Source organism: Thaumasiovibrio clandestinus (assembly GCF_047250365.1).
GTDB lineage: Bacteria > Pseudomonadota > Gammaproteobacteria > Enterobacterales > Vibrionaceae > Thaumasiovibrio.
Window position 1 is genome coordinate 1 of sequence record NZ_JBLBVL010000024.1, and the last position, 49,194, is coordinate 49,194.

Annotated in this window: 50 protein-coding genes and 1 tRNA gene; 22 read left to right on the forward strand and 29 right to left on the reverse strand. The window is 46.3% G+C overall.

Going from position 1 to position 49,194, the window contains the following annotated elements; translation table 11 throughout:
- Window positions 1-208: 208 nt before the first annotated feature.
- Window positions 209-285 (forward strand) — tRNA-Trp (locus ACKLNH_RS19265).
- Between the two features lie 616 nt (window positions 286-901).
- On the opposite strand, the gene ACKLNH_RS19270 is transcribed toward ACKLNH_RS19265, so the two are convergent.
- A complete protein-coding gene (locus tag ACKLNH_RS19270; protein ID WP_413113892.1) occupies window positions 902-2,224 on the reverse strand; it encodes an amidohydrolase in 1,323 nt (440 codons plus the stop codon).
- A gap of 131 nt (window positions 2,225-2,355) precedes the next feature.
- On the opposite strand from ACKLNH_RS19270, the gene ACKLNH_RS19275 reads away from it, so the two are divergent.
- A complete protein-coding gene (locus ACKLNH_RS19275) occupies window positions 2,356-3,249 on the forward strand; it encodes a LysR family transcriptional regulator (RefSeq protein WP_413113893.1) in 894 nt (297 codons plus the stop codon).
- 87 nt (window positions 3,250-3,336) lie between these two features.
- On the opposite strand, the gene ACKLNH_RS19280 is transcribed toward ACKLNH_RS19275, so the two are convergent.
- Complete coding sequence (locus tag ACKLNH_RS19280; RefSeq protein WP_413113894.1) at window positions 3,337-4,323, reverse strand: alpha/beta hydrolase; 987 nt, start codon at window positions 4,321-4,323, stop codon at window positions 3,337-3,339.
- 123 nt (window positions 4,324-4,446) lie between these two features.
- Here ACKLNH_RS19280 and ACKLNH_RS19285 point away from each other — a divergent pair, with 123 nt between their 5' ends.
- From ACKLNH_RS19285 to ACKLNH_RS19295, 3 genes are all read left to right on the forward strand, one after another.
- On the forward strand, window positions 4,447-5,334 hold the full coding sequence (locus ACKLNH_RS19285; RefSeq protein WP_413113895.1) for a LysR family transcriptional regulator: 888 nt from the start codon (window positions 4,447-4,449) through the stop codon (window positions 5,332-5,334).
- A gap of 110 nt (window positions 5,335-5,444) precedes the next feature.
- Window positions 5,445-5,774: a DUF1904 domain-containing protein gene (locus tag ACKLNH_RS19290; protein ID WP_413113896.1), complete on the forward strand. Its 330-nt coding sequence runs from the start codon at window positions 5,445-5,447 to the stop codon at window positions 5,772-5,774.
- Window positions 5,774-6,631 (forward strand): endonuclease/exonuclease/phosphatase family protein, encoded by an 858-nt coding sequence (locus tag ACKLNH_RS19295; RefSeq protein WP_413113897.1) that lies wholly within the window; start codon window positions 5,774-5,776, stop codon window positions 6,629-6,631. Before ACKLNH_RS19290 ends, ACKLNH_RS19295 begins: the two co-directional genes overlap by 1 nt.
- Window positions 6,632-6,730: 99 nt before the next feature.
- On the opposite strand, the gene ACKLNH_RS19300 is transcribed toward ACKLNH_RS19295, so the two are convergent.
- The gene (locus ACKLNH_RS19300; protein ID WP_413113898.1) at window positions 6,731-8,359 is read right to left on the reverse strand and encodes a LysM peptidoglycan-binding domain-containing protein; all 1,629 of its coding nucleotides are present in this window, start codon (window positions 8,357-8,359) and stop codon (window positions 6,731-6,733) included.
- Window positions 8,360-8,430: 71 nt separating this feature from the next.
- Entirely contained in the window at window positions 8,431-9,189 is a 759-nt protein-coding gene (gloB, locus tag ACKLNH_RS19305) for a hydroxyacylglutathione hydrolase (RefSeq protein ID WP_413113899.1), read from the reverse strand.
- A gap of 36 nt (window positions 9,190-9,225) precedes the next feature.
- Here gloB and ACKLNH_RS19310 point away from each other — a divergent pair, with 36 nt between their 5' ends.
- A complete protein-coding gene (locus ACKLNH_RS19310; RefSeq protein ID WP_413113900.1) occupies window positions 9,226-9,990 on the forward strand; it encodes a methyltransferase domain-containing protein in 765 nt (254 codons plus the stop codon).
- A 29-nt stretch (window positions 9,991-10,019) separates the two neighbouring features.
- Here the strand turns inward: ACKLNH_RS19310 and rnhA are convergent, their stop codons facing one another.
- Window positions 10,020-10,484: a ribonuclease HI gene (gene rnhA, locus ACKLNH_RS19315; RefSeq protein WP_413113901.1), complete on the reverse strand. Its 465-nt coding sequence runs from the start codon at window positions 10,482-10,484 to the stop codon at window positions 10,020-10,022.
- Window positions 10,485-10,534: 50 nt separating this feature from the next.
- On the opposite strand from rnhA, the gene dnaQ reads away from it, so the two are divergent.
- Together dnaQ and ACKLNH_RS19325 are read left to right on the forward strand one after the other, a co-directional pair.
- Window positions 10,535-11,278 carry a DNA polymerase III subunit epsilon gene (gene dnaQ, locus ACKLNH_RS19320; protein ID WP_413113902.1) on the forward strand — a complete coding sequence of 248 codons (744 nt, stop codon included), beginning with the start codon at window positions 10,535-10,537 and terminating at the stop codon, window positions 11,276-11,278.
- Window positions 11,279-11,286: 8 nt separating this feature from the next.
- On the forward strand, window positions 11,287-12,498 hold the full coding sequence (locus ACKLNH_RS19325) for a TIGR03503 family protein (RefSeq protein WP_413113903.1): 1,212 nt from the start codon (window positions 11,287-11,289) through the stop codon (window positions 12,496-12,498).
- A 55-nt stretch (window positions 12,499-12,553) separates the two neighbouring features.
- Here the strand turns inward: ACKLNH_RS19325 and fadE are convergent, their stop codons facing one another.
- Complete coding sequence (fadE, locus tag ACKLNH_RS19330) at window positions 12,554-15,001, reverse strand: acyl-CoA dehydrogenase FadE (protein WP_413113904.1); 2,448 nt, start codon at window positions 14,999-15,001, stop codon at window positions 12,554-12,556.
- A gap of 263 nt (window positions 15,002-15,264) precedes the next feature.
- Between fadE and lpcA the strand changes: the two genes are divergently transcribed.
- Both lpcA and ACKLNH_RS19340 read left to right on the forward strand, forming a co-directional pair.
- On the forward strand, window positions 15,265-15,843 hold the full coding sequence (gene lpcA, locus ACKLNH_RS19335; RefSeq protein WP_413113905.1) for a D-sedoheptulose 7-phosphate isomerase: 579 nt from the start codon (window positions 15,265-15,267) through the stop codon (window positions 15,841-15,843).
- 23 nt (window positions 15,844-15,866) lie between these two features.
- Complete coding sequence (locus ACKLNH_RS19340; RefSeq protein WP_413113906.1) at window positions 15,867-16,667, forward strand: class II glutamine amidotransferase; 801 nt, start codon at window positions 15,867-15,869, stop codon at window positions 16,665-16,667.
- A gap of 78 nt (window positions 16,668-16,745) precedes the next feature.
- Here ACKLNH_RS19340 and purN read toward each other — a convergent pair whose 3' ends face one another.
- Window positions 16,746-17,390, reverse strand: coding sequence for a phosphoribosylglycinamide formyltransferase (gene purN, locus ACKLNH_RS19345; protein WP_413113907.1), 645 nt, complete (start codon window positions 17,388-17,390; stop codon window positions 16,746-16,748).
- Between the two features lie 3 nt (window positions 17,391-17,393).
- Window positions 17,394-18,434 (reverse strand): phosphoribosylformylglycinamidine cyclo-ligase, encoded by a 1,041-nt coding sequence (gene purM / locus ACKLNH_RS19350; protein WP_413113908.1) that lies wholly within the window; start codon window positions 18,432-18,434, stop codon window positions 17,394-17,396.
- Between the two features lie 184 nt (window positions 18,435-18,618).
- Between purM and upp the strand changes: the two genes are divergently transcribed.
- Window positions 18,619-19,245, forward strand: coding sequence for a uracil phosphoribosyltransferase (gene upp, locus ACKLNH_RS19355; RefSeq protein WP_413113909.1), 627 nt, complete (start codon window positions 18,619-18,621; stop codon window positions 19,243-19,245).
- 80 nt (window positions 19,246-19,325) lie between these two features.
- On the opposite strand, the gene ACKLNH_RS19360 is transcribed toward upp, so the two are convergent.
- The gene (locus ACKLNH_RS19360) at window positions 19,326-20,573 is read right to left on the reverse strand and encodes a uracil-xanthine permease family protein (protein WP_413113910.1); all 1,248 of its coding nucleotides are present in this window, start codon (window positions 20,571-20,573) and stop codon (window positions 19,326-19,328) included.
- Window positions 20,574-20,838: 265 nt separating this feature from the next.
- Between ACKLNH_RS19360 and ACKLNH_RS19365 the strand changes: the two genes are divergently transcribed.
- Window positions 20,839-21,906 carry a DUF2066 domain-containing protein gene (locus ACKLNH_RS19365; protein ID WP_413113911.1) on the forward strand — a complete coding sequence of 356 codons (1,068 nt, stop codon included), beginning with the start codon at window positions 20,839-20,841 and terminating at the stop codon, window positions 21,904-21,906.
- Window positions 21,907-21,970: 64 nt separating this feature from the next.
- On the opposite strand, the gene ACKLNH_RS19370 is transcribed toward ACKLNH_RS19365, so the two are convergent.
- The 4 genes from ACKLNH_RS19370 to ACKLNH_RS19385 all read right to left on the reverse strand — a co-directional run bounded on the left by ACKLNH_RS19370 (window position 21,971) and on the right by ACKLNH_RS19385 (window position 25,365).
- Window positions 21,971-22,384 (reverse strand): DUF2069 domain-containing protein, encoded by a 414-nt coding sequence (locus ACKLNH_RS19370; RefSeq protein ID WP_413113912.1) that lies wholly within the window; start codon window positions 22,382-22,384, stop codon window positions 21,971-21,973.
- On the reverse strand, window positions 22,384-22,947 hold the full coding sequence (locus tag ACKLNH_RS19375; RefSeq protein ID WP_413113913.1) for a flavodoxin family protein: 564 nt from the start codon (window positions 22,945-22,947) through the stop codon (window positions 22,384-22,386). The genes ACKLNH_RS19370 and ACKLNH_RS19375 overlap by 1 nt, the downstream gene beginning before the upstream one ends.
- Window positions 22,947-23,297: an arsenate reductase (glutaredoxin) gene (arsC, locus tag ACKLNH_RS19380; RefSeq protein WP_413113914.1), complete on the reverse strand. Its 351-nt coding sequence runs from the start codon at window positions 23,295-23,297 to the stop codon at window positions 22,947-22,949. The genes ACKLNH_RS19375 and arsC overlap by 1 nt, the downstream gene beginning before the upstream one ends.
- A 247-nt stretch (window positions 23,298-23,544) precedes the next feature.
- Window positions 23,545-25,365 (reverse strand): metallophosphoesterase, encoded by a 1,821-nt coding sequence (locus tag ACKLNH_RS19385; protein WP_413113915.1) that lies wholly within the window; start codon window positions 25,363-25,365, stop codon window positions 23,545-23,547.
- A gap of 215 nt (window positions 25,366-25,580) precedes the next feature.
- Here ACKLNH_RS19385 and tatA point away from each other — a divergent pair, with 215 nt between their 5' ends.
- The gene (gene tatA / locus ACKLNH_RS19390; RefSeq protein ID WP_413113916.1) at window positions 25,581-25,733 is read left to right on the forward strand and encodes a twin-arginine translocase TatA/TatE family subunit; all 153 of its coding nucleotides are present in this window, start codon (window positions 25,581-25,583) and stop codon (window positions 25,731-25,733) included.
- 143 nt (window positions 25,734-25,876) lie between these two features.
- Here the strand turns inward: tatA and ACKLNH_RS19395 are convergent, their stop codons facing one another.
- Window positions 25,877-26,206 carry a DMT family transporter gene (locus ACKLNH_RS19395; RefSeq protein ID WP_413113917.1) on the reverse strand — a complete coding sequence of 110 codons (330 nt, stop codon included), beginning with the start codon at window positions 26,204-26,206 and terminating at the stop codon, window positions 25,877-25,879.
- Between the two features lie 28 nt (window positions 26,207-26,234).
- Window positions 26,235-27,149: a LysR substrate-binding domain-containing protein gene (locus ACKLNH_RS19400; protein WP_413113918.1), complete on the reverse strand. Its 915-nt coding sequence runs from the start codon at window positions 27,147-27,149 to the stop codon at window positions 26,235-26,237.
- A 255-nt stretch (window positions 27,150-27,404) separates the two neighbouring features.
- Here ACKLNH_RS19400 and ACKLNH_RS19405 point away from each other — a divergent pair, with 255 nt between their 5' ends.
- From ACKLNH_RS19405 to ACKLNH_RS19425, 5 genes are all read left to right on the forward strand, one after another.
- The gene (locus ACKLNH_RS19405) at window positions 27,405-28,415 is read left to right on the forward strand and encodes a putative 2-aminoethylphosphonate ABC transporter substrate-binding protein (protein ID WP_413113919.1); all 1,011 of its coding nucleotides are present in this window, start codon (window positions 27,405-27,407) and stop codon (window positions 28,413-28,415) included.
- 103 nt (window positions 28,416-28,518) lie between these two features.
- Window positions 28,519-29,580 carry a putative 2-aminoethylphosphonate ABC transporter ATP-binding protein gene (locus ACKLNH_RS19410; protein WP_413113920.1) on the forward strand — a complete coding sequence of 354 codons (1,062 nt, stop codon included), beginning with the start codon at window positions 28,519-28,521 and terminating at the stop codon, window positions 29,578-29,580.
- Window positions 29,577-31,319 (forward strand): putative 2-aminoethylphosphonate ABC transporter permease subunit, encoded by a 1,743-nt coding sequence (locus ACKLNH_RS19415; protein ID WP_413113921.1) that lies wholly within the window; start codon window positions 29,577-29,579, stop codon window positions 31,317-31,319. Before ACKLNH_RS19410 ends, ACKLNH_RS19415 begins: the two co-directional genes overlap by 4 nt.
- A gap of 108 nt (window positions 31,320-31,427) precedes the next feature.
- Window positions 31,428-32,123: an HAD family hydrolase gene (locus ACKLNH_RS19420; protein ID WP_413113922.1), complete on the forward strand. Its 696-nt coding sequence runs from the start codon at window positions 31,428-31,430 to the stop codon at window positions 32,121-32,123.
- Between the two features lie 3 nt (window positions 32,124-32,126).
- Entirely contained in the window at window positions 32,127-33,017 is an 891-nt protein-coding gene (locus ACKLNH_RS19425) for an EamA family transporter (RefSeq protein WP_413113923.1), read from the forward strand.
- 89 nt (window positions 33,018-33,106) lie between these two features.
- Here the strand turns inward: ACKLNH_RS19425 and bepA are convergent, their stop codons facing one another.
- A complete protein-coding gene (gene bepA, locus ACKLNH_RS19430) occupies window positions 33,107-34,552 on the reverse strand; it encodes a beta-barrel assembly-enhancing protease (RefSeq protein ID WP_413113924.1) in 1,446 nt (481 codons plus the stop codon).
- 100 nt (window positions 34,553-34,652) lie between these two features.
- On the opposite strand from bepA, the gene ACKLNH_RS19435 reads away from it, so the two are divergent.
- Together ACKLNH_RS19435 and ACKLNH_RS19440 are read left to right on the forward strand one after the other, a co-directional pair.
- Window positions 34,653-34,904, forward strand: a complete 252-nt coding sequence (locus ACKLNH_RS19435; protein WP_413113925.1) for a sulfurtransferase TusA family protein — start codon at window positions 34,653-34,655, stop codon at window positions 34,902-34,904.
- A complete protein-coding gene (locus ACKLNH_RS19440; RefSeq protein WP_413113926.1) occupies window positions 34,889-35,953 on the forward strand; it encodes an AI-2E family transporter in 1,065 nt (354 codons plus the stop codon). Before ACKLNH_RS19435 ends, ACKLNH_RS19440 begins: the two co-directional genes overlap by 16 nt.
- 78 nt (window positions 35,954-36,031) lie before the next feature.
- Here the strand turns inward: ACKLNH_RS19440 and bcp are convergent, their stop codons facing one another.
- Window positions 36,032-36,499, reverse strand: coding sequence for a thioredoxin-dependent thiol peroxidase (bcp, locus tag ACKLNH_RS19445; protein WP_413113927.1), 468 nt, complete (start codon window positions 36,497-36,499; stop codon window positions 36,032-36,034).
- Window positions 36,496-37,044 carry a glycine cleavage system transcriptional repressor gene (locus ACKLNH_RS19450; protein WP_413113928.1) on the reverse strand — a complete coding sequence of 183 codons (549 nt, stop codon included), beginning with the start codon at window positions 37,042-37,044 and terminating at the stop codon, window positions 36,496-36,498. The genes bcp and ACKLNH_RS19450 overlap by 4 nt, the downstream gene beginning before the upstream one ends.
- A gap of 238 nt (window positions 37,045-37,282) precedes the next feature.
- Between ACKLNH_RS19450 and dapA the strand changes: the two genes are divergently transcribed.
- On the forward strand, window positions 37,283-38,161 hold the full coding sequence (gene dapA / locus ACKLNH_RS19455) for a 4-hydroxy-tetrahydrodipicolinate synthase (RefSeq protein WP_413113929.1): 879 nt from the start codon (window positions 37,283-37,285) through the stop codon (window positions 38,159-38,161).
- A gap of 14 nt (window positions 38,162-38,175) precedes the next feature.
- Complete coding sequence (gene bamC / locus ACKLNH_RS19460) at window positions 38,176-39,204, forward strand: NlpB/DapX family lipoprotein (protein ID WP_413113930.1); 1,029 nt, start codon at window positions 38,176-38,178, stop codon at window positions 39,202-39,204.
- A gap of 89 nt (window positions 39,205-39,293) precedes the next feature.
- On the opposite strand, the gene lipA is transcribed toward bamC, so the two are convergent.
- The 11 genes from lipA to ACKLNH_RS19515 all read right to left on the reverse strand — a co-directional run.
- Window positions 39,294-40,259 carry a lipoyl synthase gene (lipA, locus tag ACKLNH_RS19465; protein WP_413113931.1) on the reverse strand — a complete coding sequence of 322 codons (966 nt, stop codon included), beginning with the start codon at window positions 40,257-40,259 and terminating at the stop codon, window positions 39,294-39,296.
- Window positions 40,259-40,906: a lipoyl(octanoyl) transferase LipB gene (gene lipB / locus ACKLNH_RS19470; protein WP_413113932.1), complete on the reverse strand. Its 648-nt coding sequence runs from the start codon at window positions 40,904-40,906 to the stop codon at window positions 40,259-40,261. Before lipB ends, lipA begins: the two co-directional genes overlap by 1 nt.
- Window positions 40,907-41,076: 170 nt before the next feature.
- Window positions 41,077-41,349 (reverse strand): DUF493 family protein YbeD, encoded by a 273-nt coding sequence (gene ybeD, locus ACKLNH_RS19475; RefSeq protein ID WP_413113933.1) that lies wholly within the window; start codon window positions 41,347-41,349, stop codon window positions 41,077-41,079.
- A 65-nt stretch (window positions 41,350-41,414) separates the two neighbouring features.
- Window positions 41,415-42,587, reverse strand: a complete 1,173-nt coding sequence (locus tag ACKLNH_RS19480) for a serine hydrolase (RefSeq protein ID WP_413113934.1) — start codon at window positions 42,585-42,587, stop codon at window positions 41,415-41,417.
- Window positions 42,588-42,649: 62 nt separating this feature from the next.
- On the reverse strand, window positions 42,650-43,528 hold the full coding sequence (locus tag ACKLNH_RS19485) for a septal ring lytic transglycosylase RlpA family protein (protein ID WP_413113935.1): 879 nt from the start codon (window positions 43,526-43,528) through the stop codon (window positions 42,650-42,652).
- The gene (gene rodA / locus ACKLNH_RS19490; protein ID WP_413113936.1) at window positions 43,528-44,652 is read right to left on the reverse strand and encodes a rod shape-determining protein RodA; all 1,125 of its coding nucleotides are present in this window, start codon (window positions 44,650-44,652) and stop codon (window positions 43,528-43,530) included. The genes ACKLNH_RS19485 and rodA overlap by 1 nt, the downstream gene beginning before the upstream one ends.
- Window positions 44,649-46,580 carry a penicillin-binding protein 2 gene (gene mrdA / locus ACKLNH_RS19495; RefSeq protein ID WP_413113937.1) on the reverse strand — a complete coding sequence of 644 codons (1,932 nt, stop codon included), beginning with the start codon at window positions 46,578-46,580 and terminating at the stop codon, window positions 44,649-44,651. Before mrdA ends, rodA begins: the two co-directional genes overlap by 4 nt.
- Before the next feature lie 6 nt (window positions 46,581-46,586).
- Entirely contained in the window at window positions 46,587-47,057 is a 471-nt protein-coding gene (gene rlmH, locus ACKLNH_RS19500) for a 23S rRNA (pseudouridine(1915)-N(3))-methyltransferase RlmH (RefSeq protein WP_413113938.1), read from the reverse strand.
- A gap of 7 nt (window positions 47,058-47,064) precedes the next feature.
- The gene (gene rsfS / locus ACKLNH_RS19505; RefSeq protein ID WP_413113939.1) at window positions 47,065-47,382 is read right to left on the reverse strand and encodes a ribosome silencing factor; all 318 of its coding nucleotides are present in this window, start codon (window positions 47,380-47,382) and stop codon (window positions 47,065-47,067) included.
- 156 nt (window positions 47,383-47,538) lie between these two features.
- Window positions 47,539-48,573: a DNA polymerase III subunit delta gene (holA, locus tag ACKLNH_RS19510; protein ID WP_413113940.1), complete on the reverse strand. Its 1,035-nt coding sequence runs from the start codon at window positions 48,571-48,573 to the stop codon at window positions 47,539-47,541.
- 4 nt (window positions 48,574-48,577) lie between these two features.
- Window positions 48,578-49,194 (reverse strand): LPS-assembly lipoprotein LptE (locus tag ACKLNH_RS19515; RefSeq protein WP_413113941.1); only part of this gene is annotated, 617 nt, incomplete at its 5' end.

The window sequence follows — 49,194 nt, forward strand, 5'->3', positions numbered from 1 at the left end:
TGGTCGCGCTGGGCTTTTGAGAGTAGGGAGTCCCGTCCGCTCCGCCACTTATCAAGAAGCCCTGTCAGTAATGACAGGGCTTTTTTGTATGTATGATATTTTGCATTAAAGAGTATGACTTAACTCTAAGTTCGGCCTTTAATGGTTACTGTTATCGCCATTTGAGCGTTGTATTTATACGTGATTACCCATACAATGCGTGTTCTATAGGGGTGTAGCTCCAATTGGCAGAGCAGCGGATTCCAAATCCGCGTGTTGGGAGTTCGAATCTCTCCACCCCTGCCACATTTTAAGGCCTAGTCGCAAGACTAGGCTTTTTTGTGTCACTACAAATAGCGGTGATTAACTTACGCATATGCCAAAATACTGAGAGTTTTTGCATAGGAAACTCGCTTGGTTAAACAATATTCACTTAAAGTTGAACGTCAATATCGTGGTTAAACTGTAGGCATCCGTACTACAGTCTCATTATCATTAGTACTTACACATTTATGTCCTTGGGGATAGGCCTTTCTGATGTACGAGCAGATCAGGCTCGTGTGCTTTCTCTGATTGTGAAAGGTATAGGGTTCTTGGGTGCCGGTATCATGATGACCCAGAATGGTCAGGTACATGGTGTTACTTCAGCCGTCATAGTGTGACTGTTAGTCACTGTAGGTGTATTGATTGCTGTTGATAAGTTAGAAGCTAGCTTTCGATTCTTACAAAATGGGGTGTATCAACATATCAAAGTACGCAGATCTAACTGTCGAGCAAGGGTGGGAACGTAGTACCCCTATTTTATCGGAGGTTTACAAATGGATTTCCAGCAGGAATACAGGGTGGGGTTTAATGAAATGCGGCTTTCTTTACAAAAGCCGCTAATTATCTTTTATATTGCTAGTTCACTATTTCTAGTAAATTAGTTGCCCATGATATCCATAACAATATCAGTCGCAGCTTTGGCGCCAAGATTTATTGACTCAATATCAACGCGATAGTCTGGGTTATGCGGAGCAAATGGTACAAATTCACCTCTGAGGCGAGCTTCTTCGAATAGGTCATGCTCTGCGGTGCCCATATATACGTAGCTAACTTTTACGCCAGGGATGCCCTCAACAAGCGTTGCTGCATCTTCAGAGCCTGCAGATGTGAACCCTGGAATAACTTTGGTAATGTAATCTTTTTCCTTCATTACATCAGCAATACGATTGGTCAATTCAGGGTCATTAACGACAGCTGTTGCGTAACCTTTGTGCTTGAATAACGGCATATTGTCTTCTTCGACACCATTCGCCAGTGCAATCGCATTAGAAATGCGTTTGATGGCTTTTACCATGTCTTCATGCACTTCTGGTGTCGAGAAATGTAGTTTTAGCTTTAGCGTCGCTTCTTCAGTAATAACGTTGTTATCAACACCCGCGTTAACAGCACCGATAGTAAGGATTGCAGTCTCTTGCGGGTCGGTATAGCGCGATACTACAGTTTGAAGTTGAGTGATTGCTTGGCCAGCCATTAAAACTGGGTCGTTAGTAAATTGTGGCGCAGAGCCATGACCACCGATACCACGGAAGGTGATATCAATATGTTCAGATCCTGTCATGATACGACCCGGTTGAATAAGCATCGTGCCTGTTGGGAATGGAACCGTATGCATTGCTAAGAAATGATCTGGCTTAGGAATGCCGTGAACGTCGTAAAGGCCGTCTTTAACCATTGCATGTGCACCTTCAATCGGCTCTTCTGCAGGCTGTGCGATCAGTACTAACGTTCCGCTCCACTCTGAGCGCGTCTCTGTCATGGTTTTCGCCATGCCGAGCAGCCACGTAGTGTGTGCATCGTGGCCACACATATGAGAAACATAGGTTTCGTTACCATCAAGGTTGGTGACTTTCACATTACTCGCGTAAGGTAAGCCAGTCTCTTCTTTTACAGCGTTGGCATCCATATCAGCACGGTACATTACGACAGGACCGGGGCCATTCTCTAATACCGCAGCGACCCCAGTGATACCAATTCCTGTCGTTACTTCAAAACCCAGCTCTTTTAATTCATTCGCAACGATTCCTGCTGTGCGATGCTCCATAAAGCCTAATTCAGGATTGGCGTGGATATCTTTATAGATTTCTTGTAGACGAGGAGTGTCTGCGTCGATGAGCTTATGAGTCGTGTTCGCTGCAACAGGAAGACTTAATCCCATCGCGACAGCAAGAGCGATAAGATTAGATTTGGTTGAATACTTCATTTATAGACCTTTAGTTCGCAAATTTTCGTATTTGTAGGTAAACGTTTTTTATCTACAAAACTATAAGCTCGATTTGCTAACCATAAAAGGACATAATGGTCGGGAGTTGCGTACATTTTGAGGGGAGTGGTATGTTTACATTAGAACAGGTTATCTGTTTTGATATGGTGTGTGATACTTGTAGTTATAGCGAAGCGGGGCGAAAACTTAATCGAAAGCGAAATACTGTACGTGAACATATAAAAGCACTCGAAGATGAATTGGGCTTCACATTATTTGATATTTGTGGGAAAAAGTTACTTCCAACAGCGAAAGCAACGTTATTGCGGCAGCGCGCTTCTCATATTGCGAAGCACGCACGAGATTTTGAAGCTGTTGCTAGAGCACTTTTCGATAATACACTGGATAGATTGGTACTGGTTCATGATGTATTTATTCCTTCAGGATTTCTTGCAGATATCCAAAATGAAATTAATCGTTGTTTTCCAGCGATGCGCTTGGTTTTTCAGCAAGCCTCCCGGCAGGATGCTTACAATGGCTTAATCCAAGGTCATTATCACGTTGCACTTTTATCCAGTGAAAACCGTACCAAAACAACATCAGAATTGGCGTTTATTAATATTGGTTCAATAAAACTTGAGCCTTATATTTCGTCAGTACATCCGTTAGCTCAAAAAAAATCCGTTTCTATTGATGAGTTGCGTATTATTCCGCAGTGGATGACAGAAGATGCCGTGAATAGTGAAGGAATTGGTCGTTTGGCCTTTTCTAATCAATGCCATACTGTTAGTTCGCTACCTTTGTTGCAAGCCTTGCTATCGAAGGATGGGTGGAGCACGCTGCCTCGCCACATCGCCGCGCCACTACTTGCCACGAAGATGATTAAACGTTTACAGATAGATGAGATGTTGCAACCCATAGGTGAGCGAGTGTGTGCATTTATGCCTATAGGGTACGCATCAATACCTGAAATGGTGAAGGTAGTTGAGTTAATTCGTCTTTATGCGCCTAATTACTTTCATTAGCGCTAGCTAGTCATAACGAAAAGGCCTTAATCTTTCGGTTAAGGCCTTTCAATATCAGTATCTTATACTAAAGATGGCAATGCAGTCTTATTGCATGTGCTCATCTAGGAAAGATGTGATGCGATCGAACAATGCCATGCGAGTACCATCACTTGCAACGGTTGGTGCATGGAACGGGTAGCTGTGTCCAAAGCCTGGTACCCAGTTAATCACAAACTCAGCATCAGAGCGCTCTAATAGCTTAATCATGCGTGGGAAGTGGGCCATCATTGTTCTGTCGTCATTTTGTGAGTACGTCAGTAGCGTTGGTGGAATGTCTGAGTCCATCACGCTTGCATCAAATGCGATTTCAGCACCTGACATTGGGAAAATTGCAGCAAGTGGTGCTTTAAATCCATACGCAGCATTCATACTGATACCGCCACCTGCAGAGTGACCACCCATTGCGATACGGCTTGGGTCAATGTTGTAAGTCTCTGCGTTTTCAACAAGATGATCTACCACTTTCACTGCATCTTCAAATGCTGATACACCCGCTTTCCATAGGGTTAATTTGCCTTCTTCGCCTTCTGCTGTTTCTAGGCCTAGGGCAGCACGTGCACGAGATACACCGGCTAACATAACGTCATCGACATAGGTGTCTAGATCGGCATAAAGGTTTGCTTCACCTGGTTTGTGATCAGGCTCTGGCCATTCTGGCGCTAAACGGTACTCAGGAACAAAGGTAACATAACCTGCCGCGGCGAAGTTACGACCATACTCTTGTGGGGATGATTGAATCGCACCTTCAATGCGGAATGGAGGTAGGAATTTACCACCACGGTGGTGACCGCCGCCATGTACGTAAATGATCGCAGGAAGAGAATCATCGTTTTCCATGCCGGCAGGATAGTAGACATCCATTTTTAGATCACGAAGTACGATGTCACCATGCTGACCATCTGGACGTACAGCCCCTTGACCATAGGTAACGTCTTGCTCTACGGAGAATCCAAAGATGCTATCGGCATCTGATGTTTGAGCAAATGCACTCGCAGACATTAATAGCGATGCCGCTATTGCTAGCTTTTTCATGTTAAACCTCATACTACTGGTTATTGGAACGCATAATACGTTGACGACATGAAGTGTAATCGATAGATTACCAACAAAAAAATACCATTTGGAAGCTAACTACCAACAAATAAGGAAGGGGTGATGATTACAATCGAGCAAATACATAGCTTTCGACAGGTGTATTTACTGGGCTCGTACAGTGCTGCTGCTGTAGCAATGAACAAAAAGCGCAGTACTATTCGAGATTCTGTGCTCGCCTTAGAGGATGCTACTAAGGTCACATTATTTGAAATTAATGGACGAAAAGCGATTCCAACGTTTAATGCACATCAACTTTTTATTCGCGCACAGAACTTAAGTAAGCAGGCAGAAGACTTTGAGGTTGCGGCGTTGTCGCTGAGTCGTGAAGAGGTGTTGGCTGTCACGGTTTTCTTTGATGGCATGCTTCCTTATGACATGCTGGTTCAGATCGATCAGCAGATGAGAAGCCTGGAACCTCGCCTGACGATAAATTGGCGGAATATGTCGAAGAATAAGGCATATGAAATGATCGAGGCTGGCGCAGGTCATTTGGCACTGTTAGCGATAGAAAATAAAACGCAAACACAGGCGAGAATTGAGTCCAATTATCTCGGCGCACTGCCTTTATCTTCCTATTGTATTCCGAGTTCAGCATTGGCTAAACAAGAAGCAACAATCGATGCGTTGCGATTATCAACACAATACATGCTCGATAGCAGCGGTGAAGGAGGGGTGGGTCATTTCGAAGTAGCCAATACAACAAAGGTTGCCGGGAATTTACCGCTATTGGTTCGAATGATGACCGACGATAGCTGGGTGATTCTTACGCCGGATAATGCGCAGCCGTACATCGATAGGGGCCAGCTGACGAGGATCGCACTATCAGATCGCAAACGTGATTATCTCTATGGCATAGGTTTGTTTCATGGCTTAGGACTTGAATACCACCCACAGATTAAAACACTATTAGATTGTATTTTTGATGTCGCGGATGATTATTTGCAATGAGTGTGATTAAGGCTGTTGAGGGAAGAGCCTGAATACAGGTAGAAACGTGTGCCTATTCCATATGACTAGTGGTATCTTAATCTTATAGAAACAACCTAGTAGGAATGAAAATGCCCCATTTACGAATTCGCGCCATTAAGGCTGACACAGTGCAAGTACTGTCAACGGAGCTCGTTAATCAACTGCAACCGTTAATGGACTGTCCACGAGAAGACTTTACCATTGAGTGTATATCGACACAGTTTTTCTTTGATGGGCAGTCATCACAGGCCTACCCCTTTGTTGAGGTCTATTGGTTTGATCGTGGCCAAGCGGTACAAGATAAAGTGGCGGCAGTGATCACCGATTTAATCAAACAGGTACAGCCATGTGATGACTTGGCTGTGGTTTTCACCGCGCTATCTCCAACGGCGTATTATGACAATGGTGCGCACTATTAATGTTGAGTAAGCGACAAAAGCTGCTGACCGCATCGGCTATCGTTGTAATGGTGGCGGGGGGAGGGGCGTGTCAATTTGTCGATAGGGCAATAATGATCCCCGAATATGCCGAGGTGCTTACTCTCGACAGCCAGCAGCTGCGTTGCTTTCAGAACGAAAACTCAGAGATTAAGCCGTTAGACAATAATGGCTTAATCAATTTAACAGTATGGAATATCTATAAAGGTGGAAAGCCGGGTTGGCAAGAAGGACTCAACCAGTTCAGTCACCATGCAGATTTAGTCTTACTGCAAGAAGCCAGTCTGCATGATGAATTTCGGCAATATTTAGAACAGACACCTTGGCAAGTCGCGATGGCGAATGCCTTTACCTTCTTTAGCCACTCAGCTGGGGTACTTAATCTATCGCGAACAGCTGCGTTGCAGTCTTGTGCGTATCTTTCTGTTGAACCTTGGCTTAAGTTACCTAAATCTGCCCTTTATGCTGAATTTTTGTTGAGTGATGGACAAACATTAGCGGTCGTCAATCTACATGGCATCAATTTTACGCTGGGGACAGAGCAGTATCAGCAACAACTTGGTGCATTAACCGCCGCCTTACGCTATCACGTTGGTCCGATGATTGTTGCCGGTGACTTTAATACTTGGCGTAAAGGTCGGCAGCGAGTAGTGGAGGATTTTGCGAAAGAGTTGGGATTATCGCATACTTTGTTCAATGATGATTATCGGACGCGAGTGTTAGGCTTGCCACTTGATCACTTGTTTTATCGTGGACTACAACTTGTTGAAGCGAACGCACCACAGACAGATGCCTCCGATCATAACCCTCTATTGGCACAGTTTCAGGTGATGCGGTAGAGATACGGGTTGGGATATTGACAGGTTAACGTCAAATAGAAAAGTGGCCCAATAAATGGGCCACTAATAGATATGCGATAGCAAATAGAATCTAGGCGATTAAACGCTCACTTTTGTTACATCAACATGCAGAGTCAGACGTTGACCTGGTTGCAGGTAGCTGTTGCTGTCTAAGTTGTTCCATTTCATCAGATCAGAAACACGCACTTTGTAGCGATTGGCAATAACACTTAGGTTGTCACCACTTCTCACCTGATAACTGATGGTGCGAATAATGCCGCCGTCTTGCGTATCCTTCCACATGGTCAGCTTTTGGCCGACGCGGATGGTCGAATTACGGGTAATGCCGTTCCAACGGGTTAAGTTATCAATCGAGACTTTCTCGTTGCGTGCAATGGTCCATAAGCTGTCCCCTGCTTTTACTTCATATTCCACACGGTAGCCATTGCCGTGCGTGTTACGGCTGCTCGCAAGTACAGAGCTGCGATTCGCAATGATAGAACTGTCATCCTTTAAGGCGACAGGTATCATAATGTGGCGGCCTGCGCGTAGCGAGGGGGAGTCCATATCATTGGCACGCATAATCAATGCGGTGGTAGTGTCATGCTTTTGTGCTAGAACACTTAATGTATCACCGGGTTGAATCTGATAACGGATCAAGTTCATGCCTTGTTGGTTATTGGCCGTCAGGTTTTCGGTAAAACGGTTCGCTTTATCTAGGGGGAGCAAGAGGTGGTTTGGGCCATCTGGTGCGGTTGCCCACTGATTATAGGCTGGATTATAGCTTTGCAGCTCAGCCACTGTCATCTCGGCATACTTCGCCGCCAGGGCCAAGTCCATTTGAATACCAGGCTCAACAACTTTTACCACTGGTTTGTTAGCGATGGCAGGAATAGACATGCCATATTGTTCAGCATTTGCGATAACGTCAGCGACAGCGAGCAGTTTAGGCACATAATCACTGGTTTCACGCGGTAAACTTAATGACCAAAAATCGGTAGATTTACCAGCATCACGGTTGCTACGAATTGCGCGGAATACACGTCCTTCACCGGTATTGTAAGCTGCTAAGGCATGTAGCCAGTTCCCACTAAACTTTTTGTTTAGGTAGTCAAGCAGATCCAATGCGCCATCGGTAGAGCGATCAACATCACGGCGACCGTCATACCACCAGTTTTGCTCTAGACCAAAACTGCGTCCAGTTGGCGGGGTGATTTGCCACAATCCGGCTGCTCGACCGTGCGAGTATGCGAACTGATCAAATGAGCTTTCAACGATAGGCAGCAGTGCCAGTTCGATAGGAAAACCTCGTGCTTCGACTTTTTCAGTGATTAAGTGCAAAAAAGGTTCGGCACGCTTTGCCACGGTTTGTAAATGTGAGGGATTGCGCAAGTACCAATTTTTATAATGCTCCACGCGTGGATCACCATTAGGCACCGGCAAGGATAGCTGCATAGAAATACGACGCCAAACATCTTCTTGTTCTTGAGGTGTGGCTTGTTTTTCTGTCTCAACAACGTTGTCGATGCCTGTCGCGTTTACGTCGCTGGGAGTGTCTAACTTATTGGTTGAAGACAATGTATCAAGTTGAGCCGACGCCTCATTTATTGGCGTAGTCGTTTCTTCTTTTGTTTCGTTTGTTTCTGGTTGTTGCGTCTTTAATGCGGTATTCGATAGTTGGCATCCGGCCAGTAATAGCGCACTCGCTACAAAAAATTTTGTTTTCATAAAATGCTGTCTTTTGCCAAAAATGGTCGTGGATCATACTGACCCACTCCGTTTGGTACAAGTATTTTTGATTAAAAATTGTCCTTCCAACGTCGTAGTTCTGTAAATGTTTCTAACTCACCTTTACATTGAGTCCGATCACTCACAGATTGTATAACGTTTGTTTGCGTACAACGCAGGAAAGGGTTAATGGCTTTTTCTTTGCCGATGGTGCTTGGTAATGTCGGCATTTCTCTAGCCCTCAGCAGATTAACTTGATCACGGTACTCACTGAGTTCTTGATTGCCTGGCTCGACAGTCAGTGCGAAAGCAAGGTTGCTGCTAGTATATTCGTGGGCACAGAATATAAGCGTGTTATCTGGCAAGGTGGCGAGGCGTTGAAGTGAATGATACATTTGCTCATATGTCCCTTCAAATATTCGCCCACAGCCAGCAGAGAACAAGGTGTCACCACAAAAGAGCTTATTGTCACCAATATAAGCGATATGGCCTGCGGTGTGTCCCGGGATATGCCAGACTGTGAAGTTGACGCCAAATAACTCAAGTTGATCTTGTTCATCGACGGTAACCGATAGACCTGGCACGGGGTCGTGTTTGGGGCCGATAACCTGACATTCTGGGAATTGCCGTTTTAGTTCACTGATCCCGCCAGTGTGGTCGGCATGGTGGTGGGTAATGAGTATGGCGTCGAGCCGCATTTGATGTTTCTCAAGCCATTTAAGTACGGGTTCTGCAACGCCAGGATCAACAACAATGGCTTGACCTTCTGGATTGTGAATCAGCCATATGTAATTGTCATTAAAAGCGGGTATGCTCTTGATTGTTAGCATGCGTTTTCCTTCCCTGAGGTGGTGAGCATTCATTATATGAAGCCAGCAAGAATTTCCAAACAAATTCGGGCACCAAAATCGTGGCATCTTTTAGCGAACGGTGCATGGGCTCGCGAGTTAATTCAAGCTCGCCTTGACGAATGGTGTCCGAGAATCTTCGGTTATCACTTTTTAAAGCTGGGTGGGCTAAGCTGTGAACTGCTAAGTCACCACTGTAATGTCCCTCATCATATCCAATTAGATACCCAGAGTCCGTATCGAAACTTAACGGCTGAGTTAGATGCCCTCCCTTTTATTGAAAAATCGATCGATGCATGTTTGCTAGTTAATCAGCTAGAGTACAGCGCAGATCCACATCGATTGTTGCGCGAAATTGATCGTGTGTTAATTGATGATGGTTATCTATTGATCGCAGGCTTTAATCCAATCAGTTTATATGGTTTAACTTCGTTATTGCCATGGAAACGTAAAAATTACCCTTGGTGTGGGCGGCGGTTCTCCCCTTATCGAGTTAAAGATTGGCTGGGAGTGCTCAATTATGAGGTGATTCATCACGAATCGTTTGCCGTGTTGCCAGCGACACGCCATGAGGTCTGTTGGGCATGGGCTGAAAATATGCTTGTCGATTACTTATCGTCGGTAGGGTGTATGTATTTTATTGTCGCGAGAAAGCGCACCTCGCCACTTAAACCGATTAAACCGGGGTGGTTATTACGGCGTCGAATCGCTACCGCGAGAGTCAATGTGCGTTCGGCCGGGCGCAGGGCAGCTTCATTAACTAAGCTATACCGCCAAAAATAACGGCTGTCTCTACAGCCGCTTTCTGGGGGCTATGCGGGTTGATAGCCATCATCTGGGCGTGTTGGCGCTTCCGCTGCTGCGCGAGCAAGATCATCGCAACGTTCATTTTCTGGGTGTCCAGCGTGCCCTTTAACCCAATGCCAATTAACGCTGTGGCGTTGACACTGTTCGTCTAAGCGTACCCATAAGTCAGAATTTTTAACCGGCTTTCTATCCGCTGTTTTCCAACCGCGTTTTTTCCAATTGTGGATCCACTGCGTGATACCTTGTCGAACATATTGGCTATCCGTGGTTAATTCGACTGAGCAAGGCTCTTTTAGAGAGGCGAGTGCAGCAATGGCCGCGAGTAGCTCCATGCGATTATTGGTGGTAAGGGAAAATCCTTCGCTGAGCTCTTTTGTATGCTTATTGTAGCGTAATAAAGCACCATATCCACCGGGTCCTGGATTTCCCAAGCAAGAACCGTCTGTGAAAATCTCTACCTGTTTGCGCATATTTGGTAGTATTCAGTAATTGATGATGCCAATAGTGTGACACAGTTACTATGTATGAAGCCAGAAGCAAGCGAATTATCGTATTAGATACCGAAACCACCGGTATGAATTTGGGCAGCGGCCCCCACTATCTAGATCATCGGATCATTGAGATTGGGGCGGTTGAAATCGTAAACCGTAAGCTGACCGGAAATAACTTTCACGTTTATATTAAGCCCGATAGACAAATTGATCTTGAAGCGATCGGTGTTCACGGTATTACCGATGAATTTTTAGAAGATAAGCCCGAATATGCCGAGGTCCATCAAGCCTTCTTGGATTACATCAAAGGGGCAGAACTCGTCGCGCATAACGCGCCGTTCGATGTCGGTTTTATGGACTACGAGTTTCAGATGTTAGACCCTGCGATTGGTAAAACGGAAGATTTCTGTCAAGTTACCGATACGCTAGCGATGGCGAAAAAGATCTTTCCAGGCAAGCGCAATAACTTAGATGTGTTGTGTTCTCGCTATGGTATCGATAATTCGCATCGAACCCTTCACGGCGCATTGCTCGATGCTGAAATTTTAGCTGATGTCTATTTGATGATGACGGGGGGGCAAACCAGCCTGTCATTTGTTGATGCCAAAGGGGAAGCTGGTGGCGAGACAAATGCGGAAGGAAGCATGACACGGCTCTCATCAGGACGAAAAGCATTAAAGGTTATCACAGCGTCTGCCGATGAAATAACAGCACATGAACAACGTCTTGATCTCATTGCAGAGAAAGGAGGGGCCCCTCTCTGGCGTCAATAGGAATGAAAATGGTATTACGGATTATTAGCTTATTCGCGGGTTTTCTGTTTGTTGGTACATTGTACGCAGATACGGATATGCAGTGGCTTGATAATCGTTTTCGCGTTGATCCGGCGATTAAGCGCATAACGTTTATTATTCAGCGTGAAGAGCCGTCACAGTCAGCGATACTGGTGCGCCCGGATGGAGGAAAATATTACGCATCACGTCACCCAGAATACATTGAGTGGTATCAAGGTGATGATGTTGATATTGTCTCGGTTGAGCAGCCAATGCCGGGCCCATGGCAAGCGATTGGTAAAGTTTCTAAACAGAACCGTATCCAATTGATCAGCAACATTAGCATGCAAGTTGATCACTTTCCGGCCCGCCTGTACAGCAGTGAGGTGATTAAATTTACCGTTTCGCTGCTCAAAGATGGAAAACCATTAACAAACCGTAATTTTTTGCAGCATGTACAACTGCAAGTTGTATTTACGGCTGAATACGATAGTAGTGATATATACCCAGATTACGCCGAACCAGCGCCGCAAGTCGTCGCTCAGTTTTTAGATGATGGGGTTGGCTTGGATGAAAAAGCTGGAGATGGGGTCTTTACCGCCGCTTTGCCCGTTGATGTTTCACCAGGGCGTTATCGGGTTAGTATCGTGTCTAAAAATGAATTGTTTACGCGTGCGCAAGAGCAGGTCGTATTGGTTTATCCAAGCCCTGTGATGATTAGCTTTGTGCAAGGGCGAGGACAAAAAGAGGCACATAAAGTCGTCGTTGATGGTGAGGTTGGGTCTATTCACCCGGGAAGCCTTGCCCTTCATGTGGAGCAAGTGTTTCCAGATGGAACGGTTGGGGTCAGTCAGGCACAAGCGTACCTTGATGATATGACCTTAAGCGCGCGCCTTGAAAATGGTCAAGCGCCTGGGCGCTATACTTGGCGAGGTTGGCTATATGCAACTGATGGATTCGAGCAGCGCGAGCTTATTTTTCCACTACCGGAGCAACACTTTGCCGTTCAAGGTGCGTTGCGTTTAGATCGTAACTTGGCTGAATTCAGAGCCGCAGAAGAACGTAGACAAAAAGAAGCGGAGTTGCAGTATCAAGCAGAGTTAGCGGCACAAGCACGGCGAAAATTTTTCATCAAAATGGTGTTAGGCAATTTAATATTGATGGCGCTAGGAGGAGGGTTAGCTTGGTGGTTTCGAAGACAGAAGCGAGCGTTATCTTAAACAGGTTAAACGGCAGTTGTGCCGTTTAACCTGTTATAGCATCAACACGGTTAAATTAAGCGGCGCTGATATGTGGGGCAGAATGACTCTGCTGAACAGGTAAGGCTTCAGGTGCAAAGTCATCGACATTTATGGAAGCCAGTCGCCCTTGTTCTGCCTGCCTTAACAGTTGCGCTTCTTGTTCATTAATCACCCCTTCACTTAACCCCAGCTCTGCGATTTTATCGAGTTGGGTGAATGGCATCTTTTTGCCTGTTGAATGGCAGATGCGTTCATAAATGGGTTCTGCAGCGAGAATATCGACCAGTGCTGCCTCAAGTTGTCCCACCGGATTATTGTCGGTGGCAGCCAAATATTGGTGACGCCCAATTCGGCTGCGGGTCGCTGATGGGGTTTGGAGGATGTGCGCAACGAGATGATCGAGTTGATCACTGGGGCGGTAGCGCATTTTCCCGGTCGGCTGAATGATTCCACGTAATAGTGCTGCCAGCGTGCGATTTGGGAAGTTGCGCAGCAACGCTTCAATGGCCTCTTCAGCTTGATATAGCGCATCTTGAACAGCCCAGTGCACGAGAGGGAGGTCTTCAACGTGACGGCCATCATCATCAAAGCGTTTTAAAGTGGCAGAGGCGAAGTACATTTGACTTAAAATATCGCCAAGGCGAGCAGATAAGCGTTCCTTGCGCTTTAAGCTGCCACCAAGTGTTGCCATAGATACATCTGCCAATAGCGCCATGTTGGCACTGTAGCGATTCAATCGCTGGTAGTAGCGTTTAGTTTGGTCGTTAAATGGAGTGCTACTTCCCCGCCCGTCGAAAATACCTAACCATAATGAGCGAAATAGATTACTAGATGCAAAGCCGATATGGCTAAACAACGCATGATCGAATGCCTTAAGGGTTTGTTCGTTTTCTGCACTATAGGCTGCATTCATCTCTTTTAACACGTAAGGATGGCAGCGAATCGCACCTTGACCAAAGATGATCATTGAACGGGTTAAAATATTGGCCCCTTCGACCGTAACGGCAATAGGAGCACCTTGGTAGCTGCGAGCCAGGAAGTTGCTCGGCCCCATGCAGATACCTTTACCACCCGCAATATCCATCGCGTCAATGATGGCGCGTTGGCCACGGTGGGTGCAATGGTATTTGATAATGGCTGATATCACGGACGGTTTTTGGCCTTGATCTATGCCAGCCACGGTAAGTGCACTGGCGGCATCCATCGCATAGGCATTGCCGGCAATGCGAGCGAGTGGTTCCTCAATGCCTTCCATTTTCCCGATAGGTAACTTAAATTGACGTCGAATGCGCGCATAAGCACCCGTTGCCATTGCCGCCGCTTTTAGCCCTCCAGTTGCATTTGAGGGTAAGGTAATACCTCGGCCAACAGACAAGCATTCAACCAGCATGCGCCAACCTTGCCCGGCCATTTCAGGCCCACCTATAATGTAACTCAAAGGTACAAACACCTTGTTACCGCGGGTCGGCCCATTTTGGAAGGGGATATTGAGTGGGAAGTGGCGACGTCCAATTTCTACGCCGTCGGTGTTGGCTGGAATTAGCGCGCAGGTTATCCCCAAGCCTTCTGTTTCACCGAGCAAGTGCTCAGGATCAGACAGTTTGAATGCCAGTCCTAGTACGGTCGCGATTGGGGCCAAGGTGATATAACGCTTATTCCAAGTTAGCTCCATTCCGACAATTTCTTCTCCTTGCCAAATGCCTTTTTTCACAATGCCGAAATCGGGGATTGCACCAGCATCAGAGCCAGCTTCAGGGCTGGTTAAGGCAAAGCATGGGATTTCCTCACCACGAGCAAGGCGGGGCAGGTAGTATTCTTTTTGGGCATCGGTGCCGTAATGTTGCAGTAATTCCCCTGGCCCGAGTGAATTAGGAACACCGACAGTTGAAGATAGTACGCCAGAAACGCCAGCCAGTTTTTGCAAAACCAACGATTGAGCATGGGCAGAAAACTCGAGACCGCTATATTTCTTTTTGATGATCATGGCAAAAAATTTATTATCTTTTAAAAACTGCCATACCTCTGGCGGAAGGTCTGCCAATTGGTGTGTAATTTCAAAATCTTTGGCCATCGCACAAAGTTCATTAACGGGCCCGTCAAGAAACGCCTTTTCTTCAGCAGATAGGCGCGAGACAGGCACATCATGCAGTTTCTTCCAGTCAGGGTTTCCGGCAAATAGCTCGGCTTCCCACCATACCGTCCCGGCATCGATGGCCTCTTTTTCAGTGCGTGACATTTCGGGCATAACTTGCCGGAATAGCGCTAAGATCTTCTGGCTTAGAAATAAGCGAAAGAGACTGATATTTAAAAAACCAGCTAATGCGATAAACGTTATCCATATTAAGGTGCCCACGAGACTAAGCGCACTACCTAATGTCAGTGCAAGTAATAGGGCGATAGTTTGCGTTTTTAGACTTGCTCTGTGGTACGCAAGTCCGCCAAGCAGCATGAGCAGAGCTCCAAAATACAGTAATGCCATCATTATCGTCTCCTTGCTTGGTAAGAGGTCTAACCACTATACAAGGTAAGCACAAGGTTGATGGGTTGTAAACTTAATGTTAATTGGTTCGTGGTTAAAATTGATATTTTGCTCTATCCAGAGATCCGCTGATGAGATGGGCACCTATTTCGATGGTGTTCTTATCACAGCATTTTTTCGAAGGAGTCGACATACCGTGTATTTTGCAGTTAAATGGCTGCAATCATATTGTTGTCATGAGCAACGCAAGAGTAAGAGAACAGAGTATGTATAGTGATTTAATTCGCGGTGAGTTAGAAGAAGCGGCACGCGTACTGAATGAATTTTTAAGTGCGGACGAGAATATTGCGTCAATTGAGAACGCAGCCAAGTTAGTCGCTGCGTCATTTAAGCAAGGTGGCAAAGTGTTATCGTGTGGTAATGGCGGTTCACATTGTGATGCCATGCACTTTGCTGAAGAATTAACAGGACGCTATCGTGATAACCGTCCAGGTTATCCAGGGATTGCTATATCAGACCCTAGCCATTTATCTTGTGTGAGTAATGACTTTGGTTATGAGTACGTTTTCTCGCGTTATGTCGAAGCCGTAGGCAGCCAAGGCGACGTTTTACTGGGTATTTCTACGTCGGGTAACTCGGGGAATATCTTAAAGGCGATGGATGCCGCGAAGTCGAAAGGAATGAAAACCATCGCGTTAACCGGCAAAGATGGTGGAAATATGGCCGGGGTTGCTGATATTGAGATCAGAGTGCCACATTTTGGCTATGCTGATCGTATTCAAGAAGTTCATATTAAAATCATCCATATTCTTATTCAGTTGATAGAAAAAGAGATGGAAGCATAAAATAGAAAGGAGAGCACAAGGAGATGTGTGAGCTTTTAGGTATGAGTGCCAACGTGCCAACAGATATCTGCTTTAGCTTTACGGGGTTGATGCAGCGTGGGGGCAATACTGGTCCACATTGTGACGGTTGGGGGATTACCTTTTATGACGGCAAGGGCTGTCAGAATTTTAAGGATCCTCATCCGAGTTGTGAGTCCGAAATTGCTCAGTTGGTCCAACAATACCCAATTAAAAGCCGTGCGGTGATTAGCCATATTCGGCAAGCCAATCGCGGTGAAGTGAGCTTAGTGAATACTCACCCTTTCACTCGTGAACTGTGGGGCTGTTATTGGACTTTTGCACATAACGGACAGTTAGCGGATTATGCGGCACTAGAGACAGGACGTTTTGTTCCTGTTGGTGATACCGACAGTGAAATTGCATTTTGCTGGTTGCTGAATCAGTTAGAAACACGCTTTCCAACCCGACCAGACAGCACGGAAGAGCTGTTTGCTTTTATGGCGCAGTGTTGCGATAAGTTACGTGCGTTAGGGGTTTACAATATGTTGCTTTCTGATGGCAGTGTTGTGGCTAACTATTGCACCAATAAATTGTATTGGATTACGCGACGAGCACCGTTTGGTAAAGCCTCGTTGATTGACGATGATGTAACGATCGACTTTCAACAAGAGACAACCCCAAATGATGTTGTTACCGTGATTGCCACACAGCCGTTGACCAATAACGAACAGTGGACACGTATGTTAATGGGTGAACTCTGTGTTTTTGAGCTCGGTGAAGTGATCTATCGGCGTGATGGAAGCGCTCATGCAGAGCCGCAATAGCACAGGTGCTACTTACTTATGGCAATAAAAAAAACGCGACGTTACCGTCGCGTTTTTTATTTTCTGTTTGCTTATGCCCTATTCGTCGCTAGCGTAGCCTTGAATAGGCAGCACAAGAGAGTCTAAGATTGCGAGCCCATTCTCCATCTCTAGGCGGCCACGTAAAAACCAGTCAGCAACCAACGGGTAGATCTTGTGCTCTTGTTGCTGAACGCGTGCTTGAATCTCATCGACATCATCGTTATCAAAGATTGGCACTTTAGCTTGCAAAATAACAGGCCCACCATCTAACTCCTCAGTGACAAAATGAACACTCGTACCATGTTCTTTGTCGCCAGCGTCTAGCGCGCGTTGATGAGTATGAAGCCCGGGGTATTTCGGCAGCAGTGATGGATGAATATTTAGCATTCGGCCCAGATAACGGCGTACAAAATTTGGCGATAAAATACGCATATAACCAGCGAGAATGACTAAATCGGGGTCATAGTGATCAATTTTATCGGCGAGAGCTTGATCGAAGCTTTCTCGGCCATCAAAATCACTCGCACTGACACTGATAGCATCAACGCCAGCTTGACGTGCTCGCTCCAAACCATACGCCGTCTCTTTGTTGGAGATAACTGCGACGACTTGGCTGTCGGCAATGGTGCCTTGCTCGCAAGCATCAAGTATTGCTTGTAAGTTCGACCCACTACCGGATATAAGCACAACGATCTTTTTCATCGGTTAGATAATCTCTACTTGCTCTTCGCCGTCGGCTGCGTTGGCAATCGAACCTAGTAGCCAAGCATTCTCACCTTCAGCTTTCAGGATCTCAATGGCTTGTTCCGCTTGGGCTTGTGGTAGCGCGATAACAAGACCAACACCACAGTTGAAGGTACGGTACATTTCGTATGTCTCAACGTTACCTTTCTCTTGCAGCCAGTTAAAGATAGCCGGCCATTCCCAACTGTTGCCTTGTACAACGGCTTTAGCGCCTTGCGGCAGAACGCGCGGAATGTTTTCCCAGAAACCACCACCAGTAATATGTGAGATCGCATGGACATCAGTGCTTTCAAGCAGTTTGAGTACTGACTTAACGTAAATTTTTGTTGGTTCAAGTAGGTGATCAGATAGCGTTTTACCTTCTAGCTCAGCACTTAAATCAGCGTTAGAAACTTCGATGATTTTACGCACCAAAGAGTAACCATTCGAGTGTGGGCCACTTGAACCTAGTGCAATCAATGCATCGCCAGCGGCAACTTTCGTGCCGTCGATGACGTCCGCTTTTTCAGCAACGCCAACACAGAAACCCGCGACATCGTAGTCTTCACCATGGTACATGCCAGGCATTTCAGCGGTTTCACCACCGATAAGGGCACAGCCTGATTGAAGACAACCTTCGCCGATACCAGCAACAACCGCTGCTGCTGTGTCGACATCTAGTTTGCCAGTGGCGTAGTAATCGAGGAAAAATAGCGGCTCAGCACCTTGAACGATTAGGTCGTTTACACACATGGCAACCAAATCGATACCAATGGTGTCATGCTTTTTCAAATCCATTGCCAATCGTAACTTGGTACCTACACCATCAGTGCCTGATACCAGTACTGGCTCTTTGTATTTTGTCGGTAGTTGGCATAATGCGCCGAAACCACCAATCCCTCCCATCACCTCTGGACGGTGGGTGCGCTTAACCACCCCTTTGATACGATCTACTAACGCGTTACCGGCATCAATATCAACACCTGCATCTTTGTAACTAAGAGAAGAATTATTACTGCTCACAAGGGGCCTCACCACATTGAAGATAAAAAAGCCACGCTATTCTAACAGCAGACTGAGCCTAAAGGAAAACGTTTGCGTCAAATTTTTTTCTCTCTTTTGATACGGTTGAGATTTGAATGCTGTTTATTATGCGCCACTACGATATAATTAGACGGTTTAGGTAATTTTTACAGGGCGTAGCACTATGAAAGTCGTTGAAGTTAAACATCCACTAGTAAAACACAAACTTGGTCTGATGCGCGAAGGCAATATCAGTACTAAGCGTTTCCGTGAATTAGCGACAGAGGTGGGAAGTTTGCTGACATACGAAGCAACCGCGGACTTTGAAACAGAGAAAGTCTCAATCGAAGGCTGGAACGGTCCGGTTGAGATTGATCAAATCAAAGGCAAGAAAGTGACAGTCGTGCCAATCTTGCGTGCGGGTCTTGGTATGATGGACGGCGTATTGGAGCACATTCCAAGCGCTCGAATCAGTGTTGTCGGTATTTATCGTGATGAAGAGACACTAGAGCCAGTTCCTTATTTTAACAAACTAGCATCTAACATTGATGAGCGTATGGCATTGGTTGTTGACCCTATGCTGGCCACTGGCGGCTCAATGATTGCCACCATTGACTTGCTAAAAGAGAATGGCTGTAAATCAATTAAAGTGCTAGTTCTTGTTGCGGCACCAGAAGGGATTGAAGCACTAGAAAAAGCGCATCCAGATGTAGAGATGTATACTGCGGCTATCGACGAGAAGTTGAATGATAAAGGTTATATCGTTCCAGGGCTTGGTGATGCAGGTGATAAGATTTTCGGTACTCAGTAATCACTAAGTAGTGATAAGTGACATCGATTAATAAGGGCTTTACTGAGGTAAAGCCCTTTTATTATTAATGACTTTTCTTATTAATTAGCGCTTGGCTCATCGGCAATTTCATCGCCGATATGGCTCTCACCCAGTTTTCTCGGCAAGATAAGATTCAAGATAATTGCCACGATACCGCACAAGCTCACGCCTTGTAGACTGAAGTCTCCCACGCCCAGCGCCATTCCACCAATACCAAATACCAAGGTAACAGCAACGATAACCAGATTACGCGCATCGTTTAAATCAACGCGGTTTTTGATCAGGGTATTCAGGCCAACGGTGGCAATAGAACCAAACAGTAACATCATGATGCCGCCCATTACTGGCATTGGAATAGTTTGCAACAATGCGCCGAGCTTGCCAACAAAAGCGAGTGTAATCGCCGTAACAGCCGTCCATGTCATGATCACGGGGTTATAGGCTTTGGTTAGCATGACTGCCCCCGTCACTTCACTATAAGTGGTGTTTGGTGGTGCACCAAACAGTGAGGCGGCAATGGTTGCAACGCCGTCACCTGCAATGGTGCGGTGTAGTCCCGGCTTTTTCAGGTAGTCTTTTCCTGTAACATTAGAAATAGCTAACATATCACCGACATGCTCAACTGCTGGTGCGATAGCCACTGGAATCATGAACAAAACTGCATTGATATTGAATTCAGGCATGGTGAAGGCAGGAACAGACAACCACGCGGCATTTTGCACTGGACTGAAGTCAACAATACCGAAGAATAAGCTGGTGGTGTACCCGACAATGATGCCCGCCATAATCGGAACCAGTTTTAAATACCCCTTTGCAAAAACGCTAAAGCCAATAGTCGTTATTAATGCCAAGCTTGAGACAATCAGTGATACATCGGCGTCCATTATCTGAGCGCCATCGCCACCGCGTCCTAGTGCCATATTAACGGCTGTTGGTGCAAGACCAAGACCGATAACCATGATAACCGGCCCCACAACCACGGGTGGAAGGATGCGGTGAATAATGCCAACGCCGCGTACCTTGATGATTCCACCCATGCAGATATAAACAACACCAGCTGCCATTAGTCCGCCCATGGTGGCCGGGATTCCCCATGTTTGGATACCAAACATAATTGGCGCAATAAACGCAAAAGATGATGCAAGGAAAATAGGCACTTGGCGACGGGTAACCAGTTGGAATAACAAAGTACCGAATCCTGCACCAAAGAGTGCAACGTTAGGATCTAGACCAGTGAGCAGTGGAACAAGTACCAATGCACCAAAGGCAACAAAGAGCATTTGTGCTCCTTGAATAACATGCAGCATGGGGGAAACCTCTAAAAAAATAAAAAATCGGCGAATACTATCATGTGATATTCGCTATGCCTATTCGAGACTTTTGTCAATATTGGCACCTGCCCTCTTGCATGGTTGTTTCATAGCTATATGTGATATAGATCGTATTTTGATAATTTAAGTTAAGCTGGCGAATGAGAATATGGTCAAAGTTTGTGTTTTTTGTATGAAAAGATTGCCGCAACACCACCGTTGCCATTAATATCGGCGTAGAATTTTTAGTATTGAGTTAGATATGTATAAAGTATTGATCTTTATCCTTGCTGTCTTTACGTCAGTGGCCCAAGCTACGCCAGTGACTGGGCTGTATCGTGCACAAATTCCTTTGGCTGACACTGATAGGTCAAGCGAACAAAAAGCGCGTACTGAGGCGTTCGAGCAAGTGATACTCAAGTTAACGGGTAATGAGGCGGCATTTAATAACGATGTATTAGATAAAGCTCGGAATAATGCTGGTCAATATGTGCGCCAGTTAAGTTATGAAAACATAAAAGGTGAGACGAGATTGAATGTCACCTTTGACCCAGCCCAAATACAGAGTGTGCTAACCCAAGCTCAAATCAACTATTGGCCTACCGAGCGTCCAATGGTACTTGTCTGGGTGGTTGAAGAGCAGGCAGGTCGTCGTAATATCTTATGGGATCAGTCTAATCATGATGCAGTGACGCAATTAAAGCAGCGAGCGAATGAGCGAGCCCTGCCTTTATTGGTTCCGGTCGGCGATTTCGATGATCAGATTTCTATCTCTGTTCCAGATCTATGGGGAGGGTTTGCTAAACCGATTGGCGTGGCATCGACACGTTACCAACCTGATGCCGTATTGGTTATTCGCGATCGTGTGCGCTCTGGAAAAAGCAGCATAGACTGGCAGCTTTACCCCATTGAGCCAACGCAGATGCAAACGTCTCGTCCAGAAATGCACCGTGGTATGGCGAGTGGTGATGATGCCTATCGTTCTGTGGTTGATGAAGTGGCCAGCTTTTTTGCCGAGCGTATGGCAAGGCCTTTAGGGGCTGAAGGTGAGGAAGGGCAGCAGATTGCAGTGACAAATGTGCAACGATTTGAAGATCTTCTGCAAATTGAGCGCAGTTTAATGGCGTTAACCAATGTAGCTTCGGTTCGCTTTAAGCACTTTGTTGGCAATAAGGCTCAGTTTGGACTTAATCTATTGGGCAGTGAGGAAGCATTTAAGCGTGAGTGGTTAGCGCTTCCTCAGGTGAGTATAGCCACATCAGCGTCAGTTGATGAGGAACAAGCGTTTGATGAAACCGTTGCGCTTTTGCCTCGGTATCGTTGGAATTAAACGACGCTGAAACAGTGTGAAAAGCCGGCATTGCTGGCTTTTTTATTGCTTAGAAAAGGGAGCGTTAAGGCAAGTAGCGTTGACGCTCTTCTTTTTCTACTTCAGACAGTTTTTTTAAGTGTAGTCCTTGCGCTTTTCCCGCACGTCTCGCATAGATCAAGTTGGCACTAAAAGAGCCACTGATCAGTAATAGCTCTATCAGGGCCAATCCTCGCTCTCCTTCATTAACCCATAGTAACGTCAGTGCGTGAGTAAAGTAGAGCATCAGAATAAAGTTTGCCCATGCACAGGTATAAGGCTTGCCTCTTATCATGCCTGGCAAAGGAAACAGCAGCGGGACTAGCCATAGCGTTAGCATAAATGGCTTTGAGAGGTGCGGGGAAGGAGATAACCAGCTGTGCCACAGAATGATGAATAACAACAGACTCAGGTGTAAGAGCAAAGCAAGTTGATGTAGGTGACGTGAGGATGATGGCATTAGCTTAACCTTATGGCAGCGAGAGCGAGTCGTTTTCCCATCGCTCTGGCCAGTTCAATTTCTTCAGGGCTTAGCGGACACCCTTGTTGGTCGACATGCGTCGGTCCGTAGGGAGTCCCCCCACTTCGCGTGGTATGCAAGGCGGGTTCACTGTAGGGAATCCCCATTACGAGCATGCCGTGATGGAGTAGGGGCAACATCATTGACTGTAACGTTGTCTCTTGCCCTCCGTGTAGCGATGACGAGCTACTAAAAACGCACCCAGGCTTATCAATCAGGTGACCAGAGAGCCACGCTGCACTCGTTGAATCGATAAAGTGCTTGAGTGGGGCAGCCATATTACCAAAGCGAACAGGGCTGCCCATAGCTAGCCCTCGGCACGCTTGGATATCGTCTAATGTCACCAATGGATCGGTTGCTGGCGTGTCCGAAGCTCCGATAGGGGCAACGGTGCGTAGACGCGCTTCGCAGCCATCAACTAACTCGATACCGCGTGCAATTTGTCGCGCCAGGCGCTGAGTTGCACCGTGGCGACTGTAATAGAGCACCAATAATGGCAGCATTATAGAATATCCAACACATTTTCAGGCGGGCGTCCTAATACGGCCTTGTCACCGTTAACCACGATTGGGCGTTCAATGAGTTTAGGGTGTTGCTGCATGGCCTGTAGCAATTCAAGATTTGATCGTTCAGTCTTATCTAGCTCAAGTTCTTTATAGAGTGCATCTTTTATTCGCATTAGTTGTCTTGGCTGTTCAAAGCCCAACAGGGATAACAGGCGTTGTAATTGCTCAACATCCAGCGGTGTATCCAGATAGCGAACGACGTCAGGCTCAATCCCTCTTTCTTGCAGTAGGGTTAATGTAGCTCGGCTTTTTGAACATTTAGGATTATGGTAGATAGTGATTGGCATAAGGCTTCCTTGCTTAAATGGGGTGGTTGTTACTGAATTGTATGTGTTTCGTTGGAATAAAAAAAGCAGCCAGTGGCTGCTTTTTGAATACGTTGAATTTTTGAGTTATCCAATGGCGATGATTAACGCCTTCTTATGGTGCCCACTATTACCGCAGTTTGGCGTAAAGCAGCGCCCGATCGGGCGGGGAGAAGTCAGAAAGCGTGATATGTTATTTTCCAGGGGTGTATGAGAGTAGGTGCTTAACCTAAGCTTCCGTTGCCGCTGCAATACCGCCGAGGATTATTTCGTATTGACCTTGCTCGAGTCCCTCAAGGGTAAACTTAGCATGTACACCACTATCATCATGCCAGTTAGATGCGGAATCTTGTGGATTCAGCACTAAGTAGTACTCAACGCCGTATTCTAAACGAACACTATTCGTGTGCAAAGGAACGCCTTCAAAGCGCTGACGAGTACCAACAAATTGGGTATCAGAAAGTATGCTTTGTGCGAACACACGGACGCCTTCGTTACCTTCACTATTTACTTTAGAGACCCGAATATAATACATCTGAGGGGCTGTAATATGGCCGCGTACATTATTAAACCACAGCCTTGCCACACCGTCGCTCGCTGTAAGATTGATATTGTGCTCGAATGGGAATTTGGTGTTTTTGAAAACGTCCAGGCGTGCCTGATTATATTTATCTAGTTCAACGGTTTGTTGTAGCCCTTCGTTACGATACTGAAATGTCCACGCCTCACCTAATAGTGCGCCAGCGGAGCGGAACGATAATGGAGACAACTCGTTGTCACTATAGTCTGCATCAGGACGACCAACATCAACCATAAAATAAGGATCTGCAGCCATTGCAATACGGTCGAACTCAACGCGGTCTTCGTATATCTCAACCAAGAGTAAAGACCAGATTGGATGAAAGTTGTAACCACGAAGATAATCATCTTTGTGGATACCGCCAGAGCCATCTAGCCAGTTATAAGTGGATGGGGATGCACAATTTACATGGGTAAATGTATCTTGGAAGATGGAGCGGTCATCGGTCAGTGGGTAGTGTGAGTGACCAGAGAAGTGAATGACTTCTGGGTGCTTACTCAAAATGTCTCTGATTATGCTGTTTCCGCCATGCCAAGCGCCACCGCAGACGCCACCTGGCAATGGGTGGTGTGCTTGGACGATAATTGGCTCGCCGTTATAATCTGCTGAGTTTTTAATGTCCTGCAACGCTTGCTCGACAAAGCCGTTCTGAGCCTCATGCGTATTGCTGAGGTTTGAGTCGTAGCCAATCACATGGATATTCTTAACCACAGTATGGTAGAAGCCTCCATTTTCACTTTCATCCTCAATAGGGAACCATGATTTAGGGTAGTTATTAACCATATCCATTGTGTAAGCATCATGATTTCCTCGAGCCAAGAGCACTTGTGTATCGATCATGCCAACACGATTCATGTTTTGCTCAAATACGTTGCGAAGCAGTGAGTGGGTCCAACCTGTCGTATTATTATTATCTGCAATCAAATCACCCGCATTGATGATTAAGTCTGGGTTAGGCATATAGTGTTGCAGTACGTCAAAATGGGAGTTCCAGCCAGTCACTACGCCAGGCTCATAAAGGTTACTAAACTCAGTATCCGACATCGCAATCATGCGAAAAAGCGGCTCTTCATCTGTTTTGATGAGGTAATTGTGAACAACCATCTCGCTCTCTTCTTCATCGCGGAACGCACGAGCACAGATAGTTTTTGATTCGGTAAGGGTAATGCCTTCTGCTGGGTTATAAAGCTTGTCGCTGCGACTAGGCTCAAAACGATCTAGGGTATAGCGAATCTCAACATTTGCAGGTACATCTTCAAAGTAAATTGTTTGTGCACCAATGTAGCGTCCACTGAGTTGTTTTGCTTTTGGATCGAGTAACGGTGTATTGTCGCCGTTGTTATCATCATTATTGCCAGTTGAACTGCTTCCACAACCGACTAATGTCGTGGCACTGGCTCCCAATATAATTGCACCACTTGCTGTGCGAAAGAAATTACGTCGGGAGTGATTGAAATCTTCATTCTTCATTGGGTAACCTGATTAAATTAGAGTAATTAACAAGTGAAGCTAAATAACGCTCTTTGAATTAATGCTAATGCATGTTCTTTACACTTTTTAGGTTGTGATCTATCAGTATTTATAACTCGTATGTTAATAAAATCTAATGGTTGGGTTGTCATATTTTATTCATGTGATATGAGTAAGATTAGTTATTAATTGTGTAAGGTTGAGGTTTGTTGAATATGGGTGTTAGTACCTGGCAGCTACTTATTGTTTTTCTAATCATCATTTTAGTTTTTGGAACAAAACGCCTAAAAGGAATGGGAGGAGATATCGGAACGGCGATACGAGACTTCAAGCTTGAGATGAAAGATGTTGACAGCGATAAGTATTGATTTATCTATACTTCAGGTGGTCAAATAATATACAAGCAAGGAAATGTAAGTGTTTCTAGTAATAGATGTAAAAGTAGCGAAGTTGTGTGTAGACTCTCGCTCAAATAAGCCTGATGTCACCAGAAGCACCAGGCTTTAGATCTTTAATGGCTCACACTGTTAGAAAAGGCATTGATGATCACCGTCCCTACTAAAATAAAACTCATCCCGATCATCGCTGGCATATCGAGGCGTTGGTCGTAAACGAGCCATGCAATGCCTGCCACTAATACGATGCCAGCCCCGCACCAGATAGCATACGCAATACCAACAGGCATATATTTAACGACTTGGGCTAAGCAAGAGAATGCGATGGCATAGAAGCCAAGACAAATCAGGGTGGGGAAAGGCTTGGTAAACCCTGCCGTTTTTGCCAAGGCACTGGTCGCAATAACTTCGGCGATAACGGCAACGGCTAGAAATAAATAGTGCATATTGTTGTCTCCTGCACGTAATGAATAATTAATTTTTCAGCGCATTAATGAGCATTTTCTCAGGCTGAAGCGCTAAAAAGCGTTGCTGTAGCCAGCTAGTGAACAGCGTAACTTTTGGTGTTGCATGGTTGCGGTCGAACTGTAAATAGTGGCAATCGGTGGATGACATAGTGTAGTCATTAAAGACAACGATACGTTGACTTTTGAGTAGTGGTAGCGCATTGAGTGAGCGACACAGCATAATCCCCGCTCCTTGAGCAGCAAGCTCTAGCCCCATCATAGTACTGTCGACTTCATATTGCTGCAGAGGTGGAGAGCTCGACAAGGTATTGCTGTTCAACCACTCGTGCCAACCCTCGGTGTAGCCGCGAACATAAATTCCAGGTAGTTGCTCTAAAGCGCATTGTTCTAATAGCTCACTGTGTTGCGCTTTAAACTCCGGACTACACACCGCCATCCAATACTCTTTGCAGATCAACTCAGAATGAACATCGCTACTTGGTTGCCCATTAACAATCTCGATATCCACCTTGGTTTTATTCGCTTGTAACTGCGGCCAATCTTCAGTGTGTAATTTAATGTTGATAAAGGGATAGTTTTTGCAAAAATCCTGCAGCTGCGGCAGCAGCCAATAGTAACCAAATGACGTATTAACTTTAATGGAGAGCTGCTGCGGCTCATTTCTATGCGTCAGGGCTTTAGTTTGATGGCTGATCGCGCGCAGCGATTGGTGAATGGTCGGATAATATTGTTGGCCACGAACCGAGAGTTTTAGGCGACGGTTTTCTCGGTTAAACAGAGCAAATCCGAGATATTGTTCAAGTGCCTTTATATGTTGGCTAATCGCGGCTTGAGTGACGAACAACTCTTGCGCTGCCTTGGTAATGGATTGGTGGCGAGCACAAGCTTCAAATGCGACCAGAGATTTTAGTGGGGGCAACATGGGCACGACACTCCAGAGGGATACAGTCAGCACTGTAAGAAGAGTAGATGTCAAAAATATGACCAAATAATGAAATTAGTTTTACTTAACACCATGACATACGGATGACCAATAACTTAAGCCTAGCTTAACTAAAAAGGTTGAAATAATCATTTTATTGTCACTTTGCTTTAATTATTGGTGGTTAACTTAGGCAGCAACTTAACTGCTGCCAAGAATGTTGGCGGCAACGAATATTTGGTTATGGAGATTGTAATGAAAAAGGTTTTATTAGCTTCATTGGTTGCCGCGACATGTAGTTCAGCTGCGTTTGCTCAAGAAGAGTTAACCGTTTATACCGCGTTTGAAATTGAGCAAATCCGTGCGCTAGAGGCTGCGTTCAATGTTGAGTATCCAGATATCAAACTTAACTTTATGCGCGATTCAACCAGTGTGGTGACGGCACGTTTATTGGCAGAGAAGAGCAACCCGCAAGCAGACGTTATTTGGGGCCTTGCTGCAACGTCAATGATGGTGCTAGATAAAGATGATTTGCTGGCAGCGTATGCGCCACAAGGGCTGGATAAGCTAGATGAAAAGTTCCGCGACAGCCGTGAAGTACCACATTGGATTGGTATGGATGCGTGGATTGCGGGCGTTTGTTTCAACACCATTGAAGCAGAAAAGAATGGCCTAGAGATGCCACAAACGTGGGCGGATTTAACCAAACCTGAGTACAAGGGTCACATTGTGATGCCAAACCCAGCCTCTTCAGGTACCGGCTTCCTTGACGTGTCAGGTTGGTTGCAACAGTTCGGTGAAGAGGCGGGTTGGGAGTTCATGGAAGGCCTTCATGACAACATCGCTCGTTACACTCACTCGGGCTCAGCCCCTTGTAACCTTGCAGCAACGGGTGAAGCGACAATGGGGATCTCATTTGCTTTCCGTGGTGCAACGTTGAAACAACAAGGCGCGCCAATCGAGATGATCTTCCCGACAGAAGGCGTGGGCTGGGATATGGAAGCGGCTGCCATTGTCGACGGTACACCAAAACTCGCCGCTGCACAGAAGTTGATTGATTTTGCTGCTTCAGCAGAAGCGAACCGTCAGTACAATAAATTCTACCCAGTGATTGCGAAGCCACATCTTGCTGAAGCGGTTGAGTTTTACCCAGATAACGCCACTGAGCTAATGATTGAGAATGACTTTGCTTGGGCGTCTGATAACTACGATCGCATTATCGGCGAGTGGGTTAAGCGCTTCGACGGCAAATCTGAAGCAAAATAACCCTTAAGCAACCTAAAAAATAATAAGACCGCTGTTATCGATGGCGGTCTACTTTGTGTCTTATTGTGCCAGACACCGTATTTAACGAGAGTAAAATACCGAAATGACTACGAACTATCTGCATATTGAACGCCTTATCAAACGTTTTGGCGACTTTACCGCGCTAAAAGGGATCTCATTGGATATAAAGGACGGTGAGTTTGTTTGCTTCCTTGGTCCATCTGGCTGTGGGAAAACCACGTTATTGCGCGCAATTGCAGGTTTAGAGTTGCCAAGTGAAGGTCAAATTGTGCAAAACGGTCGTGACATTACTGTACTGCCGCCTGAGCAGCGTGATTTCGGTATTGTATTCCAATCTTATGCGCTATTTCCAAACCTGAACGTGGCTGACAATATCGCCTTTGGTTTGATCAATCGTGGTATGAAAAAGCAACATGCGATGCAAAAAGTGCGTGAATGGCTCTACCTTGTTGATCTTGATGGCTATGAAGAAAAGTTTCCTGCGCAACTCTCTGGGGGGCAGCAGCAGCGTGTTGCCTTAGTCAGAGCATTAGCCCTATCGCCGGGCTTACTGTTACTCGATGAACCGTTGTCCGCACTGGATGCCAAAGTAAGAACGCATTTACGTCATGAAATATGCCAACTGCAACGTAAGTTAGGGATCACTACCATCATGGTAACCCATGATCAGGAAGAAGCGTTGACAATGGCAGACCGTATTGTGGTAATGAACCATGGTGTGGTTGAGCAGGTGGGGACCCCGGAAGAGGTCTATAACAATCCGGCATCAGAGTTTGTTGCTCAGTTTGTTGGCACCATGAACTTTCTGCCAGCCGATGTGATCGATGGTGATCAGCTTAAGCTTGAAGGTATTACCGTTCCTTCTCCACAGACAGTAAAAGGTGTGCAAGCAACGCTGGCGTTGCGTCCTGAGCAAATCCGCATAGGTGGCCAGTCTGAATCAGGGTTAAATGCGACGGTAAAGACTATCGAGTTTATGGGCGCATTTGTGCGCCTAGAGTGTCAAGTTAGTCCCAACGCGCCGTTACTCCAAGTTGATGTATCCGCAGAGCGAGCCAAACGAGGCCTCCCGGCACAAGGCGAGGTGTGTACCTTAACTTGGGATGTTGCCAATAGTCAGGTATTTGAGAGGGCTGCAGCATGAGTGTCCAAACTGCCGTCGATGCCAAGCTAATTTCGCCCACATCTCTACCGCTTTTCGGGCGAGCGAAAGACACTTTAAATCGTATGAGCACGGATCAATGGGTGATGGGCGGGGTCTTGTTGTCAGCCGCTTTGTTGATGATCATTGGTCTTATTGCGCCGTTGGGCGCAATGTTTGTAAAAAGTATTCAAGATCGCAGTGGGGAGTATATTGGCTTTGCTAACTACGTAAACTATCTCAATAATCCGGCACTGACCCAGTCTATTTACAACACCTTATTTATTTGTATTGCCGTTTCATCGATTGTGGGTTTATTGGCGTTCTGTTACGCGTATGCGTTGACTCGCACCTGTATGCCAGCAAAGCGCCTATTTAAGTTGGTAGGTAGCCTACCAATATTAGCGCCTTCACTGTTACCTGCCATCTCGCTGGTTTACTTATTTGGCAACCAAGGGATCTGGAAGTCATGGCTAATGGGCAATAGCATCTATGGACCTATTGGGATTGTGCTTGGTTTAGTGTTCTGGTGTTTTCCGCATGCGCTGTTGATTATGAGCACGGGCCTATCCACCGCCGATGCGCGTCTCTATGAAGCGGCTCGCGCCATGCGCACCTCACCGATACGGACGTTTTTTACCGTGACATTGCCAGGGGCAAAATATGGTTTGATGAGCGCGATGGTGGTGATCTTTACCTTGGTGGTGTGCGATTTTGGTGTCGCGAAGGTGATTGGTGGGCAATACAACGTATTAGCAACGGATATATATAAACAGGTTATCGGTCAACATAACTTTGCGATGGGTGCGGTCACCTCAGTCGTGCTTCTTTTTCCTGCGCTGCTCTCATTTGCACTTGAAACCCGTATTCGTAAAAAGCAGCAAAGTATGATGAGCACCAGCTCGGTGATCTATCAGCCAAAGCCAAGTAAAATCAGAGATATCGGCGCATTTGTCTTTTGTTTGAGTGTGGCGACAGCCATCATGGTGGTGATTGGTATGGCGTTTTATGGCTCATTAGTGAGTTTCTGGCCATATAACAAAGCATTGACCTTAGGGAATTATGATTTCGGGCGTTTTATCAGCTATGGCTGGGCACCGTTCTATAATTCCGTGAAGATGGCCTTGTCAGTGGCATTAATTGGGACATTGTTCACCTTCGTTGTTGCATACTGTGTGGAAAAAGGACGTGACATGCAACCGGTGCGAAGTGCCTTGCACTTGATGGCGATGATGCCGATGGCGGTACCGGGCATGGTATTGGGTTTGGGGTATATCTTCTTCTTCAACTCGCCTGATAATCCATTAAACAACCTTTATGGCACGATGACAATTTTGGTGGTGTGCACGGTGGTTCACCTGTATACCGTGGGTCATATGACAGCACTGACGGCGCTGCGCCAGATCCCAGCTGAGATAGAAGCGGTGGCTGCATCGTTAAAAATTCCACAATACAAAGCCTTTTTGAAAATTTCTATTCCGGTTGGACTGCCCGCGTTGTTGGATATTGGTAGTTACCTGTTTGTGAATGCGATGACGACGACGTCTGGGGTGATATTCCTTTACACCACGGACAATGTATTAGCATCCATTGCGGTCATGCACCTCGATGAGATGGGGTATACCGCCGCAGCGGCAGCGATGGCAGTGATGATTATGCTAACGTCAGCTGCAGCTCGACTGATCCACGGTGCCTTTAGCCACTTGTTAATTAAGCGCACCCAGCGCTGGCGTACGCGCTAATTCCCCCTGTTAGCGCATTGAATCATGACTGACTCAATGCGCTGATTGTCCTCTAATCTTAAAAAATTGAGGCTGGTGTACGACCTGCCTCTGGTTAGGTATACCTGTATGAAAATGAAAACCTCTGAAGCGGCGACAGATCTTGTTGTCTTTGATATGGATGAGACGCTGATCGGTAATGACCTTACTGTGCTTTGGCATACCTTTGTGGTGGAAGAGCTAAAGATGGCCGATGAGCAATTTTTGGCTCAGGACAAAGAGATGATGGATCTCTATTATCAAGGGGAGATGGATCTCGATGACTACATGGCGTTTAGCTTGTCACCGCTTCGTTCTCTGACTGCTGAGCAGGTTGATGCGTTAGCAGATCGATATGTCAGTGAACAGGCAGCACAGTATATTTTCCCGCAAGCGAATGCACTGTTGGCTGAGCTGCAAAAACGCAATGTTACTTGCATGATTATCTCTGCCAGTGCGTCGTTTTTAGTTAAGGCGATGGGGCGCTACCTGGGGATCCCCTCTGCAGAAGGTGTCGATCTTGAAATTGAAAATGGTTACTACACTGGCAAAATTGATGGTATCCCAAGTTATCAGTACGGCAAGGTCATTCGCTTGCAACGTTGGCTTGAAACGAGTGGTGGCAGTTACAGCTCAATCCATTTCTATTCTGACTCGATAAACGATCTGCCCTTGTTACTGGAAGTCGACCATCCCATCGTCGTGAATGGTTGTCCCCAACTACAATCTGAAGCGGCATCGCGAGGGTGGCCACAACTTGAATGGCAGCTCTGTGAAGCAGGCTAAGCGGTGAGTGCTTACCCAGCTTTGATCATATGCCTATCGGCACTGCTTCACGCCAGTTGGAACTTGGTTGGTAAACGTCAAGGTGAAGGCCCCGCTTTTTTAGCGTTGGCCACGGTTGTGCCGGGCGTTATCTTATTGCCACAGGTGGTGGTCTCGCCGCTAGCGACTCTGCCGGCGATGTTTTGGTGGTTGTTGGCAGCGAGCGGTTTTTTCCAGGTGTTGTATGTGGTGGCCTTATCTCACGCTTATCGGGCGGGGGATATTGGCACGGTATACCCATTAGCTAGGGCGCTGCCAGTGTTGCTGGTTGCGCTTGTTGGCGCGGCGCTGGGGAAGCACTTACCACCCTTGGTTTGGCTTGGTCTGATTGTGTTAACTACTGGCTGTTTGATGGTGCCGCTGCATGGTTTCAAACAGTGGAGCTGGCGTAACTATGTTAACCCTACGTGTGCGTGGGCGCTGCTAACAGCTGTGGGTGTGATGGGTTATTCGCTGGTGGACAACGCAGCGCTGGCGGTGATAGATAAGAGTGTCAGTACTATGCCGGCCATGAGGCAGTCATTGCTATTTCTTGCCTTACAATCGTTAACCGTTGCGCTTTGGTTAGCCCCTGCGTTGGCACTCGTATCGGCGCGACAATCTTTGCGTAAGGTATTGAACCAACCACTGCCTGTTATTCAAGCGGGGGCGTTGATCGGCATAACGTATGGCTTGGTACTCTACGCAATGACAATGACTGAGAATGTTACCTATGTGGTAGCGCTGCGCCAGCTCAGTATTCCGATTGGGTTAGTGTTAGGGATATTCTGGTTGGGGGAGCGCGCTTATAAACCACGTTTGATTGGCGCGTTGTTAGTGTGTGTCGGGTTGGTTGTAACCAATAGTGTCGGTTAATTGTATAGTTGGCTATTGGGCTAAAAAGCAACAAGCCTCATGAAGAGGCTTGCTGTTATGACGTGTAATGGCCAGAACAGAGGCGTAATCTATAAGGCCTCAAAACGTTGTCGAGCAATACGAAGTTGATCGATCCTCGCATCATAGATGGACTGTTTGATCGAGCCGTTTTCAACGAGTTGGCTGGCCTTAATATAGTCACTAATAGCTCTATTCCAATTGCCACGCAGGGCAAATTGCTCTGCACGGGCGGTGAGCTCTTCTGGACGCTGTCCTGTTCTTGCGTAAGCAACACTGAGCATCGACCATCCGGTGATATCTTGTGGATAATCAAAGGTATATCGAGTAAGGACTGGAATGCTGTCCATGTAGCGCTCAGCCTCTTGATAAGCATACGCCAAATTTAGGCGCAAGACGGCATTCCCTGGAGCCTGTTTAAGAGCGTTATTTAGCCGAGTAATAGCACGGTCAAACTGTTTATTCTTGATATCCAAATCGGTAATAGCGTCAAGATAGAATCGGTTAGACGGTGATGCCTCGATAAGCGGAAGCAATAGTTCTTCGGCTTGCTCTAAGTTATTTTGATCGATATGTAGTAACGCCATGCCGTAATCAAGTGCTGCTTTTTTTTCTGGATTATTCTGCGCTAATTGTCGCTTGAACCAATCTTGCGCAGCATTGATTTCTAATCCGGCATACCGGGCAATGATCCGCGAGCGGGCATGGTAATAGCGTTGCCCATCAGGATCCTTGATACTGCCCATTTGTTGAGCGCGTTGGCGGCTCTCTGTGATTCTCTCTTCTGGCAATGGGTGGGTGAGAAGCATTGCAGGAGGCGTACTGGCATAGCGGTATTGTTCTGCCATACGGCCAAAAAAGCGTGGCATCGCTTTGGGGTCAAAGCCTGAGTTGACCAGTGTTGTCATGCCAATCCGGTCGGCTTCTCGCTCGTTGCTACGGGTATAGTTGATATGTCCTTGCATGGATGCTGCAGTGGTGGCATGTAGTGCGGCGATTCCCGCTTCAGGTGACGCGATGGCGAGCATTAAAGAACCAATCATCGCCGCCATTGTAGCAGGGGAGCGCTTTGCTTGCTCTTCCATGCTGCGAGCTAAATGCCGTTGTGTAACGTGAGCGATTTCATGTGCGAGTACAGAAGCTAACTCGCTTTCAGTGTTAGCATGCAGAAACAGGCCACTATGTACCCCGATATGTCCGCCAAAAAAGGCAAAGGCATTGATATCACGATTTTGAATTAAGAAAAATTTGAATGGTGTTCTAACATCAGAAGCATTAGCAACAAGGCGATCACCCAAGCTATTTAGGTACTCTTTCAGTAACGGGTCGCGAATAATTGGCTGGCTAGCACGCATCATGCGCATGTAGGCGTCACCATACTCACGTTCTTTATCGATAGTGAGTGTCGCCGCCGCTGTGGTACCGATATCTGGCAGTGAAGAGATATTGGCCGTAGCAGGCGTGATCGTCAGGCACGAAATTAGTAAATACTGGTAAAGCAGGGATCTTTTAAACATGACGGACGAGAGTACCTCAGTTATTCTCTAAGTCTAAGTATGACAACAAAACCTCGGCGAGGTTTACTTAGATGGACATAATACCTTTATGGAAATCAATATGACAATACAAATACTTGATTTGAAATCAGAACGTTGTCCTATGGCATTGTTAAAGGTTAAGCGATTTGTTACAACAGTGGCTTCAGATCACGTTATCGATGTTTATCTACAAGATAGAGCAAGTCTTGCCGACATACAGCGTTATTTGAAACAGCAACAATATTCAGTAACAATGATGCCTAGCCCAGACCCTGTTGTGGTTTTGCGGATACAAAAAGAGAAGAAGACATTAATATGTTCGAAATGCTAAATGGCTGGTACAAAAAACGCTTTTCAGATCCTCATGCAACAGCGCTTCTCGTGTTGTTGGTGGTTGGTTTTTTAACTATCTATTTTTTAGGTCACCTCATTGCACCGGTGCTGGCGGCGATTGTTCTAGCATACCTGCTGGAGTGGCCAGTTATGCGTCTGGTACGTCTTGGTGCGCCAAGAACGCTATCTGTGGTTATTGTTGTGCTGATATTTATGGGGCTTATGTTATTGGCGGTGTTTGGTTTAGTCCCGACAGTATGGCGTCAGGTAGCGAATTTTCTTGCCGATATCCCGAACATGTTTAACAGCTTTCAAGCCTTTGTCTTGAGCCTTCCAGAGCGTTACCCCGAGCTAGTGGATGAGACACAAGTATTGATTGTTATGGATTCATTGCGATTAAAAATGTTGGGACTTGGGGAGAGTGTCTTAAAAGGATCGCTGGCATCGTTAGTGAATATAGCGACCATCGCTGTCTATATGATCCTCGTCCCTCTGCTGGTCTTCTTTTTATTGAAAGACAAAGAAGAGATGCTGACAACGCTGAGTTCAATATTGCCTCGTAACCGCCGCTTAACCGATAAAGTTGGCACTGAAATGAACCAACAGATATCCAATTACATTCGCGGAAAAGTAACAGAAATCCTAATTGTTGGTAGTGTTGCCTACGTAATGTTCCTGTTTTTGGGTTTGCAATATGCTGTGTTACTAAGTGTCTTGGCTGGTGTTTCAGTGCTAATTCCTTATATTGGTGCTGCGGCCGTTACCGTTCCAATCATGATGGTGGCCCTGTTTCAATGGGGAGTGAGTGGGGAAACTTGGTGGGTATTAATCGCTTATGGTGTTTTGCAAGCTTTAGATGGAAATGTCTTGGTTCCTGTACTGTTTTCTGAAGCAGTAAACTTACACCCCGTTGCCATCATTATTGCGGTCTTGGTGTTTGGTGGTTTGTGGGGATTCTGGGGCGTATTCTTTGCAATTCCGTTAGCAACCTTAGTTAAGGCTGTGTGGCGAGCATTTCCTTCCCCTGAGCACATGGAAGCAGAATAAGCGAACACACCGTTTAACATAATGCAGTGAAAGGGGACCTTGTCCCCTTTTTTCTAAACAGTGCTCAAATAGCGTCCCTTAGTTCGCATCTAAATAGTTTAAAACCACTTCATGATGATCTTTGGTTTTAAACTTATTAAAGATGTGCTCAATATTTCCAGACTCATCAATCAGGAAGCTGGTTCTCACTACCCCCATGTTCTCACGTCCCATGAACTTCTTGAGTTGCCAAACCCCGTACATCTCGCAAACCGCGTGGTCTTCATCAGCCAGTAATGTGAAGTTTAGCGTTTGCTTGTTGCTAAAGTTAGTGAGTTTTTTCGGGGTATCAGGACTGACACCAAGGACAACAACGTTGCGAGCATCGAGTTCAGCTTTGGTGTCACGTAACCCTTGAGCCTGTACGGTACAACCGGGTGTTGACGCTCGAGGGTAGAAGTAGAGTAAGACTTTTTTACCGTTGAATTGGGTCAAAGAGACAGGGGTGCCATTTTGATCTAACAAGGTAAATGTTGGCGCAGGTGTGCCAACGACGAGGTCGTTCATGCGGAGCTTCCTTGTATATTGTTTTGACTAAAGGTGACTGAGCCTTGGGCATTTAGCGATAGGCATAGCGCCGTAAAGGCTTCTTGTAATTCGATAAGGTGGCAGTCATCAGGGAGCCGACTACTGATATTAATTGATAGCTGTTTACTGCCATCAGCGCAGTCCGTTGTATTGGTACGCAATGTCGTTAGGTCTATGTCTCGGGTCGCAAGGAAGTGGGTAAACTTTGCGATAATAGCGGGAGCGTCGGTTAATGTGATGGTGAAATCTGCCATATACTCGGTAACGGTATGCTGATGGGGAGTGGTGCGCTTTAGCAAGGTAATAAGAGCCCTTTGCTGTGCGAATCGCGGCAGGGTCTGTTCGATCTGCGTAATGGCCAATTTAGAACCGGAGATAAGCATAATTAGCGTAAATTCATCACCAAAACTGCCGATACGGCTATCAATGATATTGCACGGTGCGTCACTGATATGCTGGATAACTTCGTCACATATCCCTGGTCTATCCTGACCCATTGCAGTAAAGACTAAGTAGTGGTCCATCGAAGAGCTTTCCTTTTATGATTGAGCGCTAATGTCAGGTTAACGCAAAATGATAGGAATACAAATGGTTATCAAGCTAGCGATTTCCAGTATTACTGAGTTTTTTAATCAATAAAAGGGGAGGAATGTCGTGGTTTGGCATCGAGTTTTAATATTGTCACCAATTTAACCTCGTCAGGCTTGTGTTTCCTGATTGGCAAAAGTACCATGAAGCACTGATCTATAAGGGGAGAAGGACATGTTTAAAGGAAGCATGGTAGCTTTAATTACGCCTCTAGATGCGGCGGGAAATGTTGATTACAAAAGCCTGCAACGTTTGGTGGAATATCATATCGAAGCAGGAACGGATGCTATTATTTCGATGGGAACAACGGGTGAATCAGCCACACTGAGTGTTGATGAGCATGTTGAGGTTGTTCTAAAGACAATTGCTTTCGCGGCAGGACGTGTTCAGGTTATTGCCGGAACGGGTGCAAATGCCACACATGAAGCGGTCGATTTTAATAAACGCTTTGCCAATACAGGTATATCGGGTTGTTTGACCGTTACCCCTTATTATAACCGTCCGACTCAGGAAGGGTTATATCAACACTTTAAGGCAATTGCTGAATCAGCAGATGTGCCTCAAATTCTATATAATGTTCCCGCACGAACTGGCGTTGACTTACTACCAGAAACGGTAGCAAGGCTGGCTAAATTACCGAATATTGTTGGTATTAAAGATGCGACTGGCGATCTTAAACGCGTTAGCATTACTCGGGAACTTTGTGGCCATGATTTTATCCAATTGAGCGGTGACGACCAAACAGGTTTGGACTTCGTTGCCCTAGGTGGACATGGCGTTATTTCTGTTACGGCGAACATTGCTGCGAAAGAGATGGCGACCATGTTTGGATTAGCATTGAATGGTCAGCTTGAAGAAGCGCGTGCGATTGACCGTCGTTTGATGCCATTACATAAAAATTTATTTATTGAATCTAGCCCAACACCGGTTAAGTGGGCGGCAACTCAGTTGAAGTTAATTGAGTCTCCTGTGGTTCGCTTACCATTGGTGGCATTATCAGAGCAGGGAAAATCAACCATTTCTACTGCATTAACTGATTCCGGGTTGTTGTAATTTCAGGAGTTGTAATGAAGTTCACTTCAAAGCTTGTACTAAGTGGTTCGTTAATTGTTTTGTTAGCGGCATGTTCCAGAGATCCAGAATCACGGCGTCAGGCTAAACAAGATTTTAATTATTTGGATACCCCCCCATTACAGGGAATGGTGTTGCCAGAAGGAAAAGAATTCTCTGAGATGTCAGATTATGTCATCCCTTCTGGAGAGTATCGCGGAGGTATTGGTAATGAGGTGGACATCCGCTCTCCAGTACAAGTACTTGAACTGATCCCCGGTGCACGTACTCAAATTGATGAGGACGGAACCATTACAATGTGGTTGCAGCAACAAGAAGAGCAACAACGTGTATGGCGTGTCCTTGAAGAGGCGATGGTCGAGCAAGGTACGCCAATCAAGGTGCAAGAAGCAAACTTGATTGAAACAGACTGGCTAATTTGGGAACAGGAAGGTGACGCAGACTTCGGTATTGAAAGTCGCTATCGCATTAACCAGGTCTCACAAGACAACCGTTACGGCTTTCAAGTGCGCTTACTTGAATGGCGCAAGCAGGGGGTGGAAGCTGCAGAATCAGATCGCTTAAGCGCGCTGCGCTACAACACCATTGTGACCAATATTATTACCTCACGCTACGATCAAATGTTACGTAAGCAAGCATTATTGCGTGCTCAGCAACAGGTTAAGCGCGTGGCAGTGAATATGGGGCAAGATCGTAGCGGATTACCAGTGATCATTGCGCGAGCTGAGTACGATGTTTTCTGGGAGCGCTTACCAATATTGCTTGAGCAAACGGGTTTCACGATCAGTGGACGAAATCGTTCTCAAGGTGAGATTGAAGTGAAATTTAAAGCGCCGAACGATGAATACTGGCAAGAGATTGGCATTAAGCCTATCCGTTTAGATGATCGCAGCTATACATTGCAACTGGGTGATCTTGGCAACCGTACGTCGATTAATGTCACCGATAACAAAGGTAAACCTGTTCCGGAAGAAGCGTTAGAAACATTCGCTTTGGCGTTGGCGTCATTCTCTGATATGGAATAGCAACCAATAGATGGAAATATGAAAAGGCCAGTTATTGCTGGCCTTTTTGCTGTTGGCTGGACAATGTTAGCCAGATAAGCGTTGCGGTTCTATTTTACTTCAACTCCTTTTGCCTGCAGATCCGCATGGTAAGAGGAGCGCACAAATGGACCACAAGCGGCGTGGGTAAAGCCTAAATCAAGGGCAATCTGTTTTAGCTCATCAAACTCTTCTGGTGGAACGTAACGCTCTACCGGTAAGTGATGTCGGCTTGGCGCAAGGTATTGACCAAGAGTTAGCATTGTCACTCCGTGCGCACGAAGATCTTTCATTACCTCTATAATCTCTTCTTTGGTTTCACCTAAGCCCATCATTAACCCAGACTTAGTAGGAATTGTTGGGTGCATCTCGCCAAACTTTTTCAGCAGTGTTAACGACCATTGGTAGTTTGCACCTGGCCTCGCGCGGCGATAGAGGCGTGGCGCTGTTTCTAAGTTGTGGTTAAACACATCTGGCGGTGAGCTATTTAAAACCTCTAAGGCAATGTCCATCCGACCGCGAAAATCTGGTACTAATGTTTCGATACGGATATCAGGGCTCTTGGCACGAATGTGTGCAACACAGTCAGCAAAGTGTTGTGCACCACCATCACGCAGGTCGTCACGATCGACAGACGTGATAACCACATAACGTAGGGCCATTTCAGCTATCGTTTGAGCAAGTTTGCTAGGTTCATTCTCATCAGGAGGCAATGGGCGACCGTGGCCTACATCGCAGAAAGGACAGCGGCGAGTGCAGATTGCGCCCAGAATCATGAACGTCGCAGTACCGTGGTTAAAGCACTCAGCAAGGTTGGGGCACGATGCCTCCTCGCAGACGGAATGTAGCTTATTTTTGCGCATTGCAGATTTGATATCTTGAATGCGTTTATTGTCTGCGGGAAGTTTAATCTTCATCCAATCTGGCTTGCGCAATACTTCTGCGGCTGGCTCCGTGACATGTTTCACCGGAATGAGGGCCATTTTATCGGCGTCACGGTACTTTACTCCGGTTTCCATCTGTATAGGTTTACTCATTATACTTTGCTTTCCGTAGGCCACACCACCTGCTTATAACGCAGCTGTGCAGCAAAATGTTGAACCAATATGGGGTGAATATCTAACAGCTGTGTTGGCCCGTTGAGCTGAGCCGTTTGCGTCATCTCCATGCCTGCGTAACCGCAAGGGTTAATACGTAGAAATGGAGACAAATCCATATTAACGTTTAAAGCCAAGCCATGAAATGAACACCCTTTTCGAATACGTAGCCCTAAAGAACAGATTTTCTGTGAACCGACATAGACGCCTGGTGCATCTGGACGCGCTTCGGCGTCGATAGAAAACGTCTTTAAGGTGTCAATAACGCTACTTTCAATGTGCGTGACCAGATCGCGAACGCCCAGTTTTCGGCGCCGTAAGTCGACCAATACATAAGCAACCAGTTGGCCAGGCCCATGATAGGTGACTTGGCCTCCACGATCGCTTTGAAATATAGGGATATCAGCGGTATTGAGGAGGTGTTCTTCTTTTCCTGCTTGACCTTGGGTAAACACCGGGCGGTGTTCAACCAACCACAACTCATCAGGCGTGTCTGCATCACGATGATCGGTGAAGTCATGCATAGCCTGATAGGTTGTCTGGTAGTCACATAAGCCCAAATGGCGAATAATAAGTTCTGATTGCACTGCGTTTGCCCACTGTGAATGGTAATATCCTTTCCGTACTGAGCATACCTGATCCGTTACAGAGATTAAAGAATTGCGGGTGGATATGTTACGCGATTGCTACAAGGTTGAATTTCAAGCATAAAAAAACGGCCACAACAGTGGCCGTTAGAAATGAATTCAATGAGGGCTTACAATACCATTTTGACGATATCGATCGCTGCCAACTCTTTGTATAGAATCTCTACCTGCTCAATCGATGTTGCGGTAATCGAAACAGAGACTGAGTGAAAATTTCCCTTCGCGCTAGGCTTTACACGCGGGGTATAGTCACCCGGTGCATGGCGTTGGATCACTTCCAAAACCAAGTCCGGTAGTTCAGGTTTGGCTGCACCTACTGCTTTGTAAGTGAATGAGCACGGAAAATCAAGCAGGTCCCGTAGCGTAGCCTGTGGTTGTTGCATAACGAACTCCAGCAAAAATGGTATAGCGGGGCATATTAATCGCTTGTCCCCAAGAACTCAAGTAATCAGCTAAACAGGTTACTAAAGTACTGTTTTATGCGATCGATCAGCTGGCTAAACCAGCTACCCGCTTCAACGGCTTCCATGGTGACTAACGGAAAAGTGGCAATGGTGGTGCCATCCATTTGGTAGTTAACGCTACCAATCTGTTGTCCTTGTTGCAGTGGTGCCTCCAGCACTTCGTCAATGCTGAAGTTCGCCGTCAGATCTTCCACTTGAGCACGAGGAACCGTAAGTTGAATATCTTGCATAACGCCTAGTGCCACATCTGGTTGCTGACCTAGCCATACCCGCTCTGTTGCCAATACATCGCCTTGCTGGTGCAGAGCAACGGTGTCAAAGAAACGGAAACCATAATTGAGGAGTTTCTTACTTTCAGCGCTACGGGCTTCAGGGCTATCTGTTCCCATAACCACCGCAATGAGGCGCATGTGATCTTGAGTCGCGGTGCTAACTAAGCTGTAGCCGGCCTTGCTAGTATGGCCTGTCTTCATGCCATCGACATTTAAGCTGGAATCCCAAAGTAAGCTATTACGGTTATATTGGGTAATGCCGTTATAGGTAAATGACTTTTCGCTATAGAGAGAAAACTCCTCTGGCACATCGCGGATCAGTGCTTGAGCCAGCAGCGACATATCGTAAGGTGTGGTATATAGGTTGTCGTTATCGAGACCATGAGGGTTGGCGTATTGGGTATTTTCCATCGCCAGTTTTGCCGCCCAATTATTCATTAATGTCACAAATGCATCACTTGAACCCGCGATATGTTCTGCCATTGCAACGCTAGCATCATTGCCAGACTGGATAACAATACCACGATTGAGATCCGCGACTTTGACTGTGGTGCCCACTTCAATAAACATTTTTGATGAGCCAGGGAAGTTCTTAGCCCATGCCTTTTCACTGATCACAACATCATCATCTAGCGAGATATTTCCCTGTTTGATCTCCTGACCAATAATATAGCTGGTCATCATCTTGGTCAGGCTTGCTGGATTGAGGGTCTCATGGGCATTTTTCTCACTAATGATTTGCCCCGAATTGTAATCGAGCAAGACATAGCCTTTAGCATCGATAGACGGTGCAGTTGGCGTTGGTGATATAGCGGCCATCACTGGCCAAGAGAAAGAAGCAGCCAGACAAGCCGCTGGCATCGTACGCAAAGCTATTTTAAACATATAAATTTTTTATAATTACTGTAATGAAGTGTGACTATAACAAATTTAAAAAGGAAATAATGTTATTCGTCAGTAAGAGTCGGTTTATGTTGTGGCGTAAATTGCGACGTCATCGCCGCAGAGCTTGTCACCCCGTCGATTACCTCACGTTGGTGTGATGAGGTAATAATGTAGGCGGCACTAAAACCGTTGGCAATCGCAGCGTCTTTCACTTGCTTCGCCAATGCTTTGTTCGTGATTGGCCCTAATCGAACACGGGTTAAATTGCTTGTTTCATCATTGATACTGAGTGCTTCTGTGGCGAACTGCTCTGCGATAGGGGCGGCTTGTGCCAAGCTAATCGTGGGATCATTTACCGCGGCCAGTTGCACGTAGTAGTCGTATTGGTGAAGGGTATGAATTTCATCATCGCTCGGTTTATCGACAGTGATGATTTCAACACGGACTGGTGCCGTTCCGGTTTTGATTACGCCAATTTTTTTCGCTGCAGCGTAACTAAGGTCAATAACACGGCCCTCGTGGAAAGGTCCGCGATCATTGACTCTAACAATCACACTGTGGCCATTATCCAAGTTTGTTACCGTAACATAACTAGGGAGAGGGAGTGTTTTGTGTGCCGCTGTCATCGAATACATGTCGTACACCTCACCGTTCGACGTGAGGTGGCCGTGGAACTTTTTGCCATACCATGACGCTAGGCCTTCTTCGCTAAACTCAGCACTATCTTGAATGATGGTGTAGCTTTCACCACGTAGCGTATAGTCTCTATTGCCTGCTAGGCTGTATGGTTCATAGCGCGGCTGAGCGTCATCCAGATGAATAACAGTTGGGGTTTGCTCTGGTGCTACGTCATCGTCCAGTGCGTAGCGACCTGATGGTGGGGATGATTGACACGCTGCTAATAGCAATATAATAGAGAGTGAATACAGTCTGCGTTGCATTAGTTGGCCTTTGATAACATTTTGCGGTGAGTATGAATAGACATTAATATGCCGAAGCCGGCCATCAACGTCACCATGGATGTACCACCATAACTGACTAAGGGTAACGGTACGCCAACAACGGGTAAAATTCCGCTAACCATTCCGACATTTACAAAAATATAGACAAAAAAGCTTAAAACAACACTTCCCGACATCATACGCCCAAACGCACTTTGTACGCGACTGGCAAGCAGTAGGCCGCGGCCAATAATAAAGAGGTACAGTGCAAATAATGCCACAATGCCCGTTAACCCCCACTCTTCACCAATAACGGCAAAAATGAAGTCAGTATGACGCTCGGGTAAGAACTCTAATTGTGACTGTGTGCCTTGTAACCAGCCTTTGCCTGTCACTCCCCCAGAGCCGATGGCGATTTTCGATTGGATAATATGATAGCCAGCACCAAGAGGATCAGACTCAGGGTTAAATAAGGTACGCACTCGAACGCGTTGGTAATCGCGCATCAAAAAGAACCATAGCACCGGCATAAAAGAGGCGCCCAGAACTCCAGCAGACGCGATGAGTCGCCAGCTTATGCCGGACAAAAATAGTACAAATATTCCTGATGCGGCAATGAGGATCGACGTGCCTAAGTCGGGCTGTTTTGCGATCAGAATGGTGGGCACCAGAATCATAACTAAAGCAAGAACAATATTTTTCAGCTTAGGAGGGAGCGGTTGGCTACCGATAAAGCGCGCGACCATCAACGGCACGGCGAGCTTTAATAATTCTGAGGGCTGGAAGCGAACAAAACCTAAATCTAACCAACGCTGTGCCCCTTTTGATGACACACCGAAAAAGAGCACACCCAACAGCAGTACAACGCCCAGCGCGTAAAGATAAGGTGCCCAATACTCGTACTGACGTGGCGGTATTTGAGCTAAAACAAACATCACACCAAAGGCGATGACAATACGAATGGCTTGCCTTTCCATCATGGCTGTATTTTGGCCGCTCGCACTCCACATAACCAATAGGCCAAAAGCGGTGACAGCCAGAAGCCCTAATAGCAGTGGCAGATCTAAGTGAATGCGCTCAAAAAGTGATTTTTTATTTCCAGTCACGGAAGACAGGGTATTCATCGGGTGATCACCTTTTCGATTATCTTATCCTCAGGTTCTGGCTCAACGAGCATATGATCGAAAATCTGTCGGGTTAACGGGGCCGCATTGGCCGAACCGCCACCCGCATTTTCAAGCACCATCGAAATCACGAGTTCAGGTTCTTCGTAAGGCGCAAAGGCGACATAGAGTGCATGGTCACGCAAATGCTCTTCAATTTCATCCGCATCGTACTCTTGATCTTCTGCCAAGCCAAAGACTTGTGCTGTGCCAGTCTTACCGCCAGAGGTGTATTTTGCATCGGCAAAGCTGCGTCGAGCTGTCCCAGTGACGCCATGGTTAACACGACGCATGCCATCTTTGGCAATCTCCCAATAACGGCGGTTAACATCATCAATATCAGGGAACGGGCGTGGAATAATTTCGGCATTGTTGTCAGCAATACGCATAAGAAGCTGTGGTGCATCGACTTGCCCCGAATTAATTAACACATTGGTGGCCTTTGCCATTTGAATAGGGGTTGCAGTCCAATAACCCTGACCAATTCCAACTGGAATGGTGTCTCCTTTATACCAAGGTTCTTTATGACGTGCTTGCTTCCATGCACGGGTTGGCATGTTGGCGCGGCTCTCTTCAAAAATATCAATACCCGTCAGGTCACCAAAACCAAAGCGATACATCCAACTGGATATTCTGTCGATCCCTAAGTCATAGGCCATTTGATAAAAGAAGGTATCAACAGATTCTTCGATAGCTTTACTAATATTAACCTTACCATGTCCCCAACGTTTCCAGTCTCGGAAGGGGCGGGTATTGGAGTTAGGAATATGCCAATAGCCGGGGTCGTTACGGGTGGTTTGGGGGGTAATAACTCGCTCTTGCAATGCCGCAACGGCGAGATAAGGTTTTACTGTGGACGCTGGTGGGTAGACACCCAGCGTTACACGGTTAACTAGAGGGCGACTGTTGTCATTGAGCAAGGCACGATAATCTGACGCTGAAATGCCATGCACAAACAGATTAGGGTCGTAACTCGGGCTAGAGACCATAGCCAATATAGACGCGTCATTCGGATCAAGAATAACCACAGCGCCGCGTTTCTGAACCTCTTTTACCTCTCCTGTCTCTTCATTGATGATCTGCTTAGTGAGTTTTTTCTGCACATAAAGCTGTAAATCAATGTCGATATTTAGGTAAATATCCACCCCTGCAACAGGTGGGACATATTTGAGCGTTCGGATCACTCGGCCTCGGCTGTTCACTTCAACTTCTTGATAGCCAGATGTCCCGTGCAATAGATCTTCGTAGTAACGTTCTATTCCGATCTTGCCAATATCACGGGTTGCACGATAGTTATTAATTTTTTCTTCGCGCTCTAGGTGATCAATATCGCGGTCATTAATACGGGCGACATAACCAAGGGCGTGGGTAAGGGCATCACCGAATGGATAGTGACGTTTAAGGTGAGCACGAACTTCGACACCAGGAAAACGGTGTTGGTTGACAGAGAAGAGAGCGACTTCTTCTTCACTGAGCTGATCTTTTATCGCGATGGTATTAAAGCGTCGGGTACGACGCCGTTCGCGTTCAAAGCGCGCAATATTAGCATCACTTAGTTCAATAAGTTCACTGAGCGCCGAGATGGTTTTAGCGGTATCGCCGGCTTGCTCTGGCGTGATTTCCAAAGAAAAAACGGGCAGATTTTCAGCCAGCACAATGCCATTGCGATCGTAAATGAGGCCGCGATTTGGTGCGACAGGTACGAATTTTATTCGGTTGTCATTTGACCGAGTCGCATAATCATCGAACTGTTTAACCTGAATATTATACAGATTAATCAAAAGTAGGCCGACCAGAACAAGAATACCCGCAAAAGAGACAAGAGCTCGGCGGAAAAAGAGTGCCGACTCAGCCCGATAGTCGCGGATCTGGCTACGCTTTTGTCTCATGACGAATTATTCCCGATGGTAAGGGTGGTTAGCGGTGATACTCCAGGCACGATACAGGCTTTCAGCCATCACGACACGCACGAGCGGGTGGGGGAGTGTCAAGGGGGACAATGACCAGCTTTGATCAGCGGCCGCCTTGCAAGCAGGGGCGAGTCCCTCTGGCCCCCCAATCAAGATAGACACATCACGCCCATCTAGCTTCCAGCTATCAAGCTGTTCAGCCAGTTGCGGGGTATCCCAGCGCTTTCCGGGAATATCTAGAGTTACAATTCTGTTGCCTTTTGGTACGGCAGCGAGCATAGCTTCGCCTTCTTTTTGCAGAATACGGGCGATATCTGCATTCTTCCCTCGTTTACCAGCTGAAATTTCGATCAACTCTAAAGGCATGTCTTTGGGAAAACGGCGGCTATATTCTTTGTAGCCTTCTTCAACCCATTTGGGCATCTTCGTACCAACAGCAATTAATTGTAACTTCATGGTTAGATCAGCTCCACAGCTTTTCTAGTTGGTATAGTTCACGTGCGCTGTTTTGCATGATATGTAGCATTACGCTGCCCATATCAACGATGACCCATTCAGCATCAACTTGTCCACTAATGCCAAAAGGAGGGTAGTCGATGGCTTTGCTCTCTTTTTCAACATGATCTGCAATAGAAGCAACATGGCGATTGGAGTTACCGGTACAAATTACCATCACTTCTGTAATGCTCGATTTTCCACGAACATCTATGGTTACGATATCGGCGGCTTTCATATCATCAACTTTATCTACAATAAAGTCTTGAAGGTCTTGTACTTGCAAGGTATATCCTCAGGTTGGTGTCAAAAAGCCACATCAATTAATGCGACTTAATGTCGTTGCAGTTTTAGGCAGAATCACTACCTATAATAAACACACAGAGTCGTATTCTGCGGGCTTTCATTTGATTTGAGCGCAGGAGTATAGCATTCGCGCTACTCAGGGCAAGTAGGCAGTCAATGGCTTGACAGCAAGACCACACATTTCGATCGAGAATTGACGTAACCTTGACCAAATCGCATTGTCATATTCGGTTTTGGCTTCAATTTCTAAGGCCGCGAGTAGCGACAGTAGCATAATGACTTTAGCACGAGGTAATCGCTGCAATGCCCCTGTTATCAAAGGCCTACGTGTTTGCCATATTTTTAGCTGCTCAAATGTTATTTGGAGAGTTTGCCCTTTCATACCCAGCTCGTGGATTTTGTTAAGTTGCATTAACTCTCTTTGTAGCGTGCGAAGAATGATAATGGGTTCAACCCCTTCTCCTTCTAAGCGCTGCAATACGCGTTGGGCCCGTTTTGTTTGCCCAGCAAGCAGGGCATCAACGAGCTGAAATGGCGTATAGTGGCTATGGCTGCTTAGTGCCTCTTCCAATCGCACCAACGTAAGTTGCCCATCAGGAAAGAGTAAAGCCAGTTTCTCAAGGCTTTGCGCTAAGGCCAGTAAATTGCCCTCATGTAGCTGAGCTAAAAACTGAACCGACTCAGGATCGGCTTGAAGCTTCAATGTTTGGCAACGCTGTTGGATAAAGCGAGGAAGTTGACGCAGTTCGGGACTATTACAAGGCACCCAAACACCGGCTTTTGTGAGAGCTTTAAACCACTGGGCGCTCTCTTGGCGTTTGTTTATGCGTGGGCCAAAGATAACCAGCAAGATATCGCTATGTAACATTTCAGCGAGGTTGACCAACTGCTTGCTTTGTGGCGCAGTTAGGCCTGTATCAGGCATCTCTAAGCTGATCACTTGACGTTGCGAAAATAGGCTCAATGCTTGGCAACAGTCGAAGACCTCTTGCCAGTCAAGTTGGTTCGTTATGGCAAAGTGATGTTTTTCTTCAAAACCCGCTTGGCGAGCAGCTTTAAAAATATCTCGGCTAACCTCTGATTTTAGTAGTGGTTCATTGCCAAGTAAGAGGTAGCTCTGTTGTAGCGAACGTGATAATTGGCTACCCAGCGCTTCTGGATAAGTGCGCATAGGGCTAGTCTATTGCCTCGTAATACTCAGTTTCTTCGTAAAAACCGGTCTCTTCGTAATAATTGGCGTCGTCGTTAAACCCGTCTTCTTGATTGAGTTCCGAGACGTCGCCTGCCCCTCTCTCGTCATAGAGGCGATTTACACGAGCAAGTTGGCGTACAATTTGTGAAGCGGCTTGTTCGCGCATCTCGTTTCTTACCATGTCACGCTCGACCGATTTTGCCAATGCGGTTTGTGGGTTGTCCAAAAATGTACGATTTACCTGCGTGGTTAGGTTCAATGTCCCTTTGCCAGGTACGGTAATCGCGTAACTGACGCGCATCGATAGTGCATATTCGGCTTTGCGGCTATTTTGATACAGCGATAACGTGTGTTCGGACAGTCCTTCTCGGATGATGCGCAAGTGAGGTATATCAGCATGGGCGGGAACAGTTGAAATGCCTGCTAAGGTTAGTTGATGCTCCATTATGCGTCGGAAAGATCCAAAGCGATCATAGCTGCTAACGGATATTTCAGATAGCTCTTCAGGCAATAAACTGGTACTTCTTAGCTGGAAGCCGCACGCAGTAAGTAAGAGTGTAAATACGCCGATCAGACTAAGGCGGTACAGTGTAGTCACAG

Bases quoted from the DNA above. Each gene is read 5' to 3' on its own strand.
- ACKLNH_RS19450 (WP_413113928.1), bottom strand. From the start codon at position 37,044: ATGGACCACTACTTAGTCTTTACTGCAATGGGTCAGGATAGACCAGGG.
- ACKLNH_RS19295 (WP_413113897.1), top strand. From the start codon at position 5,774: ATGTTGAGTAAGCGACAAAAGCTGCTGACCGCATCGGCTATCGTTGTA.
- ACKLNH_RS19310 (WP_413113900.1), top strand. From the start codon at position 9,226: ATGAAGCCAGCAAGAATTTCCAAACAAATTCGGGCACCAAAATCGTGG.
- holA (WP_413113940.1), bottom strand. From the start codon at position 48,573: ATGCGCACTTATCCAGAAGCGCTGGGTAGCCAATTATCACGTTCGCTA.
- ACKLNH_RS19365 (WP_413113911.1), top strand. From the start codon at position 20,839: ATGTATAAAGTATTGATCTTTATCCTTGCTGTCTTTACGTCAGTGGCC.
- ACKLNH_RS19385 (WP_413113915.1), bottom strand. From the start codon at position 25,365: ATGAAGAATGAAGATTTCAATCACTCCCGACGTAATTTCTTTCGCACA.
- ACKLNH_RS19285 (WP_413113895.1), top strand. From the start codon at position 4,447: ATGATTACAATCGAGCAAATACATAGCTTTCGACAGGTGTATTTACTG.
- bepA (WP_413113924.1), bottom strand. From the start codon at position 34,552: ATGTTTAAAAGATCCCTGCTTTACCAGTATTTACTAATTTCGTGCCTG.
- tatA (WP_413113916.1), top strand. From the start codon at position 25,581: ATGGGTGTTAGTACCTGGCAGCTACTTATTGTTTTTCTAATCATCATT.
- ACKLNH_RS19290 (WP_413113896.1), top strand. From the start codon at position 5,445: ATGCCCCATTTACGAATTCGCGCCATTAAGGCTGACACAGTGCAAGTA.
- upp (WP_413113909.1), top strand. From the start codon at position 18,619: ATGAAAGTCGTTGAAGTTAAACATCCACTAGTAAAACACAAACTTGGT.
- ACKLNH_RS19275 (WP_413113893.1), top strand. From the start codon at position 2,356: ATGTTTACATTAGAACAGGTTATCTGTTTTGATATGGTGTGTGATACT.
- fadE (WP_413113904.1), bottom strand. From the start codon at position 15,001: ATGATGGCATTACTGTATTTTGGAGCTCTGCTCATGCTGCTTGGCGGA.
- ACKLNH_RS19420 (WP_413113922.1), top strand. From the start codon at position 31,428: ATGAAAATGAAAACCTCTGAAGCGGCGACAGATCTTGTTGTCTTTGAT.
- ACKLNH_RS19280 (WP_413113894.1), bottom strand. From the start codon at position 4,323: ATGAAAAAGCTAGCAATAGCGGCATCGCTATTAATGTCTGCGAGTGCA.
- rnhA (WP_413113901.1), bottom strand. From the start codon at position 10,484: ATGCGCAAACAGGTAGAGATTTTCACAGACGGTTCTTGCTTGGGAAAT.
- purN (WP_413113907.1), bottom strand. From the start codon at position 17,390: ATGAAAAAGATCGTTGTGCTTATATCCGGTAGTGGGTCGAACTTACAA.
- lpcA (WP_413113905.1), top strand. From the start codon at position 15,265: ATGTATAGTGATTTAATTCGCGGTGAGTTAGAAGAAGCGGCACGCGTA.
- ACKLNH_RS19405 (WP_413113919.1), top strand. From the start codon at position 27,405: ATGAAAAAGGTTTTATTAGCTTCATTGGTTGCCGCGACATGTAGTTCA.
- ACKLNH_RS19395 (WP_413113917.1), bottom strand. From the start codon at position 26,206: ATGCACTATTTATTTCTAGCCGTTGCCGTTATCGCCGAAGTTATTGCG.
- lipA (WP_413113931.1), bottom strand. From the start codon at position 40,259: ATGAGTAAACCTATACAGATGGAAACCGGAGTAAAGTACCGTGACGCC.
- bamC (WP_413113930.1), top strand. From the start codon at position 38,176: ATGAAGTTCACTTCAAAGCTTGTACTAAGTGGTTCGTTAATTGTTTTG.
- ACKLNH_RS19360 (WP_413113910.1), bottom strand. From the start codon at position 20,573: ATGCTGCATGTTATTCAAGGAGCACAAATGCTCTTTGTTGCCTTTGGT.
- gloB (WP_413113899.1), bottom strand. From the start codon at position 9,189: ATGCTAACAATCAAGAGCATACCCGCTTTTAATGACAATTACATATGG.
- rodA (WP_413113936.1), bottom strand. From the start codon at position 44,652: ATGAATACCCTGTCTTCCGTGACTGGAAATAAAAAATCACTTTTTGAG.
- ACKLNH_RS19340 (WP_413113906.1), top strand. From the start codon at position 15,867: ATGTGTGAGCTTTTAGGTATGAGTGCCAACGTGCCAACAGATATCTGC.
- bcp (WP_413113927.1), bottom strand. From the start codon at position 36,499: ATGAACGACCTCGTCGTTGGCACACCTGCGCCAACATTTACCTTGTTA.
- dapA (WP_413113929.1), top strand. From the start codon at position 37,283: ATGTTTAAAGGAAGCATGGTAGCTTTAATTACGCCTCTAGATGCGGCG.
- ACKLNH_RS19435 (WP_413113925.1), top strand. From the start codon at position 34,653: ATGACAATACAAATACTTGATTTGAAATCAGAACGTTGTCCTATGGCA.
- ACKLNH_RS19485 (WP_413113935.1), bottom strand. From the start codon at position 43,528: ATGCAACGCAGACTGTATTCACTCTCTATTATATTGCTATTAGCAGCG.
- ACKLNH_RS19270 (WP_413113892.1), bottom strand. From the start codon at position 2,224: ATGAAGTATTCAACCAAATCTAATCTTATCGCTCTTGCTGTCGCGATG.
- ybeD (WP_413113933.1), bottom strand. From the start codon at position 41,349: ATGCAACAACCACAGGCTACGCTACGGGACCTGCTTGATTTTCCGTGC.
- mrdA (WP_413113937.1), bottom strand. From the start codon at position 46,580: ATGAGACAAAAGCGTAGCCAGATCCGCGACTATCGGGCTGAGTCGGCA.
- ACKLNH_RS19410 (WP_413113920.1), top strand. From the start codon at position 28,519: ATGACTACGAACTATCTGCATATTGAACGCCTTATCAAACGTTTTGGC.
- ACKLNH_RS19400 (WP_413113918.1), bottom strand. From the start codon at position 27,149: ATGTTGCCCCCACTAAAATCTCTGGTCGCATTTGAAGCTTGTGCTCGC.
- ACKLNH_RS19440 (WP_413113926.1), top strand. From the start codon at position 34,889: ATGTTCGAAATGCTAAATGGCTGGTACAAAAAACGCTTTTCAGATCCT.
- dnaQ (WP_413113902.1), top strand. From the start codon at position 10,535: ATGTATGAAGCCAGAAGCAAGCGAATTATCGTATTAGATACCGAAACC.
- rlmH (WP_413113938.1), bottom strand. From the start codon at position 47,057: ATGAAGTTACAATTAATTGCTGTTGGTACGAAGATGCCCAAATGGGTT.
- ACKLNH_RS19370 (WP_413113912.1), bottom strand. From the start codon at position 22,384: ATGCCATCATCCTCACGTCACCTACATCAACTTGCTTTGCTCTTACAC.
- ACKLNH_RS19375 (WP_413113913.1), bottom strand. From the start codon at position 22,947: ATGCTGCCATTATTGGTGCTCTATTACAGTCGCCACGGTGCAACTCAG.
- ACKLNH_RS19415 (WP_413113921.1), top strand. From the start codon at position 29,577: ATGAGTGTCCAAACTGCCGTCGATGCCAAGCTAATTTCGCCCACATCT.
- ACKLNH_RS19480 (WP_413113934.1), bottom strand. From the start codon at position 42,587: ATGTTTAAAATAGCTTTGCGTACGATGCCAGCGGCTTGTCTGGCTGCT.
- ACKLNH_RS19300 (WP_413113898.1), bottom strand. From the start codon at position 8,359: ATGAAAACAAAATTTTTTGTAGCGAGTGCGCTATTACTGGCCGGATGC.
- ACKLNH_RS19325 (WP_413113903.1), top strand. From the start codon at position 11,287: ATGGTATTACGGATTATTAGCTTATTCGCGGGTTTTCTGTTTGTTGGT.
- arsC (WP_413113914.1), bottom strand. From the start codon at position 23,297: ATGCCAATCACTATCTACCATAATCCTAAATGTTCAAAAAGCCGAGCT.